This window comes from Stenotrophomonas sp. Sm2128 (assembly GCF_030985535.1).
GTDB classification, from domain to species: domain Bacteria; phylum Pseudomonadota; class Gammaproteobacteria; order Xanthomonadales; family Xanthomonadaceae; genus Stenotrophomonas; species Stenotrophomonas maltophilia.
This window is the reverse complement of sequence record NZ_JAPTFQ010000016.1, coordinates 1-57,671: the sequence shown is the minus strand read 5'-3', so window position 1 is coordinate 57,671 and position 57,671 is coordinate 1. Positions and strand designations below refer to the sequence as shown.

Genomic DNA, 57,671 nt, shown 5'->3' with positions numbered 1-57,671 from the left:
TGGGCAATGCTGCGCAGGCCAGTGGAGTCGACAGCGTTGCGCTGGGCAGCGGCGCCAGCGCCAGTGAAACCGGCGCCAGCGCCACTGGCGCCGGGGCCCAGGCCAAGGGCCCCTACAGCACGGCCAACGGTGCGCAGGCCACGGCTACCGGCACGCAGTCGCAGGCCAATGGTTTCCGCGCCAGTGCCTCGGCCGATGGCGCTTCGGCGCTGGGCAGCTATGCCGAAGCCAGCGGCCGCCTGGGTACTGCGGTCGGTTACGGCAGCAAGGCCACCGGTTTGAATGCCACGGCGGTGGGTGTCAGTGCCAACGCTTCGGCTGCCGGCAGTGTCGCACTGGGTGGAGGCTCGGTGGCCGATCGTGCCAATACCGTGTCCGTCGGCAATGCCGTCAACAACCGGCAGGTCACCAATGTCGCCAACGGTACCGAAATCAATGACGCAGTGAATCGCGGGCAGCTGGACGCCGTTGCGTTCACCGCCAACACCACCAACCGATATTTCCGCGCCAATGGCACGGGAACCGCGAACGCCATCGGTACCGATTCGGTAGCGATGGGCTCGGTGGCCAATGCGGCGGGCGCACGCAGCATCGCGCTGGGTGCCAATGCCACGGTGTCTGCCTCCGGCGCACTGGCCGTTGGCGCCGGTGCGGGTGCGGTCGGCGTCAACTCGGTTGCAATCGGTGCTGGAGCGCGTGCGCTGGATGCCAATGTTGTGTCGGTGGGCAGTGGCAACCCCACCGATGGCCCGGCCACCCGCCGCATCGTCAACGTGGCTGATGGCCGCATCGCTGCCGGCAGCAGTGACGCGGTGACCGGTTCCCAGCTCAATGTCACCAACCAGCGCGTGGGCGCGGTGGAAACTCGCGTGGGCGATTTTGATTCGCGCATCGCCACGGTGGAGACCACGGCGGCCAGTGCGGTCGGCTACGACGACGCCAGTCGTGACCGCCTGACCCTGTCCGGCTTCCAGGGCACCACCATCGACAATGTCGGTGCCGGCAGCATCGCCGCCGGCAGCCGCCAGGCGATCAATGGCGGCCAGCTGTTCCAGTCGCTCAGCGATGCCGCCAGCTTCCTCGGCGGCGGTGCCAGCGTCGGCATGCAGGGCGTATTCGTGGCACCGAACTATGTGATCCAGGGCGCCACCTACAGCAACGTCGGCGATGCATTGGGTGCGCTGGACCGCAAGGTCAGTGAGATTGATCGCCGTACTGCAGGTGGCACGCGTGCAGGTGCTGCCAGCCTGCGCGCAATGAGTGCCTCCCTGGATGAAAGCGCACTGGCCAGCGTTGCCGAAGCACCGGCGGCGGCCGACGCAGCACCGGCCAGCAGCGCACGCGTGCAGGGCACGCCGACCGCTGCGGCGGCGGGCGCGGGCATCCCGGTGGGCACCCCGGCATCGGGCCTCAACGCGGTTGCCATGGGCGACGGCGCAGTGGCCAGCGGCGCCTCGTCCACCGCCATCGGCCAGGGTGCCAATGCAACCGCTGCGAACGCGGTGGCGCTGGGCCAGGGCTCGGTCGCTGATCGTGCCAACACGGTCTCGGTGGGCAGCGAAGGCAACGAACGCCAGGTCACCAACGTTGCGGCCGGTACCACCGCCACCGATGCGGTCAACAAGGGCCAGCTCGATCGTGGCATGGCCACCGCCAACAGCTACACCGACAGCCGCGTGCAGGCCGTCGCCGACAGCTTCGATGTGTTCAAGGGCGAGATCGACGGGCGCCTGCGGCACATGGATCGCCGCATCGACCGCCAGGGCGCGATGAGCGCGGCGATGCTCAACATGGCCACCAGTGCTGCCGGCATCCGTACCCAGAACCGGGTCGGCGTCGGCATCGGCTTCCAGGGCGGCGAATCGGCACTGTCGCTGGGTTACCAGCGTGCGATCAGCGATCGCGCCACGGTGACGTTCGGCGGCGCCTTCAGCAGCGACGACAGCTCGGTCGGCGTCGGTGCCGGCTTCGGCTGGTAAGCCACTCCATCGCGCCGGCGGCCACCCACGCCGGCGCAGCACCTGCAACGAGGGCCTGGGGGGAGGTCACGGCAATCCCGGCTGGGCCGGCCGGGAGTCGTCAAGGAATGATGGCCGCAGTGTTGGTTCGATCCATGACCCAGAAGAGGAATTCGACGTGATCAAGAAGCAGAACCTTCGCATCAATGTGTTGGCAGCCGCCGTGCTGTCGCTGACCGGTGTTGGCCTGGCACAGGCCGCCGACCTGAAAGCAAATGCGCCGTTGTCCGGCCCGAAGACGCAGCAGGTTGATGGCATCATCGTGAAGTACCGGGCTGGCAGCGCCGCAGCTGCCGATGCGAACGCCAAGCTGGCCGTGGTCAACTCGGCCATCGCCCGCGCCGTGCCGGCAGGTACCAACGCGGCTGCGCGCAGTGCCGCGCTGCGCCCGCAGGTGGCCCGCAAGCTGGGCATCGGTGCCGATCTGATCCGCCTGCAGGGAGGGATCGCGCGCGCCGAACTGGACAAGGTGCTGGGCGAACTGAAGGCTGACCCGACCGTCGAATATGCGGTGGCCGACGCCATCATGTATCCGATCGATGCCGCGTCGTCGTCGCGTGCGGATGCCGTCGCGAAGTCCGATGCGTCGCCCAGCTTCGTGCCCAACGATCCGTACTACCAGAGCCACAACTGGCACTTCCACAACCCGGTCGGTGGCGTGAACGCACCGGCCGCATGGGACGTCTCGCAGGGCGAGGGCATCGTGGTGGCCGTGCTCGATACCGGCATCCTGCCCGAGCACCCGGATTTCGCCGCCGGCACCCTGCTGGAGGGCTACGACTTCATCAGCCAGGCCAGCCGCTCGCGTCGTGCCGCCGATGGCCGCGTGCCGGGTGCACTCGACTACGGTGACTGGATGCCCACCGCCAATGCCTGCTACGACGGTTCGCCGGTACGCGACAGCAGCTGGCACGGTACCCATGTGACCGGCACCATCGCCGAGGCCACCAACAACGGCCTGCATACCGCCGGCCTGGCCTACAAGGCCAAGGTGTTGCCGGTGCGCGTGCTCGGCTACTGCGGTGGCACCCTGTCGGACATCACCGACGCCATCACCTGGGCCTCGGGCGGTACCGTGGCCGGCATCCCTGCCAACCAGAATCCGGCCGAGATCATCAACATGAGCCTGGGCGGCTCCGGCAGCTGCGATCCGGCCTACCAGGCGGCCATCACCGGTGCCACCAACCGCGGTACCCTGGTGGTGGTGGCAGCCGGCAACGACTCGATGAATGTCGCCAACGCCCGCCCGGCCAACTGCGATGGCGTGGTCTCGGTCGGCGCGACCGGCATCACCGGCGCCATGGCCTACTACTCCAACTTCGGTACCCGCATCGATCTGTCCGGCCCGGGCGGTGGCGTCACCGACGGCAATCCGAACGGCTATGTATGGCAGGCGGTGTCCAGCAGCAAGACGTCGCCGCCGGCAGCCGGTTCCACCGAGGGTTACACCCTTGGCGGCAAGGCCGGCACGTCGATGGCGGCACCGCATGTGGCTGCCGTCGCCGCGCTGGTGCAGAGCGCGCTGATCGCCGCCAACCGCGACCCGCTCGCGCCGGCGGGCATGCGTACCCTGCTGAAGGAAACGGCACGTCCGTTCCCGGTCAGCATCCCGTCCGCCACCCCGATCGGTACCGGCATCGTCGATGCCAAGGCCGCGCTGGACAAGGCCCTGGAAGAGCCGTGCACCGAGAGCTGCGGGCCGGTGGCCAAGCCGCTGACCAACAAGGTGGCCATCGGCGGGTTGAGTGGTGCCGCCGGCAGCAGCGTGCTTTACAGCTTCGAAGCTGCGGCAGGCAAGCAGCTCAGCGTCATCACCTATGGTGGCACCGGCAACGTGTCGGTCTACCTGGCCAAGGGCCGCGAGCCGAGTGCCACCGACAACGATGCGCGCTCGACCCGTCCGGGCACCTCGGAAACGGTGCGGGTGACGGCACCGACTGCCGGCACCTACTACATCAAGGTGGTGGGCGAGGCGGCTTACAGCGGTGTGAGCATTCTCGCCACGCAGTAAGCGCGCAGTGCGGTAGTTGAATGGCCGAAGCCCGTCACCCGCATGTGACGGGCTTCGTCTTTTTACGAAAGCGGGCGGCGGGGCGACGGAAATCACGACGTAACTGCTAAAGTCGAGCCGATTGACAGGAGAGTCACGTGAACGCCCTTGCTGCAACCGCTGCCGACGACGCTGAAGGCCGCATCCTGGATGCGTTGTTGGTGCGTGGCCGCCTCAAGGAGAGCGATCTTGCACGGGCACGGCCGCTGCACGCGGAGGCCGGCGGCAGCCTGCTTGGCCTGCTGGTGCGGCTGGGGCTGGTGTCCGAACGTGACCAGGCGCAGGCCAGCGCCGAGGTGCTGGGCCTGCCGCTGCTGGATGGCAAGCAGCTGCCGGATTCACCGCCCCAGGGTCTGGCCGAGGGCCTGCCGCTGTCCCTGCGTTTCCTCAAACAGTTCCATGTATGCCCGCTGGCGCTGGATGAACAGGGTGTACGGCTGTGGCTGGCCGATGCCCACGATCCCTATCCGCAGCAGGCTGTGCAGCTGGCACTTGGCGTACCGGTGACCCCGGTGCTGGGCATGCGTGCGGAGATCGATGATCTGGTCGAGCGCTGGTTCGGCCAGGGCCGCAGCGCGATGGGCGCGATTGTTGAAACCGCAGACGGCGAGGGCGGCGCGGTCGACGATATCGAGCACCTGCGCGACCTGGCCTCGGAAGCGCCGGTGATCCGCCTGGTCAACCTGGTGATCCAGCGTGCGGTGGAACTGCGCGCTTCGGACATCCACGTCGAGCCGTTCGAAAGCCGGCTGAAGGTGCGTTACCGCGTCGACGGCGTGCTGGTGGAAGGCGAAAGCCCGCCGGCCAACCTCACCGCAGCGGTGATCAGCCGCATCAAGATCATGGCCCGCCTCAACATCGCCGAGCGCCGCCTGCCGCAGGATGGCCGCATCATGCTGCGCGTGCAGGGCAAGGAGCTGGACCTGCGCGTGAGCACGGTGCCGACCGCGCACGGCGAGAGCGTGGTGATGCGCCTGCTCGACCGCGAAACGGTGGTGTTCGATTTCCATCGTCTCGGCTTTACCGATGCGTTCCTGCCGCAGTTCCGCAAAGTGCTGGAACAACCGCACGGCATCCTGCTGGTCACAGGCCCGACCGGTTCGGGCAAGACCACCACGCTGTACACCGCGCTGAGCCAGCTCAACACCGCCGACGTCAAGATCATCACGGTGGAAGATCCGGTCGAGTACCAGATCGAGGGCATCAACCAGATCCAGGCCAAGCCGCAGATCGGCCTGGACTTCGCCAACGCACTGCGCAGCATCGTGCGCCAGGACCCGGACATCATCATGATCGGCGAAATGCGCGACCTTGAAACCGCGCGCATCGCGATCCAGTCGGCGCTGACCGGCCACCTGGTGCTGTCCACCCTGCACACCAACAATGCGGCCGGCGGCATCACCCGCCTGCTCGACATGGGCGTGGAGGACTATCTACTCACGTCCACCATCAACGGCATCCTGGCCCAGCGCCTGGTGCGTCGGCTGGAGCCGACCCACGCCGAGCGCTATGAAGCCTCGCCGGAGGAGATCGAGCGTTTCGAGCTGCGCCGCCTGCAGCCGGAAGGGCCGATCCATCTATACCGCCCGAAGCCTTCGGCACTGGCGCCGACTGGTTACCTGGGCCGCACCACCATCATGGAATTCCTGGTGATGAACGACGCGCTGCGGCGTGCGGTGATGCGCCGCGATGGCATGGGCGAGATCGAACGCATCGCCCGTGAAGCCGGCATGCGCACCATGTACGAGGATGGCCTGGCCAAAGCACTCAGCGGCCAGACCACCATCGAGGAAGTGCTGCGCGTGACCGAGGAAAGCTGATGCGCGCAGGACGCCGGGGCTGACATGCCGAACTACCGCTACAAAGCGCTCAATTCGCACGGCGAGATATTCGACGGGCAGATGGAAGCCGCCAGCGAGGCCGAACTGGTCGCGCGCCTGCAGGATCAGGGCCATCTGCCGATGGAGACCCAGCTGGCCGATGGCGGCGTGGTCGGCGGCAGCAGCTGGCGCACGCTGCTGCGCCAGCGCCCGTTGCAGGGCGCGGCGCTGCTGCAGTTCACCCAGCAGCTGGCGACCCTGCTTGGTGCCGGCCAGCCGCTGGACCGTGCACTGTCGATCCTGCTCGGGCTTCCGGAAGACGAACGCTCGCGGCGTGCGATCACCGACATCCGCGACGTGGTGCGCGGCGGTGCGCCGCTGTCGACCGCGCTGGAGCGCCAGCACGGCCTGTTCTCGCGCCTGTACGTGAACATGGTGCGTGCCGGCGAGGCGGGTGGCAGCCTGCACGAGACCCTGCAGCGGCTGGCAGACTACCTCGAACGCAGCCGCGCGCTGCAGGGCAAGGTGATCAACGCACTGGTCTATCCGGCCATCCTGCTGGTGGTGGTGGGCGGTGCGCTGCTGTTCCTGCTCGGTTACGTGGTGCCACAGTTCGCGCAGATGTACGAAAGCCTGGACGTGGCGCTGCCGTGGTTCACCAATGCAGTACTGCAGCTGGGCCTGTTCGTGCGCGACTGGTGGGTGCTGCTGCTGGTGGTGCCCGCACTGCTGGCATTGTTCTTCGAACGCAAGGTACGGCAACCGGCGTTCCGGCTGGCGCTGGATGGATGGCTGCTGCAGCGTCGCGGCATCGGCCGCCTGCTGGCCGAACTGGAAACCGCGCGGCTGGCGCGCACGCTGGGCACCCTGCTGCGCAATGGCGTGCCGCTGCTCGGGGCGCTGGGCATCGCACGCAACGTGCTGGGCAACCGCGCGCTGGCCGCTGATGTGGAAGCGGCCGCCGACGAAGTGAAGAACGGTGCCGGCCTGTCGCTGGCACTGTCGCGCGGCAAGCGTTTCCCACGCCTGGCCCTGCAGATGATCCAGGTCGGCGAGGAATCCGGTGCCCTCGATACCATGCTGCTGAAAGCTGCCGACACGTTTGAACAGGACAGCGCCCGTCGCATCGACCGCCTGTTGGCCGCGATGGTGCCGGCGATCACCCTGGTGCTGGCCTCGGTGGTCGGTGCGGTGATCGTCGCCGTGCTGGTGCCGTTGTACGACCTGACCAATGCCATCGGCTGATGATGGCTCCCTACGCAACCCCCGACACTCCGCAACTGAAAGGACCGACCATGATTGCTTCCCGTCGACCGATCCGCCTTTCCTTCACTGCCGCGCGCAACCAGTCGGGCATGAGCCTGCTGGAAATCATCATCGTCATCGTGCTGATCGGCGCGGTGCTGACCCTGGTCGCCAGCCGCGTGCTGGGCGGTGCCGACCGTGGCAAGGCGAACATCGCCAAGGCCCAGGTGCAGACCGTTGCCTCCAAGGTCGACAACTACCAGATCGATACCGGCAAGCTGCCTGGCTCGCTCAACGATCTGGTGACCGCACCGGCAGGTGTCGGCGGCTGGCTGGGCCCGTACGCCAAGCCGGCCGACCTGAATGACCCGTGGGGCCACGCGCTGGAGTACCGCGCGCCGGGCGAAGGCCAGCCGTATGAACTGATCAGCCTGGGCAAGGACGGCAAGGCCGGCGGCAGCAGCGTCGACGCTGACATCCGCTACCAGCCGTAACCGGGCATGACGCATTTCCTGCCGCGCCGGCTGCCTCGCCCGCGCCTGCACGGCAGGCGCGCAGCGGGCCTGTCGCTGCTGGAAATGCTGCTGGTGATCGCGCTGATCGCCGCGATCGGCCTGATCACCGCCGCGGGTCTGTCGCGCGGCTTTGCCGGCATGCAGCTGCGCAGCGCCGGCAAGGACATCGCAAACCAGCTGCGCATGGTGCGCGCCCAGGCCATCGCGCGCGGTGAGCCGCAGCGCTTCGTGATCGAACCGGCGCGTCGCCGTTGGCAGGGGGCCAACCAGAGGCAGGGCGATGTGCCGACGCAGCTGCAGGTGCAGTTCGAAGGTGCCGCGCAGCTGGCCACCGCGCCGGGGCAGGGCGTGATCGAGTTCCATCCCGATGGTGGCTCCAGTGGTGGCCGCATCCGCCTGCAACGTGAGGGCGCCGAATGGCGCATCGATGTCGGCTGGCTGACCGGCGAGGTCCGCTCCGGCCCGTGGCAGGCGCCATGAAGCGGCAGGCGCGTGGTTTTACGTTGCTGGAAGTGATCATCGCCTTCGCCTTGCTGGGCCTGGCGCTGACGCTGCTTCTGGGCAGCCTGTCAGGTGGCGCGAAACAGGTCCGAGAGGCCGAGCTGCGCACGCGTGCGGTGCTGCATGCGCAATCGCTGCTGGCCGAAGCCGGTGTCGCCGCGCCCTTGCAGGTGGGCAGCCAGCAGGGCGACTGGGAACAGGGCCGATACCATTGGGAGCTGCAGGTACAGCCATGGGTCGAGCCGCGTGCCGCCAACGCGGTACAGGCACAGGCGCAATCGCCGGGGGTTCCCTGGCTGGCCGAGCTGCAGCTTCAGGTACGCTGGGGCGAAGGCGAACGCGAACAACTGCGCTGGCGCAGCCTGCGCCTGCTGCCGCCGGACCTGGAGAGCGCGCGATGAAGCGACGCGCCGCAGGATTTACCCTGGTGGAAGTGATGTTGGCCACGGTGCTGTTGGCCGGTGGCCTGGCGTTGGCCTTTGCCAGCGTGCGCTCGGCGATGGCGGTGAGCCAGCGTGGCGAGCAGATTGCCGCCGAGAGCGAACGCATGCGTGCGGTCGAGGCTCTGCTGCGGCGGCAGCTGGCCGGTGCGCTGCGCACGCCGCTGGAAGTGCCCGATCCCACCCGCGAACCGATCTTCTTCCAGGGCGAAGAGCAACGCATGCTGTTCGCGGCCGATCTACCGGGCTATCTGGGCCGTGGCGGTGCCTACCTGCACGCACTGCAGGTGGATGGCCGCAGCGGCCAGCAACGCCTCCTGCTCGACCTGGTGCTGCTGCAGGAGGGCGAGCGCATCGCCGAAACTCCGCCGCGCCCACCGGAGGTGCTGGTGGAGAACCTCAAGTCGGTGCAACTACGCTATCGCGGCATCGATGCCAGCACCGGGCAGGTGACTGATTGGACGCCGCGCTGGGATGACACCCGGCGCCTGCCGATGCTGGTGGAGATCCAGATCGTGCCCGCCAAGGGCGCTCCCTGGCCTGCACTGGTCGTCGCTCCGCGCGCGGGCGGCAGTGGAGGAGCGCGATGAGCCGGGCGCACGGCGCGGCGCTGGTACTGGTCCTGTGGCTGATCGCCCTGATGACGGCGTTGGTGGGCGCGTTCGCGTTGAGCGCGCGGGTCGAGCACCTGCAGCAGCGGGTGCTGGATGATGATGCGCGTGGCCAGGAGCGTGCACGGGCGGGACTTGAGTACGCGCTGACGCGCCTGTCCGCCGATCCGCAGCGGGCGCCCTGGCGCGCCGATGGCCGTGTCTATCGTTGGCAGTTCGATGACGCCAGCATCGAGATCAAGGTGCTGGACGAGAACGGCAAGATCAACCTGAACCTGGCAGACGTGGCCCTGCTGAGCGCCTTCCTCAAGGCGCTGGGTGAAGACGAAGCGCAGGCCCGCCAGCTGGCCGGCGCGATCGTCGACTGGCGCGACGAAGACAGCCTGCTGCAGCCCGGCGGCGGTGCCGAAGCGCCCGACTATGCCGCAGCAGGCCTGCCCTATGGCCCCCGCAACAAGCGTTTCGAGACGCTGGGCGAGCTGCAGCGGGTACTCGGCATGCGCGGCCCGCTGTACCAGGCCATGCTGCCGCACCTGACCCTGTACAGCCGCCAGGCGCGCCCGGATCCCCACTTTGCCAGCGCGCCGGTGCTGACCGCACTGGGCCTGGATGCGGATACCGTGCTGGCGCAGCGCGCACAGCAGGAGCGTGACGCAGATACCGCTGGCGGTGCGACAACGCTTGCCAGCAGCAGCGGCACCTATAGTATCGAGTCTCGTGCAACCGACGGCAGTGGACGCCGGTCGGTGTTGCAGGCAGTGGTACGCAATGGCTCGGGCGGGGTTCCCGGGCGGTCCTACACAGTGCTTCGCTGGGAGCAGGGAATGACAGCAAGATGACGGCATGGCAGGACAGTGTGCGGCAGGTACAGGGCCGGATCGGCCCTGGCGCCGGCCGTTTCCTGCGCTGGTGGCGGCAATCGCTGCTGGCCTGGGTGCCGGCACGTTGGCAGTGGGCACTGGGCTGGGCACAGGCGCGCCTGCTGCTGCAGCGCGAAGGCGACCACCTTCAGGTCTGGCGTGAGGCGGGGGAGCGCCGCGAACCGGTCGTACGGCTGCCGTGGCCGCTGTCCCCGGCCGAACTGGATCGCGTGCTGGAAGCCCGCCTGCGCAGCTTGCCGCGGGTGTGGCTGCTGCCGGCAAGCGATGTGCTGCGCCGGCAGCTGCGCCTGCCGGCGGCGGCGGCTGACCGCCTGCGTGCGGTGGTCGGTTTCGAGATCGACCGGCAGACGCCTTTTGAATCCAGCCAGGTCAGCTATGACGTGCGTGAACGTGGCGCGGCGGGCGAGGGCCAGCTGCAGGTCGAACTGGTGGCCTGGCCGCTGCGGCAGCTCGAGGCCTGGCGCAGCAACGTGGGCCAATGGGCCGATGCACTGTCCGGCGTCGATGCCATTGATGCGCAGGGCAACATCCTGCAGGTGAACCTGCTGCCGCCCGCGCAGCGTCAGCTGCAGGCCGACCCGATGCGGCGCTGGAACCTTCTGCTGGCCGTGGCCGCGGTGGTGATGCTGGTGCTGTCTGGCCTGCAGGTGCTGGACAATCGCCGCGCGGCAGCCGACGAACTGCGTGCCCAGGTGGAGCGCAGCGCGCGCAGTGCGCGTGGCGTGGCCAGCGAACGTGCCCAGCTGCAGGCGCTGATCGACGGTGCCGCGTTCCTCGAAAAGCAGCGCGGCCAGCGCGCGGGTACGGTGGAGATCTGGAACGAACTGACCCGGCGCCTGCCGGAGGGAACGTACCTGGAAAAACTGGCCATCGAGAACAACAACCTGCAGCTGATCGGCCTGAGCCGCGAGGCCTCGCAGCTGGTGCAGCTGCTGCAGGATGCGCCGCAGTGGCGCAAGGTCAACCTGACCGGCGTACTGCAGGCCGATGGCGCCGCCAGTGGCCGCGACCGCTTCACCATGACCGCTGAACTGCAGCCGTTGCCGGCGGCAGCCCCGAACCGGGAGGCGGCCGATGCCGATGCCAAGCGCACGCCGTGACCGCTGGCTGGCACTGGCACTGTTGCTGGCAGTGCTGGGCCTGGCCTACCTGCTGCTGGTGCACCCCTGGTTCACCCAGCCGCTGCGCGAAATCGATGCTGATGTCGCCGCCCTGCGCGAGCGCGAGCAGCGCGTGCAGGCGCAGCTGCAGCAGCAGCCGCAGATCGAACAGCGCCTGCGTGCCACCCGCGAGGCACTGCAGCAGCGGCCGGGCTTCCTGCGCGAGGCCACCGCCGAGGCTGCAGCCGCTGCGCTCGGCGCGAAGCTGCAGGATGCGGTGGCGATGGCCAGCCCGGGCAACCGCAGCTGCACCATCAGCAACCGCACGCCGCTCACCGACAACCGCCGCGACGCCGAGTTCGTGCGCGTCGCCATGCAGGTGCGCCTGCGCTGTGGCGTGGCCGAACTGGCCACGGTGCTGCACAGCCTGGAGACCGGCAGCCCGCGCCTGTTCGTCGACAACCTCAACCTGATCGCGCAGCGCTTCCAGCAGTCGCCGAATGAATCCGGGCTCGGCCTGGATGTGTCATTCGAACTGGCTGGTTACCTGCTGCCCGGGGCTGCTGCCGATGGCAGTGCGCCGGCGCCTGCCGTCGCACCGGTATCCGCGCCGCAGCCGCCTTCAGCGGCACCCGCTCCCGCACCGGCGGCGCCGGTCGAGGGACAGGAGGTCGCTGATGAAACTTGAGCAGATCAGCCTGCGCACCGGTTTCCTGCTGGCCCTGGCCGGTTGGGCTGCGGCGGTCTGGCTGGCCACCGGCTTCGGTCTGGGCAGCCAGCTGCCAGGTGCGGATGGCGATGCCGATGCGGTGCCTTCGCTGCCGGTGCTGCCGCCGTTGGCCGCAGAACGCATGCCCAGCGCCGACAGCTACAGCGCGATCGGTGAGCGACCGCTGTTCGCCGAGGACCGCAGGCCGAAGCCCTACCTGCTCGGTGGCAGCGAGCCGGCCGCCAGCGCCGCGCTGCGCCTGACCGGCGTGCTGCTGACCGGTGACTTCGGCATGGCCACCTTCACCACCGAACAGAACCGTTCGCTGCGGCTGCGCCTCAACGGCGAAGCGGTGGACGGCTGGCAACTTGTGGGGCTCGCGCCGCGCCAGGCCACGGTGATCGGCCCAAGCGGCAGCCAGGTGCTGGAACTGGCCGTGTTCAATGGCCAGGGCGGCGAGCCGCCCACCGTACTGCGGGGTGCCAATGGCGCGCCGCCGGCGGGTGCGGTCGTTGTGCCGCCGCCGGCGGGCGCACCGCCGATGCCATCCCCACCTCCGGCTGCTGCAACCGCAACCGCGCAGCCGCAGCCCGCCAGCAGCGTGCCATCAGCCGCCGCCGCGGCGCCTCCTGCCAACACCAATGGCCCCAGCGAAGCGCAGATGCAGGCCATCCGCGAACGCATCCAGGCCCGTCGCCGCCAGCTGCAGCAACAACAGCAGCAACAACCGTCGCCGCCCCCGGGCGATGGCACCAACCGATAGAGTGAATGCATGAGCCTGCGTTTTCTTCCCTGGTCCTTTGCCCTCGCGCTGCTGGTCGGCTGCAGCACCGTGTCCGCGCCGCATGTGCAGCGCAAGGGCAATCTGTCGCCCACTGCCGAGGCCGGCCAGGCCGCTGATGTCGCAGCAGATGCTGCCCGAGACGCCCAGGGCGCTCCGCAGGCGGTGATCCGCCGTGGCACCGGCACCATGATCAACCGCGAAGCAGCACGTGCACCGGCACCGGCGCTGCATGGCGCCAGCACCGGTGAAGCAACCTTCAATTTCGAAGGCGAGTCGGTGCACGCGGTGGTCAAGGCCATCCTCGGTGACATGCTGGGCCAGAACTACGTGATCGCACCGGGCGTGCAGGGCACGGTCACCCTGGCCACGCCCAAGCCGGTGTCGCCGGCCCAGGCGTTGAACCTGCTGGAGATGGTGCTGGGCTGGAATAATGCCCGCATGGTCTACAGCGGTGGCCGCTACAACATCGTCGCTGCCGACCAGGCGCTGGCCGGTACGGTTGCGCCGAGCACGGCGCCTGCAGCCAGTGCGCGTGGCTTCGAGGTACGGGTGATCCCGCTGCAGTTCATCTCCGCCACCGAGATGAAGAAGGTGCTGGAGCCCTATGCGCGGCCCAATGCCATCGTCAGCGTCGACAGCGGCCGCAACGTGATCACCCTGGGCGGTACCCGCGCCGAGCTGGAAAACTACATGCGCACCGTCGAGATCTTCGACGTCGACTGGCTGTCGGGCATGTCGGTGGGCGTGTTCCCGATCCAGTCGGGCAAGGCCGAGCAGGTCGCTGCCGACCTGGAGAAGGTGTTCGGCGAGGAGAGCAAGACCCCCAGCGCCGGCATGTTCCGTTTCCTGCCGCTGGAAAACGCCAACGCCGTGCTGGTGATCACCCCGCAGGTACGTTACCTGGACCAGATCCAGCAGTGGCTGGACCGTATCGATACCGCCGGTGGCAGCGCCCGCCTGTTCTCCTACGAGCTGCGCTACATCAAGGCGCGCGACCTGGCCGAACGCCTCAGTGAAGCCTTCGCCAGCAGCGGCAACCGCGGCGGCTCCAGCCCGGCATCGCTGGCACCCGGCGCGATTCCATCGCAGCTGGGCAGCGACGGCGAGCGCGGCATGGACAGCAACAACAGCAGCAGTTTCGGTTCGACCCCGGGCAGTGGTTCCAGCGGTGCCGGCAACGGCAGCATGAACCTGCCGCAGCGCCAGTCCGGCAACGTCAGCGTCAGCCTGGAAGTGGAAGGCGATCGCGTGGGCGTGTCGGCGGTGGAGGAGACCAATACCCTGCTGGTGCGTTCGACCCCGCAGGCCTGGCGCTCGATCCGCGAGGTGATCGAGAAGCTGGACGTGATGCCGCTGCAGGTGCACATCGAAGCCCAGGTGGCCGAGGTGTCGCTGGATGGTGACCTGAAGTACGGCGTGAACTGGTTCTTCGACAATGCCGTGGCCGGGCGTGCACTGACGGGAGCATTGGGCGGCGTGACCCTGCCGGCAGCAGCGGGTGGCTCCTGGAGCAGCTTCGCCGGTGCCGCGACCGGTGGCGAAGGCCTGGGCTGGGCATTCACCGGGCACAATGGTGCGGCGGTGGTGAGCGCGCTGGACAAGGTCACCGATGTACGCCTGCTGCAGACCCCCTCGGTGTTCGTGCGCAACAACGCCGAGGCCACGCTCAACGTGGGCGACAAGGTGCCGATCAACACCACCACGGTCAACACCGGTATCGGCACCGGCACCTACAGTTCGGTGCAGTACATCGACACCGGCGTGATCCTGAAGGTGCGCCCGCGCGTAACCCGCGATGGCACGGTGTTCCTCGATATCGTGCAGGAAGTGAGCAGCGCCTCGAACGTGCCCGACAACTGCAATCCGACCGAGCGCAACTGCAACCCGCGGATTTCCACCAAGAAGCTGTCGACCGAAGCGGCGGTGCAGAGCGGCGACACCATCATGCTGGCCGGCCTGATCACCGATTCGGCCACCGATGGCAGCAGCGGCATTCCCGGCCTGAGCCGGATTCCGGTGGTCGGCGCGCTGTTCGGGCAGAAGAGCCGCACCAGCCGCCGTTCGGAGGTGATCGTGCTGCTGACCCCGAGCATCGTGCGCAACGGGCAGGAAGCGCGGAATCTGACCGACGAGTACAGCCAGCGCTTCCGTGCGATGGAGCCGCTGAACCAGCCGCGCGCAAAGAAGTAAGGGGTTTACGGCCGGGCTGCGCCCGGCACCCGCAGAGGCCAGAGCCGGAGCAAGAGCCAGAGCAACGGCAACAGCGGGTTTACTGAGGGGTGGCGGGGCACTGTGGGTTTGCGGGGACGCCGTAAATACGTCCATGTAGGCTTGGTCGCCGCATCCATGCGGCTCACACCCCGCAAAACCCACAATGCCCCGCCTTCGACAGTTTCCTGCTGCTGTTGGCAGGTGTCGACCTTGGTCGACACGATCCACGCCATGCGTGGATGACTCTCCATCGAAATCGAATATTTCGATATCTGTGAGATCTGAGCCGAGCATGGCTCGGCTCTACAGAAGTTAAGGCCGAGAGGTCGCGGAAAACTGTCGAAGGCGGGGTGAGTCCGGTTGTGGGGGCGTGAGCCGCATGGATGCGGCGACCGAGCTTACATGGGTGAGGGCGCTTTGCTTGCGAAGCACTGCTTCGCAAGCGCCCGAACGCACAGCCGCCAGCGGCTGGGCCGGGCCCCGGAAGGGGGACTTGCAGCGTCCCCCGCAACCGGACCCACCCCGCCATCCGCCAGGAACCCAGCTTTTGCTCCGGCTGTTGCTTCGGCTCTGGCTCTGGCCTCTGCCGGTGCCGGGTGCAACCCGGCCGATACCCTCCCAGTGCTAGGCTGTGGCTAACGACAACCACGGAGGCGGGATGGGGGCGATCGTGTTGTTGCCGCTGTGCGTGGACGATGCCGCGCTCGACCGCTGCCTGGCCGCACTGGATGCCGGCACCGCGCCGGGCACCGCGGTCTGGTTGGCCGACGATGCGCAGACCGGGCCGCGCGCGCAGGCGGTGGTGGAACATTGGTTGGCGCATACGCCACTGCAGGCCGAGTACACCCGCCGCGCGCGGCCGCTGGGCGAGGTGGCCCACCTGGACGAGATGTTGCGCGCCTGCGATGGCATGGACGTGGCGGTGCTGGCACCGGACAGCGTGCCCGCGCCGGGCTGGCTGCAGCAGCTGCAGGACACCTTCGCCCGCGATGCCGCCATCGCCACCGCAACCCCGTGGTGCAATGCCGGCGAAACCGCTGCGTGGCCACGGCTGGGCGAAATCAATCCCGAACCCCATGATCCGGCCCTGCTGGCGCATACCTGTGCCACATTGCCAACCCTGCACCCCGAGCTGCCGTCCGCAGTCACCCATGCGGTGCTGGTGCGGGGCAACGCGCGTCGACGTGCCGGCGGCCTGGACGTGGACAGCTATGCCGGCTGGAACGCGGCGCTGGTGGACCTGAGCCTGCGCATGGCCGGCCTGGGATGGCGCAATGTGCTGTGCGAGACCGCCTTCGTCAGCCGGGCAGGGGAGGCGATCAGCCGTGATGGCGATCTCGAGGCCCTGGCCGCGCGCTGGCCGGGCTGGGTGCCTAGGCTGGCCGACTTCCTCATGCACGATCCGCTGCATGGCCTGCGTGCCGACCTGCAGCAGCGCATGCGGCAGGCGATAATGCCGAAGGAACAGGGCGACCTGTTCGTCCCGTCCGCGCCGGAGCCACCCGTTTGAATGTTGCCATCGCCGCCATCGTCGTCACCTACCAGAGCGGCAGCACCATCGATGCCTGTCTCTCGCGCCTGCGCCAGGCGCGGGACGTGGCCGAAATCCGGGTGATCGACAACGGCTCGATGGATGGCACGCTGGATATCGTGCAGCGCCATGCCAGCCACGACCCGCGCGTGCGTTTTGTCGGCAATCCGGACAATCCCGGCTTTGCCGCCGCAAACAACCAGGGGGTGGCCGATTCGCACAGCCCGTGGCTGGCCTTCATCAACCCGGACCTTATGGTCGAGCCCGATACTCTGGCCGAGCTGCGCAGCCGTGCCGAACGGTTGGGGGATTGCCTGCTGGGTGTCGAACAGCTGGACGAGCATGGCCATGCGGACGAGGCCGTGCGCCGTCGTGATCCGGATTTCCTGTTGATGCTGCGTTCGCCCGGCAAAGGCTCGAAGCTGTCGGTCCCGCGCGATCCGCAGCAGGCGCTGCAGCGGGTGCCGGCGTTGTCTGGCGCGCTGCTGCTGATGCCACGTGCGCTGTTCGACCGCATCGGTGGCTGGGACGCCGGCTATCGCCTGCACGCCGAAGACCTGGACTTGTGCCGGCGCGCACGTGAGGCTGGCGCGGTGGTGGCGATCGCCAACGACCTGCAGGTCACCCATGTGCGCGGTGTCTCCAGCCGCTCACGGCCGTTCTTCGTCGAATGGCACAAGCACAAGGGCCTGTGGCGCTATTTCCGGAAGTTCGAGGCCAGTCAGCGTTCGCTGCCGGTGCGCGTGGCGGTGTGGGGCGCGATCTGGGCGCACGCCCTGATGCTGGTGCCGCGCCTGCTGCGCAGGTCGTTGTAGAACCGGAAGGGCATCCACGCATGGCGTGGATCTACCAATGCCGTTCCGCGGAGAGCCGAGCCCACGCTCGGCTGCATGGATAGGGTCATCCACGCATGGTGTGGATCCACTGGCCGCGCCCCCGGTTCACCCTGCTGGGCGCATAATCCGCCCCATGCCTATCATCCAGTCCCTGCTCGACACCGACCTGTACAAGTTCACCATGATGCAGGCGGTGCTCCACCAGCACCCCGGTGCCCAGGTGCAGTACCGGTTCAAGTGCCGCACGCCCGGCATCGACCTGGCCCATTACATCGACCAGATCGACGAAGAGATCGACCACCTGTGCAGCCTGCGTTTCAGCGACGCGGAGCTGGATTACATGCGTGGCCTGCGCTTCGTGAAGCCCGACTTCGCCGATTTCCTCGGCCTGTTCCACCTCGACCGCAAGTACATCCAGCTGCGCGCGTCGAAGGCCGTGCCCGGCGAGATCGAACTGGACATCACCGGCCCGTGGCTGCACACCATCCTGTTCGAAGTGCCGCTGCTGGCGATCATCAACGAAGTCTGGTTCCGCAACACCACCACCGCCGACTTCGCCGAAGGCGAGCGCCGCCTGCAGGCCAAGGCCGCGCTGCTGCGCGATACCCCCGGTTTCGAACAGTGCCGCATCGCCGACTACGGCAGCCGTCGCCGCTACTCGCGCGACTGGCACGCGCGCCTGCTGCCGCTGCTGCGCGATGCGCTCGGCCCGCAGCTGGTCGGCACCAGCAACGTGCACTTCGCCCGCCTGTATGGCATGACCCCGCACGGCACCATGGCCCATGAGTATCTGCAGGCCTTCCAGGCGCTGGGCCCACGCCTGCGTGACTCGCAGGTGGCGGCGCTGGAATCGTGGGCACGCGAGTATCGCGGCGACCTCGGCATCGCGCTGTCCGACGTGGTCGGCTTGGATGCGTTCCTGCGCGACTTCGATATGTACTTCTGCAAGCTGTTCGACGGTGTCCGCCACGATTCGGGCGATCCGTTCGACTGGGGCGACCGCATGCTGGCGCACTTCCAGCAGCGCCGCGTCGATCCGCGCAGCAAGGTGCTGGTGTTCAGCGATGGGCTCGACATCGCCAAGGTCATGCGCCTGTACGACTACTTCCGTGGTCGCTGCCAGGTCGCGTTCGGCGTCGGCACCCACCTGACCAATGATCTGGGTCCGACGCCGCTGAACATCGTGATCAAGATGGTCCGCTGCAACGGCCAGCCGGTGGCCAAGCTCAGCGATTCGCCGGGCAAGAGCATGTGCGACGACCCCGGCTACCTGGCCTACCTGCGCCAGGTCTTCGAGCTGCCGCCGGCGTAAACACGTCGGCTTACAGGTAGTCGACCACCACCAGGTAGGCACCCTGCAGCGGCTGCTGCTTCGAAGCCTGCACGCTGTAGCGCTCGGAGAAGGCGATATCGCCGGCGCGCATCGCGCTGGCCGACACCGACAGCTTCTGCCCCTGCCGCTTGCCGTCGCGCAGCGTCGCGGCCTGGCCATCGGCCAGCGCCGTCACGGCCACCGTCGAGCCCTTGGCCGACGGCGGGCAGGCCGCCAGGCTCAGCTCGCCCTGGGACAGGTTGGTCGTGCAGCCCGGCTCGGCGATACGGCCGCTGAAACGAATGCTGCCGCTGCTGGCCTGGGCCAGCGCACTGACGGACATCAGGGCCACGCACAGCAGAAGGGAGGTTCTCATGACACGTTCTCTGGTTCGGTGTGTCCTAGTTAGCGACAGGTTCGATCCGTCTTTAATAGGACGATTCCGAATCTGCTAGGGCCATCACCAACAAAGAGTGATGCGCATCAAATAAGGTGATTTCCACCTTAAAAAGGCCTGTTTCCGCGCATGCCGAACGCGCCGCCAGGTGCGTCATGCAGGGTCGTTTGTGGCCTGATCCGGCCACCGTCAAATTCCTTGCGCTCCCCCAACCATGATTTCGCCTAACACGTCACATTTGAGGCGTCAATGAATTGGCGTTCAGAAAAATAATGAGACTTTCATCACAGTTGTGCCTATACTTGCGTCACGGATTCAGGGGAAGGTATGTCCGAGTCCGGCCACAGGTGAGACGCAAGGATGGGTCTTGATAGCCCGGCAGTGCTCCTTGCTTCCTCCTCTACTTCTCATCTCTTCAGTAGGGTTAGGTAAAAGCGAATGCACAAGATCAACCTCATTGCCGCTCTGATGCTGGCCGCCGCTCCGCTGGCCGCCAACGCCGCCGACGGCACCATCACCTTCAACGGCAAGGTGACCGACAAGACCTGCACCATCTCGACCCCGGGCGGCAAGGACTTCGCCGTCAACCTGCCGACCGTGTCCAAGAACACCCTGGCCACCGCCGGTGCCGTCGCCGGTCGTACCCCGTTCGCCATCAACCTGACCAAGTGCAGCGCCGGCAACGTCGCGACCTACTTCGAGCCGGGTTCGACCGTTGACTTCAACACCGGCCGCCTGCTGAACCAGGCCTCGGCCAACGCTGCCACCAACGTGCAGCTGCAGCTGCTGGGCTCGAACAACCAGGTCCTGCCGATCAAGGCTGCCGGCGCTGGCCTGGCCCAGACCAACTCGCAGTGGGTCACCGTCGGCACCGACGGCTCGGCCGACCTGAACTACTACGCTGAGTACTACGCCACTGCCGCCGCCACCCCGGGCGACGTCACCAGCAGCGTCAAGTACACGATCATCTACAACTGATCGTAGCCGTACCCGCACTGGCCGGCGTACGCGCCGGCCCGTGCATCGCGGCCCCTGGCCACATACCTCGAGCGTAGTACTTCCGATGAAAGCATTCTTTCCCCGGGCGCTGCTGCTGGCAGCGTTCACGCTGCCCTTCTGCCAGAACGCTCTGGCCGGCGTGGTGGTCAATGGCACGCGAGTGATCTATCCGGCGCAGGCGCGCGAAGTCACCGTGCAGGTCGACAACGTGGGCGATTCGCCGGCGCTGGTGCAGGCCTGGATCGACAGCGGCGACGCCAACCAGACCGCCGATACCAGCGATGCCCCGTTCGTACTGACGCCGCCGATCGCGCGCGTCGAGCCGGGCCGCAGCCAGGCGCTGCGACTGATCTTCTCCGGCGCGCAGTTGCCGACCGACCGCGAGTCGGTGTTCTGGCTCAACGTGCTGGATGTGCCGCCGTCCCCGGACAACGCTGACAGCGGCGAACAGAATTACCTGCAGGTCGCGTTTCGTTCGCGCCTGAAACTTTTCTACCGGCCGCAGGGCCTGAAGGGCGTCGCCAACGATGCACCGGCAGCGCTGCGCTGGACCCGCAATGGCGACCGCCTGCGGGTGGAAAACCCGAGCCCCTTCCACGTCACTCTGGCCGAAGTACATGCCGTGAGCGGCAGCAGTGAAAAGGCCGTCGAGGACAAGGGCGCGATGGTCGCGCCGAAGCAGAGCCTGGAGTTCGCCGCACCGGCGGGCACCGACCAGGTCCGCTTCATCACCATCAACGACTACGGCGGCCGGGTGGAACACACCATCCGCCTCGGCAGCACCGGGGGCTGAACGCGCCGCGCCGGCCCCTGGCCTGCGCATCCCGCCACCGCCGCTGTGCGGCGAATTGAAGGAATGTCAGTGTGATCGGAAACAGATTGACATTGTCGATCCATCAGGCGCTTTGCCTGTTGGTTGCTGGCGTGGCCTGCCCAGGATGGGCGCTGGCTGCCCCGGCCAATCTCGGCGAACAGGCGCTCATGGCGCAGAGTGGTGCGGCCAATGCGCGTGCACCCGAATCGGCGCAGTTCAACTCCAGCTTCCTGTCTGGCCAGGCCAAGCAGGTGGACCTGGCGGCCTTCAGCAACGGCAACCCGATGGTGGCCGGCAACTATCGTGTCGACGTGTACGTCAACGGTGCCTGGCAGGGCCGTCGCGATCTGCAGTTCAAGGCCGATGCGCAGGGCCGTGTCGACGCCTGCCTGCCGCTGCCGATGCTGGAAGAAATGGGCGTGGACAGCGAGGCCGTGCTGCTGCAGCAGGATCCGTCCGTGCCCACCGACAAGACCAGCTGCGTGCCGGTCCAGCAGCGCATGGCCAACGCCTATGGTGTCTATGACAGCGGCAACCTGCGCTACGACCTGAGCATCCCGCAGGTGTTCCTGCGCCGCGAGGCGCGTGGCTACGTCAACCCGGCGCTGTGGGACCGTGGCATCAACGCCGGTTTCGTCGGTTACAGCTTCAATGCCATCGACAGCGACAGCCGCGTCGAAGGTGGCCAGCGCAACCGCAGTGCCTACCTCGGCCTCAACGCTGGCATGAACCTGGGTGGCTGGCAGTTCCGCCACGATTCGAACCTGACCTGGTCCGAGGGCGACGGCCGCCATTGGCAGAGCATCGCCACCTATGCGCAGCGCGGCATTCCGCAGGTGCGCGGCATGCTCACCATCGGTGAGGCCTACACCACCGGTGAACTGTTCGATTCGATCGGTTACCGCGGTGCCAGTCTGGCCAGCGACGACCGCATGCTGCCCGATTCGCTGCGCGGTTACGCGCCGGTCGTGCGCGGCATCGCCGAGACCAACGCGCGCATCGAAGTGCGCCAGAACGAGCAGCTGATCTACTCCTCCACCGTGTCGCCGGGCAGCTTCGTCATCGACGACCTGTACCCGACCGGCTACGGCGGCGATCTGGAAGTGAGCGTGATCGAGGCCGATGGCCGCCGCCGCGAATTCAAGGTGCCGTTCGGTTCGGTGCCGCAGATGCTGCGGGAAGGCGTGTCGCGTTACTCGCTGACGGCCGGCCAGGTGCGCAACAAGCTGCTGGCCGATGAGCCGTGGCTGGTGCAGGGCACCTACCAGCGCGGTATCGGCAACCAGCTGACCCTGTACGGTGGCAGTGCACTGAGCGATGGCTACCTGTCGCTGCTGTACGGCGTCGGCCTGTCCACGCCGGTCGGCGCATTCGCTGCCGACGTCACCCATGCGCGTACCTCGTTCGATCACTACGGCAACCACACCGGTGCCAGCGTGCGCTTGAGCTACAGCAACATGATCGGCGAGACCGGGACCAACCTGACCCTGGCCGCCTACCGCTATTCGACCGAAGGCTTCTACAGCCTGCAGGACGCGCTGTACGGCCGTGATTCGGACAAGCGCGGCATCGATCCGACCACCCGTGGCCGCCAGCGCAGCCAGTTCCAGGTAACGCTGAACCAGCCGCTGGGCCGTCGCGGCGGCGCGCTGTACGTGACCGGTTCGGTGCGTGACTTCTACGACCGTTCCGGCACCTCCAAGCAGTACCAGGTGGGCTACAACAATGCCTGGCGCTCGGTGAACTACGGCTTCTCGGCGCTGCGCACCGAAGAGGGCGTGCTGGGCCGTTCCGACACCCAGTACCTGTTGTCGATGAGCGTGCCGCTGGGTCGTGGTTCCCACCCGGTGTCGTTCAGCGCCGATCTCGGCGTGCGCGACCGCGGTGGCTACGACAACAGCCGCGTCGGCATCACCGGTTCGGCCGGTGTCGACAACAACTTCAGCTACGGCGTGGCGCTGTCCGATTCCCGCGAAGGTGGAACCACCGCGGTCGGCAACGCCGAGTACCGCAGCCGCTACTCCGCGTTGAACGCGACCTACAGCCACTCGCGCGATTTCCGCCAGGCTTCGGTCGGTGCCAACGGCAGCGTGGTCGTGCATCCGGGCGGCTTCACCTTCACCCCGCAGCGTGGCGACACCATGGTGCTGGTGGAAGCGCCGGGCGCACGCGATGCGATCGTCAGCAACGCCCCGGGCCTGCGCGTCGATGGCCGCGGCTACGCGGTGGTCCCGTACGTGTCGCCGTACCGCCTCAACACCGTCACCCTCGACCCGCAGGGCATGGCCCACGACGTCGAGCTGGAAAGCACCAGCCAGTCGATCGCGCCGTTCGCCGGTGCCATCAGCTACCTGCGCTTCGATACCCGCAAGGGCAACGCGCTGCTGATCCAGGTACGCAACCCGGATGGCCGCACCATGCCGTTCGGTGCGCAGGTCAAGGATGAGCAGGGCCAGCCGGTGGGCATGGTCAGCCAGGGTGGCCGCCTGTACGTGCGCAGTGAAAAGAACCAGGGCCGCCTGCTGGTGGAGTGGGGCGCCGGCGCCGACCAGCGCTGCACCGTCGATTACCAGGTTCCGGCGGGCGCCGATGCGTCCAGGACCGGCTTCATCCCGCTGGAGGCAGCATGCCGATGATCTCTTCCCGTGGCCGCAAGGCGCTGAGTGCGGTGGCCATATTGGCTGGTATTGCCGTGGCCAGCCCCGCGTTGGCGACCTGCTACATCACCCAACAGGGCTTTGTCGCGCAGGACGTGCAGATGGACATGGGGCAGATCGTAATCCTGCCCAGTCTGCCCGTCGGTGGTGTGATCAAGGAGCTGATCGTGCCTATCAACCAGCGCGACAGCATCGGTTACTGCGATCGCTGGGGCGGTAGCGCCAATGGCCGTTTCGTCAACGCCGCGCAGCAGAACGCGGTCCCGGGTTTCAGCAACGTCTATGCCACCGATGTAGCCGGGGTGGGCATTCGTGTCTATCGTGATTCGGGCACCATCCAGACTTACTACCCGCATACCCTGCAATTGGGGGGGCAGCCGGACGTTGACCCTCAACGGTGGCCGCTTCCGGGTGGAGCTGATCAAGACCGCCGCGCAGACGGGCTCGGGCATCATCGCGCCTAACGGCCGCTTCACCACCTATTATCTCGACGGCGACGGCCCTGGCCGTCCGGAACTGACCTCGACCTTCAAGGGCTCGGGCACCACCGTGGTCAGCCCGACCTGCGAAGTGCAGGCCGGCAGCCGCAATATCGCCGTCGATTTCGGCAGCGTGCCCAATACCACTTTTACTGGTGTCGGTTCCAAGGCCGTCGACCGCGATTTCGAGATCCGCCTGAACTGCCAGGGCAGCAATGTTGCGCAGTACCAGAGCAAGATCGGCATCCGCCTCGATGCCGATCAGGACAGCTCGAACATGCCGGGCGTGCTGAAGCTCAGTGCGGCCACCAACAGCGCCACCCGCATCGGCATCCAGATGGTCCAGCGCGATGGCACCACCGAGCGCGAAGTCCGCTTCGGCCAGACCGTCAATGTCGGTACCACCACCCCCGGCACCAGCACGATGACCTTGCCGCTGCGCGCCCGCTATGTGCAGACCCAGGCCGGCACGGTGGGTGCTGGTGTCGCGAACGGCCAGGCCACCTTCACCATCCAGTACGAGTAGTACGCGCTTTCCATTGCTGAGTTTCGAGCCTCACGTCGCCCGTTCTGCGGGCGGCGTTGACTGCGTCTTGATCCCGCAAACGTGAAGATCGGGGCTATCATTGCCGTACAGAAACATGAATGTGATGTACGTCATGGAAATGACCTCCTTTTCACCGCAATGCCTCCACTGCCGGGCTTCCCGTCCGGGTGAGGGGCAATGAAAGGATCCGGCGTGCCAGCGACCCACCTTGCCATTGCCGGATTGCCCGCCGAGTTCGTCGGGATGCGCAGCGGAGGCCTGTACTGGGTGGTGGCTGCCGGCAGCGCGCCGACGGACCTGCTCGGTGCCGGCGTGCTGGCCACGGCCGACGCACTGGACGAGGCCGTGCTGGTCACGCTGGGGCGGGGGGCCGAAGCGATGCTGGCGCTGCTGCCTGCCGACCAGGGACCGGCCCGCCTGCGGCTGTTCCAGCGCTCGCACCACGGCATGCAGCAGGCGTTGCGCGGGCTGATCGGCGATCTGCCGCGCACCGCCTCGGCGCGTACCCGGCTCAGCCTGGTGCAGTTCCCGGTGGCGGCGCTGGACGGCTGGGATGATGCCCGCCTGGCGCGCTGGTGCCAGCAGCTGCAGGAATGGGCCGTGCAGGCGCAGCAGGTGCTGCTGTTGCTGTGCCATGGCGAAGTGGCGGCGCTTGCGCCACGTCTGCTGGCGTTGAACCGCAGCTGCGCCGGCGTGGCCCAGCTGCATCCGCATCGCGGCGCCCTGCAGCTGCTGCTGCATTACTGGTCCAACAGTCATGGTGTGGTGGCCCAGCGAGCGTTCGGCGTCGAGCAGGAAAGCCGAGGGCTGCGCCATCTGGCCGAGGCCGATGCCGCCGGGACGGCGATCGGTTCGGCCAGCGGCAGTGACCGCGATGTCTACCTGGCCCAGACCGAAGTACTGGAAGGTGCGCCGCCACTATCGGCGGCCTGGCGCCTGTATGACGGCTGGGGCGGATTGCTGCCCGCCGCGCTGCAGGCGCGCGAGGCCACCGTGGTGCTGGCCATCGACGAGAATGCCCAGGTGGATGCACTGGCCCGCCTGCTGCACCGCCTGCGCCGCGAACGTGGCAACGCATTGAAACTGGTGGTGCGCGAGCTGCAGCCCTGCCTGCGCTATGCCGATGAGCGCCTGCTGATGCAGTGCGGCTGCAGCCTGGTGGTGCCCGCCGACACCCCGTTGCCGCGTCTGTTGACCCTGCTGGAAACCGTGCAGCGTCAGCGTTGGCAGGGGCAGCTGGCTGAAGATCCAGAGCCGCTGATCCGTGCGCATCGACCGCCTTCGGTGAGTGGCCTGGTCAACGCCGCACGATTCCGTCAGGTCGCAGGTGAACGCATCGATCAGGATGGCAGCGCGGTGGAAAGCGCCGTGCTGGCGCTGCAGCCGGTGGCCGGCCTGCGTGCCGAGCAGACCCTGCAGCAGCTGCGCATCCGCCGCCAGGGCGATCTGGCCTGCGTCTATCGCGGGCAGGTACGGCTGTTCCTGTTTGGCTGCCGGCGTGATGCGGTCGAGCAGGCCCTGGGCAATCTGTTCCGCCTGCCCTGGCGCGAACTGTTCGATGGCTACCAGCGTCTGGCCGAGTACGACATTGCAGCGATGAATGCACGCAGCAGCGATCCGGAGGCCGAGGTACTGCCTGAAGCCCCTGCGGTCCTGCCGGCCGTGGCGCCGGCGCTCGAGGCGCCGGTTCTCACCGCCCCGAGGCCGCTGCGACTGGGAGATCGCGCATGACTACCGACCAGCAACTCTGGACCCTGATCGTCGCCTGCGCACTGGTGATGATTCCCTTCGGTGCCATGCTCGGTACGCTGTGGCGCGGGCTGCGCCGCCGTGTCGCGCGCTGGCTGCCGCCCCGCCACCTGCGCCGTGCCGGTGTGCGCCAGCGCGCACCGCGGAGGGCGGCATGAGTCCGCAGGCAGTTCCCGCATCTCCCTTTGCCTGGGCCGACCTGCGCGGCTGGAACCTGTATTTCCTGTCCAAGGTGGTACTGGCCTGGATGGGCGCGCTGGATCTGAAGATCCTGCCCAACCTGCTGTTCCTGGGCGCGCTGCTGATTCCACTGCGCTGGCGCTGGGCACGCATCGCGCGCACTGTCGTCGCGGTACCGGTAGGCGTGGCCCTGTACTACCAGGACACCTGGTGGCCGCCGTTCCGGCGCCTGTTGGTGCAGCCTGGCGTGCTGGACTTCTCTGCGGACTACTGGCTTGAGCTGGCCCAGCGCTTCATCAACTGGCAGATGGTGGCGGTGCTGGCGATGCTGGTGCTGGCCTACGTACTGCTGAAGCCGTGGCTGCGCATCACCACCCTGAGCGTGCTGGGCATGCTTGGCCTGGCAGTGATGGCGGTACCGGTGCCGGCGGGCTGGAACTGGGGGCAGGGTACCGCCACCGCGGCTACCGCCAGCGCCGGCGGCACCCCAGGTGGCGGCCTGCCGCCGGCCAACAACGAGACGCTCAATGCATGGCTGGCCAGCTTCTACCAGCAGCAGGCCAGCCTGAAGACCAGTTTCCCGGCACCGGGCAGCGGCGCGCCCTTCGACGTCATCATCCTCAACATCTGCTCGCTGGCATGGAGCGATCTGGATGAAGTGGGGCTGCGCCAGAACAACCTGCTCGATCGCATGGACGTGGTGTTCGACGACTTCAACTCGGCGACGGCCTACAGCGGTCCGGCGGCGATCCGCCTGCTGCGCGCCAGCTGTGGCCAGACCTCGCATACCGGGCTGTTCGATCCGGTGCCGGCCGAGTGCCAGCTGTTCTCGAACCTGCAGCATCTGGGCTTCCAGAGCGAGCTGGCGATGAACCATGACGGCCACTTCGACGATTTCATCGGTGAACTGCACCAGTATGGCGGGCTGCAGGCGCAGCCGATGGATATCAGCGCATTTCCGACTGCGCTGGTGGCCTTCGACAAGTCGCCGTTGCGCCGCGATGGCGATGTGCTGATGGCCTGGTGGAAGCAGAGGATGGCCGGTTCCAGCCAGCAGGTGGCGCTGTTCTACAACACGATCTCGCTGCACGATGGCAACCGTATCGTTGGTGCCGATGGCCGCTCCAACGCCGCCGACTACAAGGCACGTGCGGAAATGGTGCTGGGCGACATGGCCGGATTCGTCGACGCGGTGGAAAAGAGTGGCCGCCGCGCGATGATCGTGGTGGTGCCCGAGCATGGCGCGGCCCTGCATGGCGACCGCATGCAGATTCCGGGCATGCGTGAGATCCCCAGCCCGTCGATCACCCACGTGCCGGTGGGCGTGAAGCTGATCGGCATGGGCGCACCTGCGGCCGGCGGCCCGCGTCATGTCCCCGAACCGAGCAGCTACCTGGCGGTGTCCGAGCTGGTGTCGCGCGTGTACGCGCTGAACGCCCAGTCGCCGCCGAGCGAGCGCAACTGGGACAGCCTGCTGAAGGGGCTGCCGCAGACGCCGTCGGTATCGGAGAACGAAGGCGCCAAGGTCATCGAGTACGCCGGCAAGCCCTGGCTGCAGCTGCAGGGCAGCCAGACCTGGAGCCCCTACCCGGAGGAGGCCCGCTGATGCCTGCCGACATTCTTGCCGTGCCGGTCACGCTGTCCGTGGAAGAGGACGACATCGACCTGCTGCGCCGCAGCCTGGACATGCCGGGGCTGCCCTATGTGGACTTCTCGGCCCAGCGGGAACGCGCACGGGCACTGGCGCGCTGGCCGTTGCTGGCCGAGCTGGAGCCGCGCCGATGAACACCTTGCTGTCGCTGCAGGGCATCCATGGCGGAACCGGCGTCACCACGGTGCTGGCCGCGCTGGGCCAGGGCCTGCATGCCCAGGGGAAGCGTGTGCTGCTGGTCGAATGCAGCCCGGACCAGATGCTCGGCCTGCACCTCGGCCTGCCTGTCGACGTGGACACCGGCTGGGCGCGCGCACAGCTGGACGGTACGGACTGGCGTGATGCCGCCTACGCCGTCGCAGCAGGACTCGCGGTGCTGCCTTATGGTCGTGTCGACGCCGAGGCCGCGATGCGCATCGAACAGCAGCTGCAGCAGGCACCGGCCACCTGGGCCGAGCGCATTCCGCTGCTGGAGACCCAGTTCGACTGGATCCTGTTCGACCTGCCGCAGCGCCTGCCGGCGCACGCTGCGGCCATCAACCAGCACGCGCGCTGCACGCTGCCGCTGCGCCTGGCCTGTGTCGATCCGGTCAGCCATGTGTTCCTGCAACGGCAGCCGGATGACACCCGCCTGCTGCTGGCCAACCGCTACGATCCGGTCATTCCGGTGCAGCGCGACCTGATGCAGCTGTGGCTGCACGCGCACGGCGCGCGGCTGGTGCCGCAGCCGCTGCACGAGGATGCGCGGGTGCCCTCCGCACTGGCCAGCAAGCAGCCACTGGGGCGCTATGCGACCGATTCGCTGGCCGCTGCCGATGTCGATGGCCTGGTGCTGTGGTGTCTGGCCGAGGCCGCACGGCGCCAGGCCGCGATGGGGGCACGCTGATGGGCGCCCGCGTCTACTACCTGGGCTGGGGGCGCCTGCGCGAACGCGTGCATGCGTCCTGGCCGACCCGGTCGCTGCTGTGGTTGCTGCAATGCGTGGGCTGGGCATTCCTGCGCCTGGAAGGGCCAGCGTGGCAGGCACAGGCCCCGCGCCTGCGCAACGCCTTCCCGCAGATCCAGGGCGACCGTCGCTGGCGCCCTGGCGATCCACTGCGGTTGCTGATCCAGGCCATGTGGCTGTCGGTGGTGCGGTTGGTACCGCAGCCTTCGCTGAGGCGGCAACGGTTGGCCCAGGCCCGTCGCGAACGCATTGCCGAACTGCGTGGCGCGGCCGGTCGCGGCCGCCTGCGCTATCTGCGCGCGATGCGCCCAGTGAATTTTGGAACAGCCGTGTGGCGGCCTGGTTCGGCCGCAAGGTGGGCAGCCTGTCGCCACGTTCGCGGCATGTGCTGACCCTGCTGGTCGGGTTGGCCACGCTGGGGCTGGCGGCGCTGTGCATCACCCAGCCGTTCACCTATCTCGCGCAGTTCGTGTTCGTCTTGCTGCTGTGGGTCATCGCGCTGCTGGTACGGCGCATGCAGGGGCGCTATGCGACGCTGGTGCTGGTGGTGCTGTCGATCACCGTGTCCTGTCGCTACCTGTGGTGGCGCTATACCGCCACGCTGAACTGGAACAGCACCTTCGACCTGGTCTGTGGCGTGGTGCTGCTGGCGGCGGAAACCTATTCGTGGCTGGTGCTGATGCTGGGCTACGTGCAGGTGGCCTGGCCGCTGCGTCGCCGCCCGGCGCCGCTGCCGGCCGATATCCACCAGTGGCCGACGGTGGATGTGCTGATTCCCACCTACAACGAAGACCTGGCGCTGGTGCGGCACACCGTGTACGCAGCGATGGGCCTGGACTGGCCGGCCGACAAGCTGCGCATCCATATCCTCGATGATGGCAAGCGTGAGGACTTCCGCGAGTTCGCCGAGCGCGCCGGGGTCAACTACATCACCCGCTCGAACAACCATCACGCCAAGGCCGGCAACCTCAACCATGCGTTGACCCTGATCGATGGTGAGCTGGTGGCCATCTTCGACAGCGATCACCTGCCGGTGCGTTCGTTCCTGCAGATCACCTGCGGCTGGTTCCTGCGCGACCCGAAACTGGCGCTGGTGCAGACCCCGCACCACTTCTTCTCGGCCGATCCGTTCGAACGCAACCTGCAGGTGTTCCGCAGCGACCCCAACGAAGGCGAGCTGTTCTACGGACTGGTGCAGGACGGCAACGACCTGTGGAACGCGGCGTTCTTCTGCGGCTCCTGCGCAGTACTGCGGCGTAAGGCCATCGATGCCATCGGCGGGTTTGCCACCGAAACCGTCACCGAAGATGCACACACCGCGCTGCGCCTGCATCGCAAGGGCTGGAACTCGGCCTACCTGCGCATTCCGCAGGCGGCCGGCCTGGCCACCGACAGCCTCGGCGCGCACGTCAACCAGCGCATCCGCTGGGCGCGCGGCATGGTGCAGATCTTCCGCATCGACAACCCGCTGCTGGGCAAAGGCCTGAGCCTGTTCCAGCGCTTCTGCTACGCCAACGCGATGCTGCATTTCCTGGCCGGCATTCCACGCCTGGTGTTCCTCACCGCGCCGCTGGCGTTCCTGCTGCTGCACGTCTACATCATCTATGCGCCGGCGCTGGCCATCCTGCTGTTCGTGGTGCCGCACATGGCCCACGCCAGCCTCACCAACGCACGCATCCAGGGCAAGTACCGGCGGCCGTTCTGGGGCGAGGTGTACGAGACGGTGCTGGCCTGGTACATCGCGCGTCCCACCACCGTGGCACTGTTCAGCCCGGGCCGTGGCAAATTCAACGTCACCGACAAGGGCGGCACCCAGGCCGGCGACCGATTCGACTGGCGCGTGGCGCAGCCCTACCTGGTGCTGGCGCTGCTGAACGTGCTCGGCCTGTGCTTTGCCGTGTGGCGCTTCATGCACGGGCCGCTCGATGAACGCGGCACGGTGGTCGTCAGCTCGCTGTGGGTGCTGTACAACCTGCTGATCATCGGCGGTGCGCTGGCGGTTGCCGCAGAAGTACAGCAGGTGCGGCGCACGCATCGCGTCACCACCCACCTGCCGATGGCGCTGCAGGTGCCTGATGGCCGCCGCCTGCGCGGCGTGCTGCAGGACTATTCCAACGATGGCGTAGGCGTTGAACTCGGCGAAGACGCACAGCTGGCCGAGGGCCAGCGCGTGCAGGTGCTGCTGGGGCGGGGCCGCCGCGAATTCGCGTTCCCGGCGCGGGTGCAGCGCACCGTCGGCCAGCGACTGGGCCTGCTGCTGCTGTTCGAGGACGAACGCCAGCGCGTGGAGTTCGCCCAGTGCACGTTTGCCCGCGCCGATGCCTGGCTCGACTGGCACGCCGGTTACCAACCCAAGAGCCTGCCGCGCAGCCTGTGGAGCGTGCTGGTCCTGGGCTGGCGCGGCTATCGGCGGATGGGTGATTTCGCACCGTTCGACCTTGACCGCCCGGCACACTGGAACCGTCGCCTGCTGCGATGGCTGGCCAGTTTTGCTCCGCAACGTCCGCTTCCTTCCCACCCGGCTGACCCAGCCGCTGATCCAGGGCTTCGTCCATGACCCTTCCGTCCTCTCTGCGCTGGCTGCTGCTGCCCCTGCTGGCCCTGCCCGTGGCGTCAGGCAACGGCGCGCCTGCTCCGGCACCGGTCGCCCCTCCTACCACAGCGCCTGCCGCGCCGCCGGTGCCGAGCGTGCCGGCCGCGCCAGCCACCCCTCCCGCCGCCGGTGCCGAGCCCGCGCTGGCGCAGACCTGGACGGGCAGCGCCTGGCCCTGGCAGCGGCAGAACACCTTCGCGCAGCTGGGGCGTCGCCAGGACACGCTGTTGTCGGGGGTGCGCAACGCCACCACCTTCGAGTTCCAGGTCCGCCGTGACCGCCTGGTCCGCGATGCCGAGCTGGATCTGAGCTTCACGCCGTCACCGTCGCTGTTGCCGACCCTGTCGCACCTGCGGGTCTACCTCAACGACGCGATGATGGGCGTGGTGCCGATCAGCAACGACCAGCTGGGTCGCCCGGTGCAGGCCAAGCTGCCGCTGGACGCGCGCCTGATCGCCGATTTCAACCAGGTCCGGCTGGAGTTCGTCGGCCACTACACCGACATCTGCGAAGAGCCGACGCACAGCTCGCTGTGGGTCAACCTGTCCAGCAACAGCACGCTGCGCCTGGGCGGCCAGCCGCTGGCGATGCAGGACGACCTGGCCAACTTCCCGCTGCCGTTCTTCGATCCGCGCGATACCGCACGGCTGGAACTGCCGGTGGTGTTCGCTGCCGCACCGAGCCTGGCGCAGCAGCGTGCGGCGGCGGTGATGTCCTCGTACTTCGGCAGCCTGTCCGGCTGGTGGCGCCAGGCGCGCTTCCCGGTCAGCTTCGGCACGCTGCCGGACAAGGGCCACGCGGTGGTGCTGGCGGTCAACGGCAGGTTCCCGCCAGTGATCGCCAACCATGCCCCGGTCAAGGGCCCGGTGATCGAACTGATGTCGCTGCCGGAAGACCCGCAGCGCAAGCTGCTGCTGGTGCTGGGCCGCAACGATGACGACCTGCTGAAGGCAGTGGCCGCGATGGCGGCCGGCAACGTGCTGTTCCGTGGTCGCCAGGTCAGCGTCGACGAGATCAAGCCGCTGGCCCCGCGCAAGCCGTACGACGCACCGAACTGGGTGCGTACCGACCGCGCCGTCCGCTTGGCCGAACTGCTCGATTACCCGCAGCAGCTGCACGCCAACGGCGTGTCGCCGCAGCCGATCACGGTCAACCTCAACCTGCCGCCGGATCTGTTCATCTGGCGCAACCAGGGCATTCCGCTGAACCTGCGCTACCGCTACACGCCGCCGTTCGGCAGCGATGAATCGCGGCTGGGCGTGGCGATCAACGATCAGTTCATCTCCAGCTTCCCGCTGGTGCGTCGCAACGGCAAGCAGGGCCTGGAGGAAATCCGCCTGCCGGTGCTGGCCGGCGATGCCGGTGCCGACGACGGGCGTCTGCTGATTCCGGCGCTCAAACTGGGCGACCGCAACCAGCTGCGGTTCGATTTCAACTTCGCCAGCGTGATGGGCAGTGCGCAACGCGACCACTGCCAGACCGTGCTGCCGCCCAACCTGCAGGCAGCGATCGAAGAAGACTCGACCATCGACTTCTCCGGCTTCCATCACTACATGGGCCTGCCGGACCTGTCCGCATTCGCGCTCAGTGGTTTCCCCTTCACCCGCATGGCCGATCTGTCCGAGACCGTCGTGCTGGTGCCCTCCAGCGCCAGCGAAGCACAGGTCAGCCTGCTGTTGAACCTCATCGGTGGGCTGGGCGTGCAGAGTGGCTACCCAGCCTATGGCCTGCGCCTGTCCGATGACTGGAAGCAGGCCAGCGCGCTGGATGCGGACCTGCTGATGCTGGGCGCCCTGCCGGCCGAACTGCGCGGCAGCCAGCAGCTGTCGCTGCTGATCGATGACCAGCGCACGCGCCTGCTCAACGGCCAGTCGCCGTCGCCGCAGCAGGCGATGGAACAGGCCCGCCGTGGCAGCCGCGATGGCGACCCGGCGGTGACCGAAGTGGCAGTGAGCGCGCAGGCACCATTTGCCGCGATCATCGGCATGCAGTCGCCGAAGCATGCGCAGCGCAGCATCGTTTCGCTGGCCGCCAGCAATGCCGCCGACTACGGCCTGCTCGACGATGCACTCAGCGATACCGGCAAGCGCGAAGCCATCGCCGGTTCGGTGGCGATCCTGCGTACCTCGGGCATTCACAGCCAGTTCGTCGGCGATCACTACTACGTTGGCGCGCTGCCGTGGTGGCTGCTGCTGTGGTACCACCTGGCCGATCACCCGGCGCTGCTGGCGGTGCTGGCCACGGTGGTGGTGATGATGGTCGCCTTCCTGCTGTGGCGCACGCTGCGCTGGGTCGCGGCCAAGCGCCTGGACCCGGGGCACTGATGGTACGTACGCGGCATCCGCTGATCACCGCTTCCGGCCTGGTCCTGTTGGGACTGGCCGGTGCCGGGCCCTGCGCGGCGCAGGCCTTGCCCGATACACCGGGCGGAACCGTCGCCGAGCAGCGCCAGTGGCTGCTGCAGCAGGTGCGCATTGGCGAGGCCACCGGCCGCCAGAGCCTGATCGAAGACGCGCTGGCGCGGCTGCGCATGCTGGCACCGGATGATCGCGGCACGCTGGTGGCGATCCTGGAAGTGCAGCTGTCGCAGCAGAAGCTGCAGGATGCCGAGGCGACCCTGAAGCGCCTGCGCGAGATCGGCACGGGTACCCGTGAACTGGCCGCCGGCGAGCGCCTCTGGCAGGCTTATCGCGGTGACCTGCAGCAGGATCTGCAGCAGGCGCGTCTGTTCGCTGCCGGTGGTCGCAGCGCCGAAGCGCTGGCGATCTACCGGCGCCTGTTCAACGATGACCCGCCCGGCCTGCAGCTGGGCCTGGAGTACTGGCGCCTGCGCGGCGCCCAGGCGGATGGGCGTGCACAGGCGATCCGTGCGCTGAGCGAACTGGACCGCAGTTATCCGGGCAATGTGCCGTTGCTGCAGGCGCTGTCGCAGATGCTGTTCGCGGCCGGCCGCGATGCCGAGGCGCTGGCCGCGCTGCAGCGCATGGGGCGTAATCCGGAAGCCCGCGGCATGGCGGCGGACGCCGAGTGGGCCTACCTGAAGGATCAGCCGGCCGACGACCGCAGCGTGCGCCGGCTGCAGGACTTCATTACCCGCAACCCGACGTTTGCCGACATCGCGTTGGTACGCGAGCGCTACACCGACCAGCACAAGCGGGTCAGCGACCCGGCGTGGCGCGCCGGCCTGCGTGGCCAGCAGTTGCTCGATGCCGGCCGCAATGAAGAGGCCGAGCGCGCCTTCCTGCAGGCCCTGCGCGGTTATCCGCGCGAGCCCGACCTGCTGGGGGGGCTGGGCATGGCGCTGATGCGCCAGGGCCGCCGCGAGCAGGCCATCAACTATTTCCAGCGTGCGGTGCAGGCCACCCCGGCCGGTGACAGCAACGACAAGTGGCGTGACCTGATCGCAAGCACCCGCTACTGGCTGCAGCTGGACCAGGCCGACGCGGCGCTGGCCGCCGGCCGGCTGGACGAGGCCGAGCGACTGTACGCGGAGGCGCGCCGCCAGCAGCCCCGCGACGTCACTGCTGCACTGGGCCTGGTCGACGTGGCCGTGGCCCGCGGCGATGACGCCGCAGCCGAACGCCAGTTGCAGCTTGCCCGGCGGATGGCGCCCAACGATGCCAACGTGATCCGCAAGCTGGTGCAGCTGTACGGCCGAACCGATCCGCAGCGGTTGGAAGCCTTCATCAACGCATTGCCCGCTGCCCAGCGCAGGCTGTATGCCGAAGATCTGCGCCAGCTGCAGATCAGTCGACTGCGTGAGCGCCGCGAGCAGGCGTTGGCGGCCGGCGATGCAACCACTGCGATCACGTTGGGACAGCAGCTGCGCGGGGAGCTGCCGGGCGATGCATGGCTGGCCTACGCGCTGGGCAACGAGCTGCGCACCGCCGGCCGGCAGGACGAAGCCGACGCGGTGGTGGCCGACATGGCCACGCACAACGACAGTGCCGAAGCGCGCTACGCGCAGGCGCTCTTTCTGTCGGGATCCGATCGGCTGCCGCAGGCACTGGCGGTGCTCGATGCGCTGCCGCAGGCGCAGTGGGACGATGACATCCGCGCGCTGTCGGCGCGCCTGCAGCGGCAGCAGCTGGTCGATCATCTGTGGGAGCTGCGTGCGCAGGGCAGGGAGGCCGAAGCCATCGCGCTGCTGCAGCAGCAACCGCCCAGCACCGACAACGACCTGCTGATGGCCGAATGGGCGCGCCTGCGCGGCGACCACGCGCAGGCGCTGCACTACTACCAGCGCGTGCTTGCTGCACAGCCGGGGAATGTGGATGCGCAGCTGGGCCAGGTGCAGGCCTGGATCGGTACCGGCGATCTGGCCAGCGCACGCCGCCAGATGCACGACGCACCGCCGGCAGTGGACGATGCCGAAATCGGCCAGCAGCGCCAGCTCGCCACGATCTGGACCGACCTGCGCGAGGACAGGAAGGCCTTGGCGATCCTGCGCGCGCTGCTGGCGCGCAAGACCGGGCCCGATGCACAGTCCTGGCGTGACGCGGCACGACTGGTGCGCCGCGATGATCCACAGCAGGCGCTGGACATGTACGCGCAGGCGATGGCCGACAACGGCCTGTTGGCTTCCAGCCAGGCCACGCCGCGCGACAACCGCGCGCTGACCCTGGCCAGCCGCGAGACCGCAGGCGACGACTGGTTGCGGCGCAGCCTGCGCAGCGACGTGGAAACCCTGTACCAGCAGGAGAACCCCACCCTGACGGTGATGCAGGATACGGGCCGCCGCAGCGACGGCACACCCGGCATCTCGCGGCTGTCGCGTGATACCCGCATCGCGCATCTCGACGCACCGTTTGCCGGTGGCCTGGGCTGGGCGCGCATCGAACAGGTGAGCTTCGACGCCGGCCGCTTCCAGACCGACGGGAACGGCGCCTACGACGAGGATTTCGGCAGCTGCGACCTGGATCTGCTGCAGGCCGACAACAGCCGCCTGCGCGCACCAGGGTGCACCCGTTTCGTCCATCAGCGGCGCACCTCCGGCGCTGGCTTCGCCGTCGGCTGGCGCACCCTGGACGACCGCTGGAACCTGGATATCGGCCACACCCCATCCAACTACGTGGTCGGCAACTGGCTCGGCGGTGTCACCCTCAATGGCGACCTCGGGCGCTTCGGCTGGGGCGCCACGGTGTCGCGGCGGCCGATGACCAATTCGCTGCTGTCGCAGGCCGGCGCGGTTGATCCGCGCAGTGGCATCAGCTGGGGCGGCGTCACCGCCAACGGCGTGACCTTCAGCCTCGGCTACGACCAGGGCGGCCGTGATGGGGTGTGGTCGAACTGGAGCTGGCATCGGCTGACCGGCCACAACGTGGCCGACAACACCCGCGCACGCGCGATGGTGGGCTGGTATCACAAGCTGATCCAGCGCCCCGACATGCGGCTGGACGTGGGCACCACCGCGATGTACTGGCGCTACCAGAAGGACCTGGGCGGCTACTCGCTGGGCCAGGGCGGTTACTACAGTCCTCAGCGCTATGCGTCGCTGAGCCTGCCGGTCAGCTTCGCCTGGCGCAACGACGTGTGGTCGGTGCGCGTGGATGGCTCGGTCAGCGTGTCCAGCGCGCGCACGTCCTCGATCAGCCGCTTCCCCGACCAGGCCTTGATCGATCGCGTGATCGAGCAGCTGGAGCCGCAGTATGGCCCGCTGCGGCTGGACGAGGCCGGCCTGTATACCGGCGACAGCCGGAGCACCGGCACCGGCTACCGCCTGTACGGCGCGGTCGAGCGCCGCCTGGGCGACCACTTCGTGCTTGGCGCCGCCGGCACCCTGCAGCGCAGCCGCGATTTCTCACCGAACTCGTTCCAGCTCTACCTGCGCTACACCTTCAAGCCCTGGCAGGGAAACCTGCCGTTGCCCGTATCGCCACTGGTGCCATATGGCGAGTTCCGCTGACCTGCAGCGACGGCGCCTGCTGCAGGCGGCCGCCACGCTGCCGCTGCTTGGCTGGCGCCATGCGCAGGCCGCGCCCGCAGCGCGCTGGCCGGCCTGGCAGGTACTGGTCGAAAGCAGCCTGAGCCGCGACGGACGCATGATCGATCGCAGCCAGGACGATCAGCGCAGCACTTCCGAAGGCCAGTCCTATGCGTTGTTCTTCGCCCTGGCCGACAACGACCAGGCGCTGTTCGACCGCATCCTGGGCTGGACCCAGGACAACCTCGCCGGTGGCGACATGCGCCAGCATCTGCCCGCCTGGTTGTGGGGGCGGGATGACAAGGGAAGCTGGCGGGTACTGGACGGCAACCCGGCCTCGGACTCCGATCTCTGGCTGGCCTACGCGCTGCTGGAAGGCGCGCGGCTGTGGCGGCGTCCCGCGTTGAAGGCCATCGCCGAGGGCATGCTCGCGCAGGTGCGGGCACGCGAGATCGTGGACCTGCCCGGGCTCGGCCCGATGTTGCTGCCGGGCCCACAGGGATTCACCGAAGGGGACGCCACGCGGGTCAACCCCAGCTATCTGCCACTGCCGCTGCTGCGCCGCTTTGCAGTGGAGGATCGTAGCGGGCCGTGGCAGGCGCTGGCGCGCAACAGCGTGCAGCTGTTGCAGCAGACCAGCCCACACGGGTTCGCACCGGACTGGGCGGCGTGGAAAGGCGATCGCTTCGTCGTCGATCCGGTGCGTGGCGCGGTCGGCAGCTACGATGCCATCCGCTGCTACACCTGGGCAGGCATGACCGCACCGCGCGATCCGTTGTTCCGTGCGCAGCTGGCGGCCCTGTCCGGGCCGCTGCAGCGCCTGCGCAGTGGTGCACCGATGTGGGAGAAGATCGACACCCGCAGTGGCCAGGGGCAGGGTGAAGGCAACTACGGATTCCGCGCTGCACTGCTGCCGTATCTGATCGCGCAGGGCGAAGCGGAGCGTGCCGATATATTGTTGGCCAGTCTCCCCAGTACGGAGCAGCAGCGTGCTGACGCACCGGCCTATTACTCGCAGATGCTGGCGCTGTTCGGTCGTGGCTGGGCCGAAGGACGATGGCGTTTCGCCGCCGACGGCCGCCTGCAGCCCAAGCGCTGAGCGTGCTATCCGCCGGGCATGGCCCGGCACTACCGATGGGATCGGATCCCATTGCGCAGCAATGGGCTCTGACCCTCAGCCAGGCATCACTCCAACGCGTAGCGCAGGGTAAACAGCACCGCCACCAGCCACACCGCCGGATGCACTTCGCGCCAGCGCCCGGTACCGGCCTTCAGCGCGGCATAGGCGATGAAGCCGAACGCCAGGCCGTTGGCAATCGAGTAGGTGAACGGCATCGCCAGCGCACACAGCGCGGCTGGCACCGATTCGGTCAGGTCGCTCCAGTCCACTTCCACCAGCTCACGCAGCATCAGGCCGGCCACGAACAACAGGGCCGGCGCGGTGGCATAGCTGGGCACCATCGCCGCCAACGGCGAGAACAGCAGCGCCGCCAGAAACAGCGCCGACACCACCAGTGCGGTCAGGCCGGTACGGCCGCCCACCTGCACGCCAGAGGCGCTTTCGGCAAAGGCCGTGGTGCTGCTGGTGCCGAGCATCGAGCCCGCCACGATCGCGGTGCTGTCGGCCAGCAGCGCGCGGCCGAAACGCTTCTGCGCGCCCGGCAGCTTCAGCAGGCCGGCACGGCCGACCACGCCGTACAGCGTGCCGGTGGCATCGAACACCTCCACCAGCACGAACACCAGCACCACCTGCAGAAGTACTGCGATGGGTGCGCCGCCGTCATGGTGCAGCAGGCCCGGCAGGTCCAGCTGCAGGAAGGTGGGTGCAAGGCTCGGCGGCAGCGAGACCAGACCCTGGTACTGCACGTCGCCCAATGCCCAGCCAGCGCCGGTCACGGCCAGGATGCCGATCAGGATCGCACCGCGGATGCGGCGCGCTTCCAGCACCGCGATCAGCAGGAAGCCGGCCAGTGCCAGCAGCGGCGGCGCTGTGTTCAACGGGCCCAGTGCCACCAGCGTGTCTTCATTGCCGACGATCACGCCCGACTTCTGCAGCGCGATGATCGCCAGGAACAGGCCGATGCCGGCCACGATGGCCGAGCGTAGCGACGACGGAATGCCCGACACCAGCCACGCGCGTACACCGGTCAGCGACAGCACCAGGAACACCAGGCCGGAGATGAACACCGCACCCAGCGCCTGCTGCCACGGCAGGCCAGCGGCACCGACCACGGTGAAGGCGAAGAACGCGTTCAGGCCCATGCCGGGCGCCATGCCGACCGGGAAGTTGGCGGCCAGCGCCATCACCGCCGAACCCAGCGCAGCGGCCAGGCAGGTGGCCACGAACACTGCACCGGCGTCCATGCCGGTGGTGCCGAGGATTTCGGGGTTCACGAAGACGATGTAGGACATCGTCAGGAAGGTGGTGACACCGGCCAGCAGCTCGGTGCGCACGGTGGTGCCGTGCTGCTGCAGCTGGAACAGGCGCTCGAACAGGGACATCGCAGATCTCTCGTGCCTGCGCGCCCTGCCGCCCTGGGGGACCTGCGGGTGCGTCGCCAGGCGGTTAGAAGTGGTAGTTCAACTTCAGCGTAACGCTGCTGTAGTCGGTATGGAAGCTGCGACGGGCCGCAGCAGGGTAGTTGGGGTCTTCCAGGGTCACCGGGCTGGAACCCAGGTGGGTGTAGCGGTATTCGGCACCGGCCGAGAGGCGGTCGTTGAAGCGGTACAGCACGCCTGCGGTGGCATGGGCGCCGGTGGACAGGTGCGAGGCGCGGGTCTCGAATTCGGCCACGCGGCAGCCGTTGGTGGCTTCCACCAGCGACTTGTCGCAGCCCAGGGTGAATTCCTGCTGGGCCACGGTCACGCCCGCGCCGACGTAGGGCAGCCAGCGGCCCATCGCACGGCCCAGCGTCACATCGAAGGTGCCCGAACGGGTCACCGCGTCCTTGCCGTAGTACGGGCTGTACCGGTGCTGCTCGCGATCCTTCCAGTCACGGCTGACGTTGCCGAACGACAGCGCGCCTTCAACGCCGACCACGATGTTGTTGTCGAACTGCCAGCGACGGCCACCCTGCACGCCGCCGGTGAAGCCGCGCACGCTCTTTTCCGAGGCGTTGGCATTGCTGCGGTCCTTGCTGTGCCCCTCGCCATGCGAGGCCTGGGCACCCAGGTAGAAGCCGTCCCAGTCGGTGGTCGCGGCCGTGGCGGTGCCCGACAGCAGCAGGGCTGCCGTGGTGATGATCAGTGCTTTCATTGCGGTTTCCTACGTTGGGGGATGAAGCGGGAACGTAGGAAAACCGATGCAGGCGAGTGAAAACATACAACGAATTGCAAAGTCCGATTACGACAAGGATTCAAGCCCGCTTGAGGCGTCTGCGTTCATCAACGGTTGAATCCCGGCCGGCGAAAACACCCGGAAAGCGGGCATCCATGGCGACAGGAACGCCTGAAAGACGAAAGGCCGCGCGAGCGCGGCCTTTCGTTTTCTGCGGTATGGCTTACTTCAGCGCCTTGAAGCGCAGGCGCTTCGGCGCAGCGTCGTCACCCATGCGGCGGCGCTTGTCTTCTTCGTACTCGCGGTAGTTGCCCTGGAAGAACTCCACGTGCGAGTCGCCTTCGAACGCCAGGATGTGGGTCGCGATGCGATCCAGGAACCAGCGGTCATGCGAGATGACGAAGGTGTTGCCCGGGAACTCCAGCAGCGCATCTTCCAGCGCACGCAGGGTTTCGATGTCCAGGTCGTTGGACGGTTCGTCGAGCAGCAGCACGTTGCCACCCTGCAGCAGGGTCTTGGCCATGTGCAGGCGGCCACGCTCACCACCGGACAGCGAACCGACCATCTTCTGCTGGTCCTGGCCCTTGAAGTTGAAGCGGCCGATGTAGGCGCGCGACTGGATCTCGATGCCGTTGATGTTGAGGATGTCCAGGCCGCCCGCGATTTCCTGGAAGACGTTGTGGTTGCCTTCCAGCGCGTCGCGGCTCTGGTCCACGTAGGACAGCTTCACGGTCGGGCCGACCACGATCTCGCCCGTATCCGGCTTTTCCTGGCCGGTGATCATCTTGAACAGGGTCGACTTACCGGCACCGTTCGGGCCGATGATGCCGACGATGGCACCGGCCGGCACCAGGAAGCTCAGGTTGTCGAACAGCAGGCGGTCGCCGAACTTCTTGGAGACGTTCTTGAACTCCATCACCGCATTGCCCAGGCGCTCGCCCGGCGGGATGAAGATTTCGTTGGTCTCGTTGCGCTTCTGGTAATCGACCGACTGCAGCTCTTCCAGGCGGGCCAGACGGGCCTTGCCCTTGGTGCGGCCGCCCTTGGCGTTCTGGCGCGACCACTCCAGTTCCTTCTGGATCGCCTTTTGGCGGGCCTTTTCCTGATTGTCTTCCTGCTTCAGGCGCTCGTCCTTCTGGGTCAGCCAGTCGGTGTAGTTGCCCTTCCACGGAATGCCGCGGCCGCGGTCCAGTTCCAGGATCCACTCGGCGGCGTTGTCCAGGAAGTAGCGATCGTGGGTGACGGCCACCACGGTGCCGGTGTAGCGCGCCAGGAACTGTTCCAGCCATTCCACCGACTCGGCGTCGAGGTGGTTGGTCGGTTCGTCGAGCAGCAGCATGTCCGGCTTCTGCAGCAGCAGGCGGCACAGGGCCACGCGGCGCTTTTCACCACCTGACAGCTTGCCGACGATGGCATCCCACGGCGGCAGGCGCAGCGCGTCGGCGGCCACGTCCAGCTGGTTTTCCAGCGTGTGTGCGTCGCCAGCGGCCAGGATCGCCTCCAGGCGCTCCTGTTCCTTGGCCAGCGCGTCGAAGTCGGCGCCTTCCTCGGCGTAGGCGGCGTACACCGCTTCCAGCGCGGCCTGGGCCTGCAGCACTTCGCCCACGCCTTCCTCGACCGCTTCACGCACGGTCTTGGTCGGGTCCAGTTCCGGTTCCTGCGCCAGGTAACCGACCTTGATGCCCGGCTGCGGGCGGGCCTCGCCCTCGAAATCGGTGTCCACGCCGGCCATGATCTTCAGCACGGTGGACTTGCCGGCGCCGTTCAGGCCCAGCAGGCCGATCTTCGCGCCCGGGAAGAAGGACAGCGAGATGTCCTTGATGATCTGCCGCTTGGGCGGGACCACCTTGGACACGCGGTTCATGGTGTAGATGTATTGCGAGGACATGCGGTCTCCGTAGGCGCGGCCCTGCGCCCGACCCGTCACGGATAGATCCCGTTGCGGCAGCGGGCACAGACTGAAATGGAATACCGCCAATTATAGCCGGAACCGGTTCCGGGCCGCTCCCGGGAGGCGCCGCCGGGCTGGCTATCGCCTGAATACCCGGTCACAGTCCTGCAGCGGGAAGCGTTTCCAGCCGGAAACGGTTCAGATCGGTTGCGCAATATGGGCTCACCACCCACCAAGCAGAGGTCTGACATGCGCATCAATCGAGTAATGGCCAGTGCCGTGGCCTCTGTGCTGGCACTGGGCGCCGTGGCCCCGGCATTCGCCGACAACGACCATCGCCGCGACCACGACCGCCGTGAATGGCGCGAGGATCGCCGTGAGTGGCGCCAGGACCGCCGCGACTGGGAGCGCGACCGCCGCGAGGCCCGTCGCGACTGGGAACGCGACCGCCGCGACTGGCATCGCGACCATGACCGCTACTACCGCCCGGCACCGCCGCGCGTGGTCTATCGTCCGGCCTACGGCCCGGGCTATGGCTGGAAGGTCGGCCACCGCTATCGCGACTACTACCGCGGCCCGATCTACGTGGTGAACGACTACCCGCGCTACAACCTGCGTCGCCCGCCCTACGGGCACCAGTGGATCCGCGATGACCGCGGCAACATGCTGCTGGTGGCCATCGCCACCGGTGTGATCGCCCAGTACGTGCTCAGCAGCCGCTGAGGATCGCGGCCGGGGTCGGACCCCTTTCCATCGGAAAGGGGTCTGACCCCACAACATCCCTCGAAACCATACGGGGCCGGATTCCTTCGGGAATGCCGGCCCCGTCCGTTTCGGCCCCAGCGGGCCGGTGCGGGGCTACAATCGGGGGCTGAGCCGTACCCCTTTTCCCTGCCTGCTGGAGTACCCGATGTTCCCGCGTGACGTCCGCATCGAATCCTACGATCCCGAACTGGCCAAGGCCATCGCCGCTGAAACCCAGCGCCAGGAAGACCACGTCGAGCTGATCGCCAGCGAGAACTACACCAGCCCGGCGGTGATGGAAGCCCAGGGCAGCCAGCTGACCAACAAGTACGCCGAAGGCTACCCGGGCAAGCGCTACTACGGTGGCTGCGAGTACGTGGACATCGCCGAGCAGCTGGCGATCGATCGCCTGAAGCAGCTGTTCGGCGCCGACTACGCCAACGTGCAGCCGCACAGCGGCTCGCAGGCCAACCAGGCCGTGTACTTCGCCCTGCTGCAGCCGGGTGACACCATCCTCGGCATGAGCCTGGCCCACGGCGGCCACCTCACCCACGGCGCCAAGGTGAACGCCTCGGGCAAGCTGTTCAACGCCGTGCAGTACGGTGTGAACGACCAGGGCCTGATCGATTACGACGAAGTCGAGCGCCTGGCCCTGGAGCACAAGCCGAAGATGGTCGTGGCCGGCTTCTCCGCCTACTCGCAGGTGATCGACTGGGCGCGCTTCCGCGCCATCGCCGACAAGGTCGGTGCCTACCTGTTCGTCGACATGGCCCACGTTGCCGGTCTGGTGGCTGCAGGCGTCTACCCGAGCCCGCTGGAACACGCCCACGTGGTCACCTCCACCACCCACAAGACCCTGCGCGGCCCGCGTGGCGGCATCATCATCGCCAAGGGCGCCGACGAAGACCTGGTCAAGAAGCTGCAGTCGATCGTGTTCCCGGGCATCCAGGGCGGTCCGCTGATGCACGTCATCGCCGGCAAGGCCGTGGCCTTCAAGGAAGCGCTGGAACCGGGCTTCAAGGCCTACCAGCAGCAGGTGGTGAAGAACGCCCAGGCGATGGCCAATACGCTGATCGAGCGTGGCTACAAGATCGTCTCCGGCGGCACCCAGAACCACCTGATGCTGGTCGACATGATCGGCAAGGACGTGTCCGGCAAGGACGCGGAAGCGGCGCTGGGCAAGGCCCACATCACCGTCAACAAGAACTCGGTGCCGAACGACCCGCGTTCGCCGTTCGTGACCTCGGGCCTGCGCCTGGGCACCCCGGCGGTGACCACCCGTGGCTACGTCGAACAGGACTGCGTGGACCTGGCCAACTGGATCGCCGACGTGCTCGACGCGCCGAACGATGACGCCGTCATTGCCCGCGTGCGCGATGCCGTCAGCGCGCAGTGCCGCAAGTACCCGGTCTACGGCTGATCAGGGCCGGGGTCAGAGCCCTTTCCTGGCGGAAAGGGATCCGCCCCCGCCTTCCGGATCGACGCAGGGGTCGGATCCCTTCCCGCAGGGAAGGGCTCTGACCCCGTCACCAGGAATCCCGCGCATGGATGAGCGCCGCCTCAAGTACCTGTACACCGCGCTGGCGGTGCTGTTCGGCCTGCCCAGCCTGTTCTTCGGCGGTGCCGGCGCCTGCATCGCCGTGGTCATGGGCGTGATCGGGCTCGTCTCGCTGGACGCGGACAAACTGTGGTTTGCCGCCGGCATGTTCGCGTGGGGATCGTGCGCGATCGCCGGCCTCGTGGCCTGGGTCGCACTCAGCATCGTCTGGCTGCGCGATGGTGCACGCGGGCTGTACATGGCATCACGCCGCTGGTGGCTGCTGCTGGGCCTGGGCGTGCTGGCAGGCCTGCCCTTGGTGGCGATGGCGCTGTATTACTTCGCCGAGCTGGGTTCGTCCGTGCTCAGCGGGCTGTTCGCCGGGCCGTCCCTGTTGGTGCCCACCGGTACGTTGATCCTCCTGCGGCTGCGTGCTGACGCCCTGGGCGAGCCATCCGGCCCGGCGCGATCAGAGGAGTAGGCCCGCGTGGATGAGCGCCGCCTCAAGTACCTGTACACCGGGCTGGCGGTGCTGTTTGGCCTGCCCAGCCTGGTGGCGGGTGGTGCCGCGGCGACGATGCTGCTGCTGACGGGGCTGGGCCAGTTCGGCCATGGCACGCTGGCCGCGGTGACCCTGATGCCGCTGTGGGGCCTGACCGGCATTGCCGGCTGCCTGGCCTGGTTGTGGCTCAGCGCGGGTTTTCTGATGCAGGGGCGTGCCGGGCTGCACGTGCACCGCCTCTGGTGGTGGATGCTGCTGGCAGGCGGTCTCGCCGCCTTGCCCCCGCTGGGGCTGGCGCTGTGGTGGGGCATCGCCGTGCATGCCGAAGGCATCGGTTTGTTACTGTTGGGCCCGTCGATGCTGGTGCCGGCTGCGATGCTGCTGTGGATCAAAAGCCGCGGATGACGTGGCCCATGGAAGGAGATCGAACGCATGGATGAGCGTCTGCACAAACGCTGGATGGCGATCGCCGGCCTGCTGGTGGGCCTGCCCGCCGTGGCGGCAGGCGGCACGGGTGCCGTGCTGGGGTTGATGGTCGTATGGGACGGCAAGTATCTGACGGGCGACGAGCACTGGCTGTTGCTGCTGTGGTCGTCGGCCGGAATCATCGGCCTGCTGTCGTGGTTGTGGCTGAGCGGCCTGTACCTGTGGCGAGGTGTCACCGGCCTGCGCCACTCCCCGGTTGTCGCCTGGGTAGGGCTGGGGGTGGGGGCCCTGGCCGCATTGGGCGTCGTTGCGGCCACGCTGTACTTCACCTTCAAGCATGGGGAGATCTCGACATTTGCCTTCCTCGGCTTTGGCCCACCGCTGCTGGTGATGGCAGGGCACCTGGTGTGGTTGCGTTGGGCGCGCGCGGCCTCGGCGCCGCCGGCACCCGCTTGAACGCGCAGCGCTGACCGCGCTGAAGGCTCGGTTCGACCGAAATGCAGGCACTTCCGCGCAGACAGCATTTGCTGCCGGGCCCCTTCTCAGGTACCTTTGCGACGCTGCCATGACCGTGGCAATAGGTATTTCCCTGAGCCAGGCGTTCCATGCATTGCCCCTTCTGCCAACATGCCGATACCCGGGTCATCGACTCGCGCGTCTCTGAAGACGGCGCGACGATCCGCCGTCGGCGTGAATGCGAAGCCTGCGGCGAGCGCTTCAGCACCATGGAAACAGTCGAGCTGAAGCTGCCGGCCATCGTCAAGAGCGATGGCACCCGCGAAGCGTTCGACCAGCGCAAGGTCCGCGCTGGCTTCGACCGCGCGCTGCAGAAGCGTGCGGTGGCCGAAGACAAGATCGAAGCGGCAGTACGCGCTGTGGTCCACCAGCTGCGCATCAGCGGTGAGCGCGAAGTGCCCTCGATCAAGGTCGGCGAGTTCGTCATGAACGAACTGCGCAAGCTCGACCATGTCGGCTATGTGCGCTTCGCTTCGGTCTACCGCAGCTTCGAGGACGTGGCCGATTTCCGCGAGGAGATCGAAAAGCTTGAACGCGACCTGCCGTCCAGTACCGAACAGCTGCAGCTGCTGGGCGACGTGATCGCCCTGACCAAGAAGAAGAAGGGCTGACCGCCTCTGCCTTGGTGGGTGCCAACCTTGGTTGGCGCTGATGGCGCCCATCCACGCATGGCGTGGATCTACTTTGTCCTGGCGGGTCTCAACCTTGGTTGGCACTGATGGCGTGGATCTCCTTTGCTCTGGTGGGTGCCAACCTTGGTTGGCACTGATGGCATGGATCCACACCGGCGGCGTTACCATGGCCGCATGACCACTTCGTTCTCCATCCTCGACCACCTGCACATGGCCAACGCACTTCGCCTGGCCGGGCGTGCCGCCTACACCACCCGCCCCAACCCGATGGTCGGCTGCGTGATCGCCCATGGCGAACGCGTGGTCGGGCAGGGCTGGCACCAGCGCGCCGGTGGACCGCACGCCGAAGTGTTCGCGCTGCGCGAGGCCGGCAGCGAAGCCCGCGGTGCCACTGCCTACGTCACCCTGGAGCCCTGTGCGCACTACGGGCGCACGCCGCCGTGTGCGCTGGCGCTGATCGAAGCAGGCGTGTCGCGCGTGGTCGCGGCGATGCGCGATCCGTTCCCCAAGGTCGATGGCGGTGGCTTCGATCTGCTGCGCAATGCCGGCATCGAAGTTGTCGAAGGGCTGATGGCGGCGCAGGCGCGCGAGCTCAACAAAGGTTACCTGTCGCGCGTGGAGCGCAACCGCCCATGGCTGCGGGTGAAACTGGCCGCCAGCCTTGATGGCCGCACCGCGATGGCCGATGGCAGCTCCAAGTGGATTACCGGCCCGGCTGCGCGCGAAGACGTGCAGCACTGGCGGGCACGCGCTGGCGCGATCCTGACCGGTGCCGATACCGTACTCGCCGACGACCCGATGCTGACCGTGCGCTTGGCCGGCACCGAGGTGATGCCGCCACTGCGCGTGGTGCTCGACTCGCGCCTGCGTTCGCTCGAATGCAGGCGCGTGCGCGAGGGCGGGGCACCGACGCTGTACCTGCACGATGCGGCGGTGAGTGCGCCGGATGCGGCGGACGCAGAATTTGCCAGCGTGCCCAGCGCAAAGGGACGGTTGGATCTGGGCGCGGTGCTGGCGCTGCTGGCCGAGCGCGGCATCAATGAAGTGCACACCGAAGCCGGCGCGACGCTGGCGGGTGCGCTGCTGCGCGGCGGCTGGGTGGACGAACTGCTGCTGTACCAGGCCCCCACGTTGCTGGGCGACAACGGACGCCCGTTGCTGGCCGGTCTCGGCATCGACGCCATGGACCAGCAGCGTCGCCTGCGTGTGGTTGACCAGCGCCAGGTGGGCGAGGACATCAGGCTGCTGCTGCGCCCATGAAGGACTAACGTGGAGCAAGGGCTACGCCCTCGGCGTCAGGTTGCTTCGTCGTCTTCTTCGCCGACCGGGCACTGGCCCTTCCACTGCTGTTTCCACAGCACATGCAGGTTGCGGCAGTACGCGCCCAGCGCCTCGCCCGGCAGTTGCCTGGCCTTCAACCGCAGCTGGTGCCGCGTGAAACCGTCGTCGTACTCATGGGGCAGTACCAGCACGGCACACTGGTCGTGATACATCAGGAACGCGTGGCAGTCATCGTCTTCGCTCATCCACGCATCCAGCTGCCTGTCGCTCAGCTGGGTCGACTCGAAGGCGACCGAGGGTTGGACGACGAAAATCTTGGTGGCTTTGAACCTGGATGCTTCGGCCTGCCAGCACACCATCAGCGCCAGCACCATGATCGCGATCGATGTCATACGGTGTTTCATGCGGTTGCCCCGGTGGAAGAGGGCAACAGCATTGACCATGCAGGCTGCGCAGGGCCATGCAACGGTTCTGAAAGTGCGATCACCTCTGTCGTCGTCGAAGATGGGCCGAGCACGGATGACCTGCACGTTTCGCCCGCCATCCGGCCAGCGCCGTCACACTGGGAGGATGCTATGTGAGATCGCACAGCTCATCCGGACCTGGCACTACCGGTTCTTCCAGCCAGACGTCGAAGGGTAGCAGCCGCCACAGAATGGCCTGGTACAACTGCTGCATGCGCTCGGCATGCGCGAACGCATGGCGTGCCTGGTATCCGCCGACTACCGGCGTGCAATGCGGTACGGCCGGCGCCTCGCGCAGTAGTGTGGCCCAACGCTGGAACAAGGCATCGATACGCGCTTGGCGCTCGATTTCCGGCGCGGCGCGCATCGCCAGATAGGCCTGACGCAGCGGCTCTACGTCCGGATGCTGGCACACCAGCGTGTACATGCCGATCTCCGGCGAGCCCAATGGCACGAATTCCCGAGCAGCACAGTTGACCCTCGGCAGCCGCAACGCCAGTGCCTCGGCAAAGGCTGCAGTGACGTCGGGCGAGGGCGCTGCGAAGTCCTGGCGCGACAACCACGCCGGAACGTCTTCGATGATGGGGCGCCAGTCCATGGCTTCGCCAGGGTCGAGGTTCTCGCCCAGTGCCCGCAGCAACTGCCGCGCTTCGGCATCGTTCTGCAGCAGCACCCGCGCCTGCAGCGTGTACTCGGCCTGCGGCGGGAGATCGGCAGGCACGCCTTCGCCTTCGATGCGCTCGTCCCATGCCTGCATCGGCATCAACAGCCTGCGGATGTCGGCGTCGAAATACAGCATCTCAATGCTGTCCCACGGTCCGTCGCCGTTCCTGATGAAGCGCATGCTTCCTTCATGCAGCGCATCGGGTGCACTACGCAGCGCCGTTGCGTACGCCGTACGGAAGGACGCATCATCCATCGGGTCGCCCTTTCCATCCTTCATCCGTTCTCGGCTCCCACGATAGGCCTCGAAGTGCCTGGACATGTCTGGCAGCACGCACCGATAGGTCACGGTGCCAACGCTGAGTGTTCCAATCTCTTCAACATCGCTGCCGGTTGCCCGGCAGTGAATGCGCTTCCGGCGTACCTGCAGGGCGTCGGCAATCGCCTCGCCGTGTACCTCCGCTAGGTTCTGGAAGGCGCGGCCCTCTACCTTCAGTTCGATGTCGGCCGGCACCGGCGTGGCGGCGGTCTGCAGGCTGCGGCGGAGCCGGTCCTTGGCGGGCGTATCGTCCTGGAACCTGGCCTGAGCATATGCATCGAAGGTTGCTTCCAGCGAAAGCGCGGCAGGTTCAGCGGCTGCCGCCCAGAGCGGCGAGCCCAGCAGCAGGGCCACCAGATGCCGGATCATGAAGGATCCCGACATCATTCGGTCTTCTCCCTGTTCCACAGCTCCCGGTTGCGCTCATGGACGATCTGGCAGTCGCGCGTTGCCTCCGCGTCGCTCATTCCCTCCACACGCTTGAGCAGATTGCGTTGCAGTACGCCGTTGCTCAGGAAGGGGCTCTGGGGATGATGCCGGGCAAAGAACCCCAGCTGGGCGGCCATCATCAGGTCGCAGGTGGGTATGCCGGTAACCACAGGTACGGCTTCCGCTTCGATCCGCGTATTCCATGCGTCGAAGGGCAGTATCCGTTGCAGCAGTGCCGTACCGAGCAACGGCAGGTCGAGAGCCATCCAGTGGCCGCTGCCTGCGGACTGCAGGAACACAGTGCTGCCCTCATGTGAATGATCCGGCGCGTCGCGCAGGGCATTGGCGAATGCCGCGAAGAGCGCCCTGGCGTGTTCGGGATCATCGCCGACGTCGGCGCGTCGCTTCTGCGCGTCCCGGTAGGTCGGAAAGAAGCCCGAGAGGTCGGGGAAAGCGCACCGATACGCCACGGTCGCCTGTGGCGTTGAATGCACCGTCTCCCGGGTGATGTCGGTGATGGTGCAGGACATGGCCTTCTGCCGCATCTCCAGAGCACTGGCAACCGGTTCCATTGCTGTACCGTTGAAGGCGACCTTGGGCAGCTGAAGCGCATCGATGGCGTTGACGGTCACCTCAACGCTGTCGCTGTTCGCAAATGCACGCAGATGGTGGCGCAGCTTTTCCTTCGACGGCGTATCGCCGTGAACGATGACCTGCACATAGGTCTCGAAGGTCTCTTCCAGCGAGAGCGCTGCAGGGTGCGCGGCGGTAGCGGTGAGCGGCGCTCCCAGCAGCAGGATGGCGATGGATTTCAGCATGGCGGCACAGGGGCAGTCCGGGAGGGCCCTGAGGATCAGGGGCACCTCATGCAGGGGTCCATGCAACTTGTCTGAAAATGTGTGGCGTTGGGGAAGGCGCGCGCCTGAACCGGTGGCATAGGCTCACGCGAATCTGTCGGTCCGCATCGTCGGTGTCATGGCCCGCGGAACCGGACCGAGGAGGCCATGGCGTCAACCGCGTCTTCCACTTCTTTGGAACTGTCTGCCGGCAGGATGGCAACCAAACGGACGAAACGCTCATCCGGCCACAGGGCGAGATAGTTGCGGTAGTGGCGTCCGTCGGGTGTCACCCCATCAACCCGGTGCCCGGCGATACCGCCGAACGGCACGTTCTCCCTTGAGGTGATCGTTCCGCCCTGAATGCTGACGGTCCCTGCAATCAACTGATCGGACACCTTCTCTGGATCGTCAGAGGCAAAGGGGAGAGAAAGCTGCGACGCGACAATTACCAGGGGCTGCAGACCATCGGGATCAGTATCCAGTTCACCGGCCGTAAGTGCCACGGCTGATCCGGACAGGGTGTCCAGCAGGCGGAAAGGGGACGCCGGCTCAACGCTGAAAGGCATCGCGGCGATCCTCTGCTCAAGCGTGGCCTGCGGACGCAGTGTTACGGTCGCCAAGGCCTGCATCGCCTGCCTGTGCGTCAGTGCATGGTCACGCGGGGCTTGAACCGTAATCATGACGGTGGGGGAGCCGCTGAAAAGCGCCATCCACTTTTCGAAGGTGTAACCGTGCGCGACCTGGCTGCCCGATGACCACCGGGATCGTCCGCCGCTCGACGCTGAGCGACTCCAGATGATCGACCTGCACGCCCTGGCTGGCGAAGCGGCGACGCGCAGCGGGCTCATCCACGAACAGTCCGCTGACTGTGCTGCTGGCCTCGGAGGGCAGCTCGGCGACCAGGATGCTGGCACGGCCGTCATCACTGACAAACCCGGAGAAGTTGGGGGCGGGGGCGAACCCGGGAGGCGGCGACGTACGTGGTGTCAGGCGCGTCGCGCAGGGTTGCCGCATAGATGCGAAGGAACGTTCTGAAAGCATCGCCATCAGGGTCCCCGGCACGTGAGCGCGCCAGATTCTCCCGATAGGCGTCAAAGGCGCCAGAAACATCGGGAAGCGTGCACTGGTAGTCCACAACACCGCGATGGGAGGAGCTGTCCTCCTCGGTTCTGACCGAACGGCAGTGAATGGTCTTCCGGCGCGCGTTGATCGCACTGGCCGCGGGCTCTTCGAAACCAGTGGCAAGATTCTCGAATGCGTAGAGTGCGTCAACGACGTCTCCGATGTCGGGATAGTTGTCCGGGTCTGCAGTGCGCAGGCTGTTTCGCAGCGCAGTTCTGGCGTCCTCGTCATTCTGGGTGATGACGCGCGCATAGGCAGCGAAGGTGTCTTCCATTGAAAGCGCTGCAGCATCTGCGCCCAGCGGCGCGCACAGGAGCAGGGCGAAAAGAAGTCTCAACATGACGTGGACGGAAGCGGCGGAAGTCCCTGAGGATCAGGGGCGCTCCATGCATTGGTCCATGCAACTTGTCTGAAAATTACGCATTGCTCTCGTGGCAACAACCTCGGAGAAAGTTGAAACTTTCTTCATAGCCGCCTTCGTGACGCGAATGCACAGTGCTGGGTTTCCCAGAGCGGTGATCATCGTGGCGCAGTCCTTCCGGATCCGTATGCTTCCAGCGCTCCTTGCGCTTGGGATGGTTGTTTCGCCTGGCGCCTTCGCAGATGGCGATGATCCCGCTGCCGTGCGTGCCATCACAAGCGCGCAGGCGTTGCAGGACCTGGCCGCCGTCATCGAGTGCCGGGCTCCCACCTCGGTACGCGAGCCGCTGTCGCGAAATGTGTGGGATGTCGTGCTGGGTGATGGCAAGCGTGCAAAGCCGCCATTCGATGCGTGGATCGTTGTCAAACAGCCCAATTCGTATCTGCATGAGGTCGAGCTGCCTAGTCCGATCACTGTATTCGGCTACCCGACCCAGCGCATCGCAGTGCTGTCGGAAGGGACGATGGCCATCCTTGATGATGTCTCCTTTGAGACGATATCCAAGCAGCTGGAAATGAATCCGCTACATGCAACCGCCGCCCCTCACATCCATGTGCGGAACCTGTCCTTGCGCAATGTCAGCGAAATCGGCTTTTCGGTTCGTTCACTTACGGCGTCGCGCGTCTCTACCCACCCCGACTCTGTGCTGGTGGGGTGCGAGGAGCGCTACGACACGCGGATGGAGCAGTTGCTCAGGCGCGGCAAGGAACCTGACGTGGTGTTCGCGCCGGGTGTGGATATCGCCACTGAGCTCGATGACGTGCTGAGCTGCAACGCCGACGCACTGCGCAATTACACGGCCGATTGGGCGGTGACCATGTCGGCGCACACCACTGATACGCGTTTCAAAGGCTGGAAGGATGGAGAAGATGAAGAGGGCAATCGCTGGTGGGTGCCGCCGGCACCGATCATGATCGCCGGCAGGCCCGTCTCGCGCTTGGTCAAGGTGGGTCAGACCTTGTACGCAGAGCTGGACGGGGATATCGCCGAAACGCTGGCCGAAGAATGGCTTCTGCCACCCTACGATGGCTGGAGCGACGCTGCTTTCGTAGGCTTCTACGATACCGGCACGGCGGCCGATGGCTGGCTGGAAGATCGCGCGCGCATCGTGCGTGCGTGGGCGCCCGGCAAGACCCTGCACGGCTGCGAGTACCAGCAGAATCGTCCGGAGTTCGGTGAACATCCGGACGATGATGACGAAGGATGACGGCAGCCTGGTGTCGCCGGGCATGACCCGGCGCTACCGCTTACCGGCTCACGCGCATTCGTCGGTCCACATCATCTCGGCGATCGGGCGCAGTGCCTTGCACTCCTGCGTCATCTCATCGGTCGACTTCACCTGCGCCTTGGCCTTCAGTTCCTCGGCCATCGCGTCCACGCCGCTGATCTGGTCGGGTGCGATCTTCGCCACGCAGGCGCGGTGCTGCTGCAGCAGCAGGTCGCAGCCTGGTACGCCGGTCACTTTCGGCGCGTTGGCTGCCTGCGCGTCCTGCATCCAGTCCTCGAACGGTGCCAGTGCACCGGCTACGGTGCCCACCAGGTCATCGAAGTTGCCGCTGTACCAGTAGCCGTTGTCCTTGGCCGGGTACAGGGTGAAGGTGCTGCTGACCGGCACGCGCGCGCCACTCTGCAGTGCCTGGGTATAGGCATCGGTGAACTGCTTGCGCGCGGCCGGGCTGGCATTGTCGGCCAGGCTGGCAGCGAACAGCGGGCGCACCTTGCCCAGGTCGGGCAGCTGGCAGCTGTAGGTGATCCGCGCCAGCTTCTGGTCTTCAACGTATTCGTTGTCTTCGATCACGCTCTTGGTCGCGCGGCACTTCGAATCACGCAGCGCCTTGGCATACAGCGCTTCGGTGCCCGCAGCGTCGACCTTGGCGCCGGTGCTGGCCAGTACGGTCTGCCAGGGTTCGGCCAAGGCCTTGGCCAGCGCACCCGGGTTGGGGGTCACGGCATCCTGGCCCTCGAACGCCGGCTTCAGTGCGTCGTTGAGCGTGCGCGTGGCGGCCGCGTCGTCTTCCAGCAGCACGCGTGCATACAGGTCGAAGGCCTGCTCGGGCGTCAGTTGGGCCGGTGCCGCGCTGGCAATCAGCGGGGCGCACAGCAGCACGCTGGCCAGAAGGGTACGGGTGGGGGTCTTCATGACGGTGTTTTCCTGTTCCAGAGGCGCGCAAGCCTAGCGCATCTGCCCACACTTTCGATGGCGCGATGCAGCCAGGTGACGGTGTGCAGTGGACAAAAAAAACGGGCCCCTTGCGGGGCCCGTTCGATCGCACGACGAGGAGCGATCGTTGGATCAGAAGCTGGCGCGGACGCCGGCCGAGTACTGGGTGACATCGCGGTAGCCGGAGATCTCGCCCACCAGACCCCAGGTCTTGGTGAAGTTGATCTGGCCACCCAGGGTGCCGACCCAGGTGCCCTTGAAGTTGTTGCCACCGTCCATGTAGCCGGTCTTGACCCAGGCTTCGGTCATGCGCGACGGCTTGCCACGCAGGCCCACGGTGACGCGGCCCAGGTTGGTGTGATCCTTCTGGCTGAAACGCAGGCCGTCGTAGCGGACGGTGGCTTCGGCGTTCTGGCGCACCCACGCGGCATCGGCGGTGAAGTCCAGGCGGTCGGTCCACGGCATGTGGTAGCCGATGCCGAGCTCCGGCTGGTTCAGTTCCAGCTTCAGCGAATCATTGCCGTAGTGATTGGTCTTGCTGGTACGCGACCAGCCACCGAACACGTAGACCTGTTCGGCGATGGCTACCGAGCCACGCAGGTAGCCGCCGTCGACCTTCGGGTCGTCCAGTGCGTTGTCGTCAACCTTGACCTGCGTCCAGCCGCCTTCAACGTAGGTGTAGCTCAGGGCGTCGGCCGAAGCCGAGAACGGGGCGGCGGCCAGCAGGGCGGCCACGATCAGGATCTTGCGCATGGGAATTCCTGTGAATTTCAGTCCATTGGCGGGCCTGCCCTGCGGGCTGCCCGTGGCGACCTCATGTCGTCCGGGGCAGAATTTTAATGAAAGTTTTACAAATTGCGAGCGACGGCCGTCACAGCTGTGGCATCCGACCCCGTTCAGCCCGGGCTGGTACACTAGCCACGCCGGTTCGCCGGTACACAAACGTCTTCAGGGCGGGGTGCAATTCCCCACCGGCGGTAGGTGCACAAGCACGAGCCCGCGAGCGCTCCGGCCCACGGCCGGGGGTCAGCAGATCCGGTCCAATGCCGGAGCCGACGGTCATAGTCCGGATGAAAGAAGACGGTGCCACAGGGCTCATGCCCTGCGTGCGCCTGTTTGCCTTGCGGCGTTTTTCGCTCACATTCCGCGGAGAACGTTACGTGTTTACTGGAATCATCGAAGGCGTCGGCCGTCTGGCCGCTCGCGAACCCATCGGCGGCGATGTCCGCTTCACCTTCAATGTCGGGAATCTGCCGTTCGACAACGTGCAGATGGGCGAGAGCATTGCCATCAACGGCGTCTGCCTCACCGTCATCGCATTCGACGCCAGCAGCTTCCAGGCCGATGCCTCCACCGAGACCCTGGGCCTGACCACGCTGGGTCAGCTGGGCGAAGGGGCGGTCATCAACCTGGAGCGTGCCATGCGCCCGACCGACCGCCTGGGCGGCCATCTGGTCAGCGGCCACGTCGACGGCTTGGGCCAGGTGCTGTCCATCCACGAAGACGCGCGTGCCCAGCGCTGGCGTTTCGCCGCGCCGGCGGCGCTGCGCCGCTACATCGCCAAGAAGGGCTCGATCTGCGTGGACGGCGTCAGCCTCACCGTCAACGAAGTGGACGATGAAGGTTTTGAGGTCGCCCTGATCCCGCACACGGTCGCCAACACTGCCTTCTCCGCCGCAGGCGTGGGCAGCGCGGTCAATCTTGAAATCGATCTGGTCGCCCGTTATGTGGAGCGGCTGATCAGTGTGCCGACCAACGGTCAGCACCCACAGGGAGATGTCGCATGAATTTCGCCCCGATTCCGGACATCCTGGAAGACATCCGCCTGGGCCGCATGGTCGTCATCGTCGATGACGAAGACCGGGAGAACGAAGGCGACCTGATCATGGCCGCCGAGCTGGTCAAGGCCAGCGACATCAACTTCATGGTCACCCACGGCCGTGGCCTGGTGTGCCTGCCGCTGAACCGTACCCGCGCCGCCGATCTCGGCCTGGCGCCGATGGTGCAGGCCAATACCGCCCAGTTCCAGACCAACTTCACGGTCAGCATCGAGGCCGCCGAGGGCGTCACCACTGGCATTTCGGCGCATGACCGCGCCCACACCATCCGCACCGCGGTGAAGCCCAACGCCAAGCCGTCGGACCTGCACCAGCCGGGCCACATCTTCCCGCTGATCGCCCAGCCGGGTGGCGTGCTGACCCGCGCCGGCCACACCGAAGCGGCCGTGGACATGGCCATGCTGGCCGGGCTGGAACCGGCCGGCGTGCTGGTGGAGATCCTGAACCCGGATGGCAGCATGGCGCGCCGCCCGGAGCTGGAAGTGTTCGCCCGCGAGCACGGCCTGAAGATGGGCTCCATCGCCGACCTGATTGCCTACCGCCTGGCCACCGAAAAGACCGTTGAACGCGTCGATGAACGTGAGATCGACACCGAATTCGGCCCGTTCAAGCTGGTGACCTACCGCGACCGCATTGCCCATGACCTGCATTTCGCGCTGGTACGTGGCACGCCGGATGCGGACACCCCGACCCTGGTGCGCGTTCAGGTGGAAAACCCGCTGGCCGACCTGCTGCACTGGCGCCGCGATGACTTCGGCGTGGCCGCCACCGATGCCCTGCGCGCGATCGATGCCGAAGGCGCCGGCGTGATGGTGGTGCTGCAGGCCCCGCGCGACGGTGAAGCCCTGCTGGCCCGCCTGCGCCAGCAGCCGGCGCCGGTGGTACCGGGCAAGGACAAGGACGTGAGCCAGTGGCGCCGCAACGGTGCCGGTGCGCAGATCCTGTCCGACCTGGGCCTGGGCAAGCTGCGCGTACTGGGCACCCCGCGCCGCCAGATCGGCCTGGCCGGTTACGGCCTGGAAGTGGTGGAGGCGGTCACCCTGTAATGGGTAGTGCCGGCCGCTGCGCCGAGGGCCTGATGCGCGTGCAGCTGGATTTCGGCGTGCCGGT

Annotated in this window: 50 protein-coding genes, 1 pseudogene and 1 riboswitch (1 of these 52 running past the window's edge); of the genes and pseudogenes, 40 read left to right on the top strand and 11 right to left on the bottom strand. The window is 67.1% G+C overall.

Annotation, left to right across the window (positions count from 1 at the left end):
• From O0K41_RS07025 to pncB, 16 genes are all read left to right on the top strand, one after another.
• Window positions 1-1,979, top strand: the final stretch of a protein-coding gene (locus O0K41_RS07025) for an ESPR-type extended signal peptide-containing protein (protein WP_197592248.1). The gene continues 5,203 nt to the left of window position 1, outside the view; the window shows 1,979 of its 7,182 coding nt (coding positions 5,204-7,182); its start codon lies beyond the left edge, outside the window; the stop codon is at window positions 1,977-1,979.
• A 157-nt stretch (window positions 1,980-2,136) separates the two neighbouring features.
• A complete protein-coding gene (locus O0K41_RS07020) occupies window positions 2,137-4,029 on the top strand; it encodes a S8 family serine peptidase (RefSeq protein ID WP_049451366.1) in 1,893 nt (630 codons plus the stop codon).
• A 137-nt stretch (window positions 4,030-4,166) separates the two neighbouring features.
• Window positions 4,167-5,888 carry a type II secretion system ATPase GspE gene (gene gspE / locus O0K41_RS07015; RefSeq protein ID WP_088436101.1) on the top strand — a complete coding sequence of 574 codons (1,722 nt, stop codon included), beginning with the start codon at window positions 4,167-4,169 and terminating at the stop codon, window positions 5,886-5,888.
• Window positions 5,889-5,912: 24 nt separating this feature from the next.
• Entirely contained in the window at window positions 5,913-7,133 is a 1,221-nt protein-coding gene (locus O0K41_RS07010; protein WP_049451368.1) for a type II secretion system F family protein, read from the top strand.
• A gap of 50 nt (window positions 7,134-7,183) precedes the next feature.
• Complete coding sequence (gene gspG / locus O0K41_RS07005) at window positions 7,184-7,627, top strand: type II secretion system major pseudopilin GspG (RefSeq protein WP_004142831.1); 444 nt, start codon at window positions 7,184-7,186, stop codon at window positions 7,625-7,627.
• Between the two features lie 6 nt (window positions 7,628-7,633).
• Window positions 7,634-8,128 (top strand): GspH/FimT family pseudopilin, encoded by a 495-nt coding sequence (locus tag O0K41_RS07000; RefSeq protein ID WP_005412202.1) that lies wholly within the window; start codon window positions 7,634-7,636, stop codon window positions 8,126-8,128.
• A complete protein-coding gene (locus tag O0K41_RS06995) occupies window positions 8,125-8,550 on the top strand; it encodes a prepilin-type N-terminal cleavage/methylation domain-containing protein (protein WP_049451369.1) in 426 nt (141 codons plus the stop codon). The genes O0K41_RS07000 and O0K41_RS06995 overlap by 4 nt, the downstream gene beginning before the upstream one ends.
• On the top strand, window positions 8,547-9,179 hold the full coding sequence (locus O0K41_RS06990; RefSeq protein ID WP_005412204.1) for a type II secretion system protein J: 633 nt from the start codon (window positions 8,547-8,549) through the stop codon (window positions 9,177-9,179). The genes O0K41_RS06995 and O0K41_RS06990 overlap by 4 nt, the downstream gene beginning before the upstream one ends.
• Window positions 9,176-10,039 carry a general secretion pathway protein GspK gene (locus O0K41_RS06985; RefSeq protein ID WP_164221755.1) on the top strand — a complete coding sequence of 288 codons (864 nt, stop codon included), beginning with the start codon at window positions 9,176-9,178 and terminating at the stop codon, window positions 10,037-10,039. Before O0K41_RS06990 ends, O0K41_RS06985 begins: the two co-directional genes overlap by 4 nt.
• Window positions 10,036-11,181, top strand: coding sequence for a PilN domain-containing protein (locus O0K41_RS06980; protein ID WP_012479115.1), 1,146 nt, complete (start codon window positions 10,036-10,038; stop codon window positions 11,179-11,181). Before O0K41_RS06985 ends, O0K41_RS06980 begins: the two co-directional genes overlap by 4 nt.
• Entirely contained in the window at window positions 11,162-11,869 is a 708-nt protein-coding gene (gene gspM, locus O0K41_RS06975) for a type II secretion system protein GspM (protein WP_237398865.1), read from the top strand. The genes O0K41_RS06980 and gspM overlap by 20 nt, the downstream gene beginning before the upstream one ends.
• Window positions 11,859-12,653, top strand: coding sequence for a hypothetical protein (locus O0K41_RS06970; RefSeq protein ID WP_005408032.1), 795 nt, complete (start codon window positions 11,859-11,861; stop codon window positions 12,651-12,653). The genes gspM and O0K41_RS06970 overlap by 11 nt, the downstream gene beginning before the upstream one ends.
• A 9-nt stretch (window positions 12,654-12,662) precedes the next feature.
• Window positions 12,663-14,864 (top strand): type II secretion system secretin GspD, encoded by a 2,202-nt coding sequence (gspD, locus tag O0K41_RS06965; RefSeq protein WP_049451370.1) that lies wholly within the window; start codon window positions 12,663-12,665, stop codon window positions 14,862-14,864.
• 679 nt (window positions 14,865-15,543) lie between these two features.
• Window positions 15,544-16,395 (top strand): glycosyltransferase, encoded by an 852-nt coding sequence (locus O0K41_RS06960; protein ID WP_049451371.1) that lies wholly within the window; start codon window positions 15,544-15,546, stop codon window positions 16,393-16,395.
• Window positions 16,392-17,231 carry a glycosyltransferase family 2 protein gene (locus O0K41_RS06955; protein WP_005412210.1) on the top strand — a complete coding sequence of 280 codons (840 nt, stop codon included), beginning with the start codon at window positions 16,392-16,394 and terminating at the stop codon, window positions 17,229-17,231. The genes O0K41_RS06960 and O0K41_RS06955 overlap by 4 nt, the downstream gene beginning before the upstream one ends.
• A gap of 154 nt (window positions 17,232-17,385) precedes the next feature.
• Complete coding sequence (gene pncB / locus O0K41_RS06950; protein ID WP_088436097.1) at window positions 17,386-18,564, top strand: nicotinate phosphoribosyltransferase; 1,179 nt, start codon at window positions 17,386-17,388, stop codon at window positions 18,562-18,564.
• Window positions 18,565-18,574: 10 nt separating this feature from the next.
• On the opposite strand, the gene O0K41_RS06945 is transcribed toward pncB, so the two are convergent.
• Window positions 18,575-18,940 (bottom strand): hypothetical protein, encoded by a 366-nt coding sequence (locus tag O0K41_RS06945; protein ID WP_044569511.1) that lies wholly within the window; start codon window positions 18,938-18,940, stop codon window positions 18,575-18,577.
• 459 nt (window positions 18,941-19,399) lie between these two features.
• Here O0K41_RS06945 and O0K41_RS06940 point away from each other — a divergent pair, with 459 nt between their 5' ends.
• From O0K41_RS06940 to bcsZ, 14 genes and pseudogenes are all read left to right on the top strand, one after another.
• Entirely contained in the window at window positions 19,400-19,939 is a 540-nt protein-coding gene (locus O0K41_RS06940) for a fimbrial protein (protein ID WP_005408038.1), read from the top strand.
• 85 nt (window positions 19,940-20,024) lie between these two features.
• A complete protein-coding gene (locus tag O0K41_RS06935; RefSeq protein ID WP_088436096.1) occupies window positions 20,025-20,753 on the top strand; it encodes a molecular chaperone in 729 nt (242 codons plus the stop codon).
• 92 nt (window positions 20,754-20,845) lie between these two features.
• Window positions 20,846-23,410 carry a fimbria/pilus outer membrane usher protein gene (locus O0K41_RS06930; RefSeq protein WP_099529822.1) on the top strand — a complete coding sequence of 855 codons (2,565 nt, stop codon included), beginning with the start codon at window positions 20,846-20,848 and terminating at the stop codon, window positions 23,408-23,410.
• Window positions 23,401-24,436 (top strand): annotated as a pseudogene (locus O0K41_RS06925) (fimbrial protein). The gene O0K41_RS06930 and the pseudogene O0K41_RS06925 overlap by 10 nt, the downstream one beginning before the upstream one ends.
• 213 nt (window positions 24,437-24,649) lie before the next feature.
• Window positions 24,650-26,188: a BcsE family c-di-GMP-binding protein gene (locus tag O0K41_RS06920; protein WP_164221753.1), complete on the top strand. Its 1,539-nt coding sequence runs from the start codon at window positions 24,650-24,652 to the stop codon at window positions 26,186-26,188.
• Window positions 26,185-26,364 carry a cellulose biosynthesis protein BcsF gene (gene bcsF / locus O0K41_RS06915; RefSeq protein ID WP_033836073.1) on the top strand — a complete coding sequence of 60 codons (180 nt, stop codon included), beginning with the start codon at window positions 26,185-26,187 and terminating at the stop codon, window positions 26,362-26,364. Before O0K41_RS06920 ends, bcsF begins: the two co-directional genes overlap by 4 nt.
• Window positions 26,361-27,992, top strand: a complete 1,632-nt coding sequence (bcsG, locus tag O0K41_RS06910) for a cellulose biosynthesis protein BcsG (RefSeq protein ID WP_049451375.1) — start codon at window positions 26,361-26,363, stop codon at window positions 27,990-27,992. The genes bcsF and bcsG overlap by 4 nt, the downstream gene beginning before the upstream one ends.
• The gene (gene bcsR / locus O0K41_RS06905; RefSeq protein WP_049451376.1) at window positions 27,992-28,171 is read left to right on the top strand and encodes a cellulose biosynthesis protein BcsR; all 180 of its coding nucleotides are present in this window, start codon (window positions 27,992-27,994) and stop codon (window positions 28,169-28,171) included. The genes bcsG and bcsR overlap by 1 nt, the downstream gene beginning before the upstream one ends.
• On the top strand, window positions 28,168-28,923 hold the full coding sequence (gene bcsQ, locus O0K41_RS06900) for a cellulose biosynthesis protein BcsQ (protein ID WP_049451377.1): 756 nt from the start codon (window positions 28,168-28,170) through the stop codon (window positions 28,921-28,923). Before bcsR ends, bcsQ begins: the two co-directional genes overlap by 4 nt.
• The gene (locus O0K41_RS06895; RefSeq protein WP_239503550.1) at window positions 28,923-29,375 is read left to right on the top strand and encodes a hypothetical protein; all 453 of its coding nucleotides are present in this window, start codon (window positions 28,923-28,925) and stop codon (window positions 29,373-29,375) included. The genes bcsQ and O0K41_RS06895 overlap by 1 nt, the downstream gene beginning before the upstream one ends.
• Window positions 29,315-31,540, top strand: a complete 2,226-nt coding sequence (gene bcsA, locus O0K41_RS06890; RefSeq protein ID WP_239503549.1) for a UDP-forming cellulose synthase catalytic subunit — start codon at window positions 29,315-29,317, stop codon at window positions 31,538-31,540. The genes O0K41_RS06895 and bcsA overlap by 61 nt, the downstream gene beginning before the upstream one ends.
• On the top strand, window positions 31,537-33,900 hold the full coding sequence (gene bcsB / locus O0K41_RS06885; protein WP_223017027.1) for a cellulose biosynthesis cyclic di-GMP-binding regulatory protein BcsB: 2,364 nt from the start codon (window positions 31,537-31,539) through the stop codon (window positions 33,898-33,900). The genes bcsA and bcsB overlap by 4 nt, the downstream gene beginning before the upstream one ends.
• Window positions 33,900-37,481, top strand: coding sequence for a cellulose synthase complex outer membrane protein BcsC (gene bcsC / locus O0K41_RS06880; protein ID WP_164221751.1), 3,582 nt, complete (start codon window positions 33,900-33,902; stop codon window positions 37,479-37,481). The genes bcsB and bcsC overlap by 1 nt, the downstream gene beginning before the upstream one ends.
• Complete coding sequence (bcsZ, locus tag O0K41_RS06875) at window positions 37,465-38,598, top strand: cellulose synthase complex periplasmic endoglucanase BcsZ (RefSeq protein WP_049451380.1); 1,134 nt, start codon at window positions 37,465-37,467, stop codon at window positions 38,596-38,598. The genes bcsC and bcsZ overlap by 17 nt, the downstream gene beginning before the upstream one ends.
• 86 nt (window positions 38,599-38,684) lie before the next feature.
• On the opposite strand, the gene O0K41_RS06870 is transcribed toward bcsZ, so the two are convergent.
• The 3 genes from O0K41_RS06870 to ettA all read right to left on the bottom strand — a co-directional run bounded on the left by O0K41_RS06870 (window position 38,685) and on the right by ettA (window position 42,664).
• Window positions 38,685-40,001, bottom strand: a complete 1,317-nt coding sequence (locus O0K41_RS06870) for an NCS2 family permease (protein WP_005408048.1) — start codon at window positions 39,999-40,001, stop codon at window positions 38,685-38,687.
• 64 nt (window positions 40,002-40,065) lie between these two features.
• Complete coding sequence (locus O0K41_RS06865) at window positions 40,066-40,755, bottom strand: outer membrane beta-barrel protein (protein WP_049451381.1); 690 nt, start codon at window positions 40,753-40,755, stop codon at window positions 40,066-40,068.
• A gap of 244 nt (window positions 40,756-40,999) precedes the next feature.
• Window positions 41,000-42,664: an energy-dependent translational throttle protein EttA gene (gene ettA / locus O0K41_RS06860; protein WP_005408049.1), complete on the bottom strand. Its 1,665-nt coding sequence runs from the start codon at window positions 42,662-42,664 to the stop codon at window positions 41,000-41,002.
• A gap of 252 nt (window positions 42,665-42,916) precedes the next feature.
• Here ettA and O0K41_RS06855 point away from each other — a divergent pair, with 252 nt between their 5' ends.
• The 7 genes from O0K41_RS06855 (at window position 42,917) to ribD (ending at window position 48,284) form a co-directional block, all read left to right on the top strand.
• Complete coding sequence (locus O0K41_RS06855) at window positions 42,917-43,390, top strand: RcnB family protein (RefSeq protein ID WP_033834700.1); 474 nt, start codon at window positions 42,917-42,919, stop codon at window positions 43,388-43,390.
• A 187-nt stretch (window positions 43,391-43,577) separates the two neighbouring features.
• On the top strand, window positions 43,578-44,831 hold the full coding sequence (glyA, locus tag O0K41_RS06850; protein WP_088436092.1) for a serine hydroxymethyltransferase: 1,254 nt from the start codon (window positions 43,578-43,580) through the stop codon (window positions 44,829-44,831).
• A gap of 124 nt (window positions 44,832-44,955) precedes the next feature.
• Window positions 44,956-45,429, top strand: coding sequence for a hypothetical protein (locus O0K41_RS06845; RefSeq protein ID WP_049451383.1), 474 nt, complete (start codon window positions 44,956-44,958; stop codon window positions 45,427-45,429).
• Between the two features lie 6 nt (window positions 45,430-45,435).
• A complete protein-coding gene (locus O0K41_RS06840; protein ID WP_164221749.1) occupies window positions 45,436-45,855 on the top strand; it encodes a hypothetical protein in 420 nt (139 codons plus the stop codon).
• Window positions 45,856-45,882: 27 nt separating this feature from the next.
• Window positions 45,883-46,332, top strand: coding sequence for a hypothetical protein (locus O0K41_RS06835; protein ID WP_049451385.1), 450 nt, complete (start codon window positions 45,883-45,885; stop codon window positions 46,330-46,332).
• Between the two features lie 149 nt (window positions 46,333-46,481).
• Window positions 46,482-47,003, top strand: a complete 522-nt coding sequence (nrdR, locus tag O0K41_RS06830; RefSeq protein WP_004143350.1) for a transcriptional regulator NrdR — start codon at window positions 46,482-46,484, stop codon at window positions 47,001-47,003.
• Window positions 47,004-47,198: 195 nt separating this feature from the next.
• Window positions 47,199-48,284, top strand: coding sequence for a bifunctional diaminohydroxyphosphoribosylaminopyrimidine deaminase/5-amino-6-(5-phosphoribosylamino)uracil reductase RibD (ribD, locus tag O0K41_RS06825; protein ID WP_164221747.1), 1,086 nt, complete (start codon window positions 47,199-47,201; stop codon window positions 48,282-48,284).
• 35 nt (window positions 48,285-48,319) lie between these two features.
• Here ribD and O0K41_RS06820 read toward each other — a convergent pair whose 3' ends face one another.
• The 5 genes from O0K41_RS06820 to O0K41_RS06800 form a co-directional block, all read right to left on the bottom strand.
• Window positions 48,320-48,697: a hypothetical protein gene (locus tag O0K41_RS06820; protein ID WP_308304473.1), complete on the bottom strand. Its 378-nt coding sequence runs from the start codon at window positions 48,695-48,697 to the stop codon at window positions 48,320-48,322.
• 181 nt (window positions 48,698-48,878) lie between these two features.
• A complete protein-coding gene (locus O0K41_RS06815) occupies window positions 48,879-50,120 on the bottom strand; it encodes a hypothetical protein (protein WP_149500713.1) in 1,242 nt (413 codons plus the stop codon).
• 14 nt (window positions 50,121-50,134) lie between these two features.
• On the bottom strand, window positions 50,135-50,998 hold the full coding sequence (locus tag O0K41_RS06810; RefSeq protein ID WP_049451390.1) for a hypothetical protein: 864 nt from the start codon (window positions 50,996-50,998) through the stop codon (window positions 50,135-50,137).
• Between the two features lie 155 nt (window positions 50,999-51,153).
• On the bottom strand, window positions 51,154-51,867 hold the full coding sequence (locus tag O0K41_RS06805; protein ID WP_138496782.1) for a hypothetical protein: 714 nt from the start codon (window positions 51,865-51,867) through the stop codon (window positions 51,154-51,156).
• Between the two features lie 74 nt (window positions 51,868-51,941).
• Window positions 51,942-52,415 carry a hypothetical protein gene (locus tag O0K41_RS06800; protein ID WP_164221745.1) on the bottom strand — a complete coding sequence of 158 codons (474 nt, stop codon included), beginning with the start codon at window positions 52,413-52,415 and terminating at the stop codon, window positions 51,942-51,944.
• A 157-nt stretch (window positions 52,416-52,572) separates the two neighbouring features.
• Between O0K41_RS06800 and O0K41_RS06795 the strand changes: the two genes are divergently transcribed.
• Complete coding sequence (locus O0K41_RS06795; RefSeq protein WP_239503548.1) at window positions 52,573-53,769, top strand: hypothetical protein; 1,197 nt, start codon at window positions 52,573-52,575, stop codon at window positions 53,767-53,769.
• A gap of 48 nt (window positions 53,770-53,817) precedes the next feature.
• Here the strand turns inward: O0K41_RS06795 and O0K41_RS06790 are convergent, their stop codons facing one another.
• A complete protein-coding gene (locus O0K41_RS06790) occupies window positions 53,818-54,702 on the bottom strand; it encodes a hypothetical protein (protein WP_049451394.1) in 885 nt (294 codons plus the stop codon).
• A 153-nt stretch (window positions 54,703-54,855) separates the two neighbouring features.
• Window positions 54,856-55,476 carry a hypothetical protein gene (locus tag O0K41_RS06785; RefSeq protein WP_164221743.1) on the bottom strand — a complete coding sequence of 207 codons (621 nt, stop codon included), beginning with the start codon at window positions 55,474-55,476 and terminating at the stop codon, window positions 54,856-54,858.
• A gap of 187 nt (window positions 55,477-55,663) precedes the next feature.
• Window positions 55,664-55,809: riboswitch (FMN riboswitch) on the top strand.
• Window positions 55,810-55,883: 74 nt separating this feature from the next.
• On the opposite strand from O0K41_RS06785, the gene O0K41_RS06780 reads away from it, so the two are divergent.
• Together O0K41_RS06780 and ribB are read left to right on the top strand one after the other, a co-directional pair.
• Complete coding sequence (locus O0K41_RS06780; protein WP_164221741.1) at window positions 55,884-56,510, top strand: riboflavin synthase; 627 nt, start codon at window positions 55,884-55,886, stop codon at window positions 56,508-56,510.
• Window positions 56,507-57,607 carry a 3,4-dihydroxy-2-butanone-4-phosphate synthase gene (ribB, locus tag O0K41_RS06775; protein WP_049451397.1) on the top strand — a complete coding sequence of 367 codons (1,101 nt, stop codon included), beginning with the start codon at window positions 56,507-56,509 and terminating at the stop codon, window positions 57,605-57,607. Before O0K41_RS06780 ends, ribB begins: the two co-directional genes overlap by 4 nt.
• The last annotated feature ends 64 nt before the right edge of the window (window positions 57,608-57,671 follow it).

Coding starts and splice junctions, on each gene's coding strand:
- O0K41_RS07010 (WP_049451368.1), top strand. CDS start 5,913: ATGCCGAACTACCGCTACAAAGCGCTCAATTCGCACGGCGAGATATTC.
- gspG (WP_004142831.1), top strand. CDS start 7,184: ATGATTGCTTCCCGTCGACCGATCCGCCTTTCCTTCACTGCCGCGCGC.
- O0K41_RS07000 (WP_005412202.1), top strand. CDS start 7,634: ATGACGCATTTCCTGCCGCGCCGGCTGCCTCGCCCGCGCCTGCACGGC.
- O0K41_RS06995 (WP_049451369.1), top strand. CDS start 8,125: ATGAAGCGGCAGGCGCGTGGTTTTACGTTGCTGGAAGTGATCATCGCC.
- O0K41_RS06990 (WP_005412204.1), top strand. CDS start 8,547: ATGAAGCGACGCGCCGCAGGATTTACCCTGGTGGAAGTGATGTTGGCC.
- O0K41_RS06985 (WP_164221755.1), top strand. CDS start 9,176: ATGAGCCGGGCGCACGGCGCGGCGCTGGTACTGGTCCTGTGGCTGATC.
- O0K41_RS06980 (WP_012479115.1), top strand. CDS start 10,036: ATGACGGCATGGCAGGACAGTGTGCGGCAGGTACAGGGCCGGATCGGC.
- gspM (WP_237398865.1), top strand. CDS start 11,162: ATGCCAAGCGCACGCCGTGACCGCTGGCTGGCACTGGCACTGTTGCTG.
- O0K41_RS06970 (WP_005408032.1), top strand. CDS start 11,859: ATGAAACTTGAGCAGATCAGCCTGCGCACCGGTTTCCTGCTGGCCCTG.
- gspD (WP_049451370.1), top strand. CDS start 12,663: ATGAGCCTGCGTTTTCTTCCCTGGTCCTTTGCCCTCGCGCTGCTGGTC.
- O0K41_RS06960 (WP_049451371.1), top strand. CDS start 15,544: ATGGGGGCGATCGTGTTGTTGCCGCTGTGCGTGGACGATGCCGCGCTC.
- pncB (WP_088436097.1), top strand. CDS start 17,386: ATGCCTATCATCCAGTCCCTGCTCGACACCGACCTGTACAAGTTCACC.
- O0K41_RS06945 (WP_044569511.1), bottom strand. CDS start 18,940: ATGAGAACCTCCCTTCTGCTGTGCGTGGCCCTGATGTCCGTCAGTGCG.
- O0K41_RS06940 (WP_005408038.1), top strand. CDS start 19,400: ATGCACAAGATCAACCTCATTGCCGCTCTGATGCTGGCCGCCGCTCCG.
- O0K41_RS06935 (WP_088436096.1), top strand. CDS start 20,025: ATGAAAGCATTCTTTCCCCGGGCGCTGCTGCTGGCAGCGTTCACGCTG.
- bcsF (WP_033836073.1), top strand. CDS start 26,185: ATGACTACCGACCAGCAACTCTGGACCCTGATCGTCGCCTGCGCACTG.
- bcsG (WP_049451375.1), top strand. CDS start 26,361: ATGAGTCCGCAGGCAGTTCCCGCATCTCCCTTTGCCTGGGCCGACCTG.
- bcsR (WP_049451376.1), top strand. CDS start 27,992: ATGCCTGCCGACATTCTTGCCGTGCCGGTCACGCTGTCCGTGGAAGAG.
- bcsQ (WP_049451377.1), top strand. CDS start 28,168: ATGAACACCTTGCTGTCGCTGCAGGGCATCCATGGCGGAACCGGCGTC.
- O0K41_RS06895 (WP_239503550.1), top strand. CDS start 28,923: ATGGGCGCCCGCGTCTACTACCTGGGCTGGGGGCGCCTGCGCGAACGC.
- bcsB (WP_223017027.1), top strand. CDS start 31,537: ATGACCCTTCCGTCCTCTCTGCGCTGGCTGCTGCTGCCCCTGCTGGCC.
- bcsC (WP_164221751.1), top strand. CDS start 33,900: ATGGTACGTACGCGGCATCCGCTGATCACCGCTTCCGGCCTGGTCCTG.
- bcsZ (WP_049451380.1), top strand. CDS start 37,465: ATGGCGAGTTCCGCTGACCTGCAGCGACGGCGCCTGCTGCAGGCGGCC.
- O0K41_RS06870 (WP_005408048.1), bottom strand. CDS start 40,001: ATGTCCCTGTTCGAGCGCCTGTTCCAGCTGCAGCAGCACGGCACCACC.
- O0K41_RS06865 (WP_049451381.1), bottom strand. CDS start 40,755: ATGAAAGCACTGATCATCACCACGGCAGCCCTGCTGCTGTCGGGCACC.
- ettA (WP_005408049.1), bottom strand. CDS start 42,664: ATGTCCTCGCAATACATCTACACCATGAACCGCGTGTCCAAGGTGGTC.
- O0K41_RS06855 (WP_033834700.1), top strand. CDS start 42,917: ATGCGCATCAATCGAGTAATGGCCAGTGCCGTGGCCTCTGTGCTGGCA.
- glyA (WP_088436092.1), top strand. CDS start 43,578: ATGTTCCCGCGTGACGTCCGCATCGAATCCTACGATCCCGAACTGGCC.
- O0K41_RS06845 (WP_049451383.1), top strand. CDS start 44,956: ATGGATGAGCGCCGCCTCAAGTACCTGTACACCGCGCTGGCGGTGCTG.
- O0K41_RS06835 (WP_049451385.1), top strand. CDS start 45,883: ATGGATGAGCGTCTGCACAAACGCTGGATGGCGATCGCCGGCCTGCTG.
- nrdR (WP_004143350.1), top strand. CDS start 46,482: ATGCATTGCCCCTTCTGCCAACATGCCGATACCCGGGTCATCGACTCG.
- ribD (WP_164221747.1), top strand. CDS start 47,199: ATGACCACTTCGTTCTCCATCCTCGACCACCTGCACATGGCCAACGCA.
- O0K41_RS06820 (WP_308304473.1), bottom strand. CDS start 48,697: ATGACATCGATCGCGATCATGGTGCTGGCGCTGATGGTGTGCTGGCAG.
- O0K41_RS06815 (WP_149500713.1), bottom strand. CDS start 50,120: ATGATCCGGCATCTGGTGGCCCTGCTGCTGGGCTCGCCGCTCTGGGCG.
- O0K41_RS06810 (WP_049451390.1), bottom strand. CDS start 50,998: ATGCTGAAATCCATCGCCATCCTGCTGCTGGGAGCGCCGCTCACCGCT.
- O0K41_RS06805 (WP_138496782.1), bottom strand. CDS start 51,867: ATGAGCCCGCTGCGCGTCGCCGCTTCGCCAGCCAGGGCGTGCAGGTCG.
- O0K41_RS06800 (WP_164221745.1), bottom strand. CDS start 52,415: ATGGAAGACACCTTCGCTGCCTATGCGCGCGTCATCACCCAGAATGAC.
- O0K41_RS06790 (WP_049451394.1), bottom strand. CDS start 54,702: ATGAAGACCCCCACCCGTACCCTTCTGGCCAGCGTGCTGCTGTGCGCC.
- O0K41_RS06785 (WP_164221743.1), bottom strand. CDS start 55,476: ATGCGCAAGATCCTGATCGTGGCCGCCCTGCTGGCCGCCGCCCCGTTC.
- ribB (WP_049451397.1), top strand. CDS start 56,507: ATGAATTTCGCCCCGATTCCGGACATCCTGGAAGACATCCGCCTGGGC.